Origin of the sequence: Paenibacillus hemerocallicola (assembly GCF_006265175.1) — a bacterium.
In the GTDB taxonomy this organism is placed as follows: Bacteria; Bacillota; Bacilli; order Paenibacillales; family NBRC-103111; genus Paenibacillus_AB; species Paenibacillus_AB hemerocallicola.
Genome location: NZ_VDCQ01000015.1, coordinates 22805 through 79050, shown reverse-complemented (window position 1 = coordinate 79050; position 56246 = coordinate 22805). Strand labels below are relative to the sequence as shown.

The following is a 56246-nucleotide window of genomic DNA, read 5'->3' as shown; positions in this document are numbered from 1 at the left end:
CAAGGAAATCGACCGACTCGGCCGGCATCCGGGTATCGTTCAAGTCGTCATGAGCAGCGCGACGCGAATGCCGCTGGGGCAGCGGTATTATCATCCGATCTACGAGGCTGCGGCGCGCAACGGCTTGCCCGTGGCGATCCATCCCGGCGCGGAGGGAGCGGGACAGTCGAATCCTCCGTCGGCGGCCGGATATCCGACCTGGTATTTGGAATGGCATACGAATTTATCGCAAAATTTTATGGCCCAGCTGACCAGTATCGTCTGCGAAGGGGTGTTCGAGAAGTTTCCCGGGCTGAAATTCGTGTTCATCGAAGGCGGCGTCGCCTGGCTGCCGCATTTGATGTGGCGGCTGGACAAAAATTATACGGCGCTGCGCGCTCAGGTTCCATGGCTGAAAAAATTGCCCAGCGCCTATATTCGCGAGCATTGCTACTTTACGACGCAGCCGATCGAAGAGCCGAAAAACATGAACCATCTGAAAGCCATATTCGAGATGATCGATGCCGAGCACATTTTGATGTATTCGAGCGATTACCCGCACTGGGATTTCGACGCTCCGGACCAAATCTTGAGATGGCTGACGCCGGAAGCGCGGGGACGCATTTTCCATTCCAACGCCAAGCAGTTATACAACCTGTAGAGAGAGGGTAACGGGAGATGACCGTACAATATGTAGCCGAAGCCGAACAAATTCCGGAAGGCCAGCATCGCGTATACGAAATAGCCGGCAAGTCGATCGGCGTCTATAACGTCAAGGGCGAATATTTCGCCGTTCTGAACTATTGCCCCCACCAGGGAGCGGAAATATGCAAGGGGCCGGTATGCGGAACGACCTTGCTGTCTCCCGTGTACGAATATGAATACGGAAGAAAGGGAGAGGTCGTTCGGTGCCCGTGGCACGGCTGGGAATTCGATATCCGGACCGGGAAGTCGCTCGTGGAGGGAAAGCCGAGATTGCGGCGATACGCCGTCGTCATTTCGGAAGGCATGCTCGGCATCGAGGTGTGAGCGGGAAGGGCAGGGCGCTCCGAATCATTATATGTTTATGGGAATGCCCTGCAGCCCCTTCTCTTGTACCAAATGCAGGTCTACGCTTGCGACGAGCGGCTCAGCTTAGGGAGCGGCACCAATGTGATCGGCTGTCCTTTCTGGACGGCCAGCGGCGCGAGTCCGGTCACTTTTTTGAATACGCGATGGAAGTGGGATTGCTCGCAGTATCCGAGATGGTCGGAAATTTCCGCGATCGTCATCCTGCTGTTTTTCAGCAGCTCGCAGGCGACGGATATTTTCACCTGATGGATGTAGTCGATCGGCGTTTGGCCCAGCGTCTCCTTGAACAGCTTCGTTACGTGATTGGGCGAGCGCTCGATATAATCGGCGAGATCGGACAGCCGGATCGCTTTGCAATGGTTGTGGACGATATAATTTTGCAGCCGGGCCATCAAATCATGCTTGATGGCGGAGCTGCGCTGTTTATGCGAATCCTGGATCATCCAGCCGAGCATTTCGGATAATACGCCCTCGCAGATCAACTCATTGCCGGGCGTCCGGTTGAACCATTGCAGCAGCAGCATGGAAAACCGTTGCTTGAAGTAATTTCCGTTATGGATTTTGCAGGTGAAGAAGCCATGCTCCCGGAACCCTTCCAGCAGCGTATCCGCATGTCCGGACGAGGTGAAATGGGCGGAATATTTTTGATGCGGCTCTTTGTCGTTATGGCAGGAGCGGCTCGTGCCGGACGGAATGAACAGGGCTTCCCCTTGGCGCAGCTCGATCACTTGATCCAGCAGCCGGTATATGACCGTGCCGCTCGTTACGTAGATGAGGATATGGTGGTGAACTTGCTTCGGCTCGATTTGCCATTTCTCGATTCGATCGTCGTAAAGGACGGATTTGATCGACAGCATCGGAAAGCCTCCATTCATATAAATGATTGATTCATCCATAAAGAAAAGCTATCGTTCATTGATCGTATAATCAGGTGTGTATTAAGATTATAACAAGAATTTGAAAATATTGAGAGATACAAAGGGAGTGAAATATTAATTGATTCGCGACTGGGAGCGGCAAAAAAGAGAAACATGAAGGCGGTTGTGAATGCGCTTTCAAAAATGGTGATCATCATCAAGAAGGAGTGATTTCCTATGGTAGCCAAAGAGGGGTATAGGAACGGTAAAAGGGCGCTCGTGCTTCTCGTCATGACCGCGCTGCTGCTGGCGGCTTGTACGGGCAAAGAAGATCAAGGCAAGCAGGAGCCGGAAGCGAACAAGCCGAAGGAGCCCGTAGAGCTTTCGATCTGGCAGACGGTGCTGAACGTAAACGAGGAGCAGTTCATGCAGGAGTACGGCAGCAAAATCAAAGAGAAATTCCCCGAAGTGACCTTGCGCTTCATTCCTTACAAAGGGAAAGGGTCGGCGATTCAAGATTTGATCGCGGCGGGTCAAATGCCGGACATCATTTACGCTTCGGTCGGGCACATATTTTTCGGCGTGCTCGATCCGCAGCTCCAGTTCGATATGACGGAACTGATCAAGAAAAACCAATTCGACCTGACCCGCTTCGATCCGGCCTTGATCGAGCGCCAGAAGCAGATGGCGAACGGCGGCGTATACGGCCTGCCGACTTCGATGGATACGCTGGTGCTGTATTACAACAAAGACATTTTCGATAAATTCGGATTGTCATATCCGAAAAACGGCATGACGTGGGACGAAACGTACGAGCTGGCGAAGAAGCTGAACCGTACCGAAGGGGGCGTTGCTTACCGGGGCTTCGGCATGGCGACCGGCGCGATGTTTACGGTGAATCCGCTATCGCTGCAGTCCGTCGATCCGTCGGGGGACAAAGCGCGGTTCACTGCCGATGAAGGATTCAAGAAGCTGTTCGAAAATTTCTCGAGGTTTTACAATATTCCCGGCAACGAAGTAACCCAGCAAAATATTACGCTGGCCAAGCAGCGGGAGCTGTTCGACAAAGACAAGGTGACGGCGATGTTCGTCAATACCGGCGCGTTCGCTTCCTCGACGTATAAAGACACGATGAATTGGGATGTCGTATCGTTGCCTTCCTTCGGCGAAACGCCGGGAGTCGGGTCGCAGCCGATCCCGACCTATTTCTACATTGCGAATCCGAGCAAGAAGAAGGACAAGGCGTTCGAGGTCATCTCCTACCTGACTTCCAATGAGTTTCAGCAATATGCCGCCAAGCAAGGCAGGTTTACGTCTCTGAACGACAGGAGCATCCGGAGCGTATATGGCGACGATATTCCGTATTTCAAAGGGAAGAACGTGAAATCGATGTTTCCGGTCAAGAACGCCTCTCCTACTCCATTGACGAAGTACGACAGCGTGGCTCTGGCTAGCCTCGGTACGCAGTTCGACCAAGTGCTCATCGGCCCGAAGGACATCAATACGGCTTTGCGGGACGCCGTCGAGGATGCGAACAAAAAGATCGAGACGGAGAAAGGGAAATGACAAGCTAAAGCCCCATAGTAGAAGGGGGCGGAGTCGATGCGTCGGAAATAGCGGCGAGTCATGCGGCTAATAGCTGAACGGAAGCGGGTTAACGGGAAAAACCGGTATTAGGGGAAATGGTTGTTCCGCTATTACCGGTTGTCTCGACTTTATGAGAGGGACCCCTTGCATCGGTTTCAGGTCGGCGACTCCGCCGCACTCTTCCCCGCCGTATATCCTGTCGAGAACGCGGCGGTGATATTATAACCCCCGGTATAACCATGAACGTCGAGTACTTCCCCGCAAAAGAACAGACCCGGCATCAGCTTCGATTCCATCGTCTTCGGGTCGATTTCCTTCAGATGGACGCCGCCGCCGGTTACGAACGCTTCCTCGATGGACAGCGTGCCATTGGCGCGAAGCGGGAACGCCTTGGCCAGTTTGGCCAGCTCCGTCCAAGGCTGCTTCGGAATGTTGTCGTACGTGAGGTCGTCCGGGATGCCGGACTTCTTCAGAAGGATAGGGATCAGCTTCTCGGGAAAAAAGCCCTTGAGTACATTTTTGACCGCTTTTTTCGATTCCTCCCGGGCAAGCCGCATCGTCTCGGCGTATATGTCGTCGGCCGTACGGGCAGGGAACAAATCGATCGTCATCGGGACGGTGCGCTCTCCGGTTTTTTTCATTTGTTTGACCACGAACTGGCTGCAGCGGAGCGCGGCGGGACCGGATATGCCGAAATGGGTGAATATCATGTCGCCCTCGTGCTCGATAATCAGCTTCCCTTTCTCGTTCCATACCGCCAAATGAATGCCGCGCAAGCTCAACCCCTGCAGCTCGCGGGTCTGGATAAAAGCGTCGGACGACGTAATCGGCACTTCGGTCGGATACAGCTCGGTAATCGTATGTCCGGCCTCTTGCGCCCAAGCGTAGCCGTCACCGGTCGATCCGGTATGCGGCACCGATTTCCCTCCGCTCGCTATGACGACGCAGCGGCTCTTTAACCGTTCTCCCGAGCGAAGCCAGACTCCTGTCGTTCGCCCGTCTTCATACTCGACCCGGTCTACCGGACTGTTGATGCGGATGGCGACGCCCTGCTCGCGAACCCGGCTCACCAAAGCGTCGACGACCGTCTTGGCCTTGTCGCTTACCGGAAACATCCGCCCCCGGTCTTCTTCCTTCAGCCTGATGCCCATCCCTTCGAAGAAGGCGATAATGTCCCGGTTCCCGAACGTATTCAAGGCGCTGTACAAGAACCGGCCATTGCCGGGAATATGCTTGATCAGCTCGTCCAGCTCCTTGGCGTTGGTTACATTGCACCTTCCCCCGCCGGAGATGCCCAGCTTTCGTCCGAGCTTGTCCCCTTTGTCCACGAGCATCACTTTCGCTCCCGCATCGGCAGCCGCTATGCACGCCATCAATCCGGAAGGTCCGCCGCCGATCACAATAACGTCATAAACCACAACGAATCTCCTTTTTCCGCTTGTTGCCGGAGTAGTTACAGAACATTGTATCGCGTTTTCGGACAAAAGAAAAACGCCGGAGACGGGATCGGCCGGCCGTAGAAAGTCTCCGCCTCCTCTGGTTGGGAGTCCATTCTCGACGGCCCGCCGTTATCGGCGCCTCCTATGGATTCCATTTTATGACAGTCTGGTCCCCGATCCAGCTGTCGTCTTCATGGTCGATCGCCCGAATTACGAGTCGCCCGGAATAGACCTCGACGAACAGGCTTTCGCTTTTGACCGGATCGACGGGCTTGTTGTCGGGCCCGTATACGCTTCGCACCGAGGCGCTGCCGATCGCGGTGAAAGGTCCGCTCCATACTTGGTCGGTCGTTTCCCAGTCCCAATGCGTATGTCCCGAGAACAGCACGGCGAACGGATACTTATCCAGAATGGAGCGGAGGCGCTCGTGCTGGACCACGCCGCGTTCGATGGAGCTCCCGTCCAGCGTATCCGGCAGAGGCTGATGGAGAAACACGAGCGCGGGCAAATCCGTCTCCTCGCTGCTGCCAGACTTGGCGCTTCGCCGGTCCCGATGCTCGACAAGCCTGGTTTCCAGCCAGTCCAGCTGTTCATCCGACAAGTAGGCGTCCTCCGCGATGGATGCATCCACGTCGCGATATGCTTCGCCGCTCATCAACAGGAATGGGATTCCGTGTACGGATACTTCCCGGTGCAGCTTGGAGTAGCCGAAGAAGTCGGCGAATTGGGCAACGGCCTTGGCCGAGCTCCACCCGCTGCCTAGCTTGGAGTAATCGTATATCCCGCCGTGACGCCACATGCCGTAAAACTCATGATTGCCCATAGTCGCGTAGACCGGGGCATGCGGATTGCTGTCCAACAGCTCCCGGAGCTTGTCGAAATCCTCTTTGCCGCCATTCGTCAAATCTCCGTTTAATAGGAGCATATCCGCGTCCGGCTTTATGCTATAATGATACTTAAGCGCTTTCACGAACAATTTTTGCGATAGTTTGTCGTCCTCCTGTACATGAATGTCGCTTAATAGCGAAAAGGCGGCCACAGGCTTGTCGGATTTACTCGGAGATGTCGACGCGGCAGGGCCGGCAAAAGAAGCGCCGCGGATCGTTGCGGAGCCGGCAAGCGTGACGACTAACCAAGAAACCGCTGCCGTTAAGACGGCTGTCAGCAACAAGGTTCGATAGGTTCTCAACAAGCATCCCCCCCGTCGTGCGGCTCGGCATAAAGGTCGATGCCGGCAGGCGTTAGCCTCAAGCATATTGTTAGGATTCTTCCTGCGTGTTTTCTTTTACCCAAAATGCGGGCTTCTGCTTAGGTTGTTAAGGAACAGTCCGACTTATTCATGTCGAAACGGAGTTGGTGTTGGTTGTCCGGGCTTATTTCTTGGGGGCCTTTCGCGATTCAGGTCGGCTTATTGGCGGTCATTGCCGCCGTATTGACCGCGATTATTGCCGTTCGCTGGCTATCCCGCACTCATGGGGCGTCCGCGAAGGAGGCGGCCGAATTGCTGCAAAACGCAGCATTTATCTCGTTTATCGTCTGGAAGTTCGGGCACGTTCTATTTGCTCCTTCCGTAGTATGGGACCGTCCGTTGGCCCTGCTAATGATGAATGGAGGCACTAGGGAGGCGGGGCTGGCCGTAACGGCGGCCATCGTGTATTTGGCTGTGAAGCTGAGGCGCAACAGCATACCGCCGCGGCTATTCCTCGATCTGATGGCGGTGGGTGCTGTGGCGGCCGTCATCGTGTATGCGGCTATCGACTGGAAGTATGGAAGAACGACCTCGCTTCCTTGGGGTCTGGTCTTGAACGATCCGGAATACCGGTATCATCCGGTTTCCGCGTATACCGTAATCGTCGCCTGCATTGTCGCTTTGTTGCTATGGGTTCGCCGCAAATCGTCGGGAACGGGGGAGTTGTTCCGTATTGCGGCCATGTATATGGGACTCGGCTTGTTGGCCGTTTCGTTCGGAGACGTGCCGCAGCCATCGGTTTTGTTATTATCGCCGTTTCAGTGGCAGGCGCTCGTCTTGGCCGGGGTTGGCATCATTTTCTCTTTTTCGATGCATAATAAAGGCGAAAGGAGATGAAGGATCATGTCAACGAAACAAACGAACGATCAGGATTCTTTGGCCCAGCGCCGGCAAGCCGGGGAGAACAAACAAAATCGTCGGGAAGAGGGCCTTCCTGCCGATAAAAAATTGGACGGGCCGAACCGTCCCTCGGTTTGAGCGCGGAACGGAGCAGCCCATGAACAATAAACGCGACGACCTGCATTCCGATTCCGGCAGCCGGAAAGCCGACGGCGAGGATGAATCGCTCGATCCGTTCGAAATCAACTTTTTGCCGCAATTTGTGGAAGGGAGAGGCCCTCGCGAGCCTTTCGTCAACGAATTCGGCGTCACTATCGGCGATCATATGTATGAATCGCCGGAATCTCCGCTCAGTCAATGGACGGAGCAAACCGATCCTTTCATCATGGCGGGAGACCAGTGGGTGCATCCGTTCAAGGATGTAGGCTTCCAGACGGCGGAAAACCGCGACTATTTCGAGAAAGGAATCGTTCCCTCGGCCGAAGGAGCGCGGTTCATGCATCCGGACAAAAACGCCGCATATGAAGTCGGTCTGGACAACGGAGATGAAGAAGGGCAATCGCCGGACCCTGAGTGATGAAGCGGAATCGGCGCATCGGTCCGGCGTCGGACGCAGCATTCTTTCGATCTGCGGGTCCTCCATGGATTCTTTCCAGCCCGTACAGGGGCTTTGCTTCCGCAAGTCGGAGATGTATAATAGGAGATAGTAAACATTTTCGAAATTCGATACTTGCGAATCATGGAGGAGTGAAGCGATAATGGCGATGTCATTCGAATCCTATATGCGGGATATGATTCAACCGATGCGTGACGACCTGACCCGGCTGGGCATCAAAGAGCTGCGTACGCCTGACGAAGTGGTAGAGCAGTTCGATTCGGCAAAAGGGACCTCTCTCGTAGTCGTCAACTCGGTGTGCGGTTGCGCCGCCGGCCAATGCCGTCCCGGCGTAGCCAAAGCGCTGCAGCACGATATTACGCCTGACCATCTGTTCACGGTATTCGCCGGACAGGACAAGGAAGCGACCGCAAAGGCGCGCGAATTTTTCGCGCCATATCCGCCGTCGTCGCCGTCCATCGCACTGATGAAGGACGGAGAGCTCGTGCATATGATCGAGCGCCATCAGATCGAGAACCGGTCGGCCGAGCAGATTGCCGCCGATTTGGCTCAAGCGTTCGAACGTTTTTGCCGATAATAGCATACGGCCGAAAGAACCGTCGGGATCGCTCCCGACGGTTTTTCAGTTCCCTGAGTAAATGGAAAAGCTACAGTTAAAAACAGCGCGAACGATAAAAAATAAACTTTAACTGGAAAAGGTACAGCTATTATGTAGTTAACATGGCTCTAGTCAGCAAATCGGATATTATAACTGTACTTTTTCCAGTTACCGTAGAGGGAAGTGGACTGCAATCCCGATTAACGGGATAATTTCCATTTGCAGGCCGGAACGGACGACTTGCAACCGTGTAATTCTGGTTCCGGGTACCGGAACTGCACTCCGCTCATTTATGGATAATGTCGATGAATGGAATCGAACGGACAAGTATATCCGGTGAACGAGTATAGTTTGCTGTAACGTAAAAAAGCCCCTCGGAAGAGGCGGCTCATGGTTATAGTATGGGACATGGTACAACCAACTTGTGGTGGTAGACAGGCCCTCCGGAAAGGAGGATGCCTAGGGAGATGCTTTCCAAGCGATTAAGGTTATGCTCGCGTTAGGAATGCTTCTCCTTGCGCTCTCCGCCTAGTTAGCGCCGGGTGACGGGGTATTGTTTCCGCAAGTATTCACATACTTAAGCAGGAGGAGCTCCGACCGAGTGTTTGTACAGGGACAGCCGCGGCTCGCTGTCCTGTTTCTATTGTAATCATAACTCGTTTAGTATAATGATGGTAAGTTACTTCAACAACTCCGGCAATACGCGCCTATCGTGATTTGGTAAACAATTCCGGCAAATATTGCCGCGCCGCGACAGTCAACTCCTCGTCGGACAAGCTCGTCGTCCGTCCGTCTTCGTACTGGCAAACTACCCAGCCGTACATCGCTTGGACGCCGGGGGACCGTTTGTCGACACGCTCTTCGCCGACCAGACCCAGCTGGCGATTGACCCAATGGGCGACACCCGCCGTCCCGGCTTTGTCGGTTACGAGGACGCCGAGCGGCCGGTTCAGCAGTTTGTCCGTATCGAATATGTTGTAAATTTCCTCGTTCTTGATAACACCGTCCGCATGGATGCCCGCCGCGGTTACGTTGAACGATTTGCCGACGAACGGCGTCATCGGCGGGACCGTATATCCGAGCTCGCGCTCGAAGTATTCGGCAATTTCGGTGACGATCCGGGTATCGACCGAAGTGTCGCCGGTCAGTCCCATATATTCGAACAGCAGCCCCTCGATAGGCGTATTGCCCGTCCTTTCCCCGAACCCGAGCAACGTTCCGTTAACCCCGGAGCAGCCGTACAGCCATGCGGTCGCCGCATTCGTGAGCACCTTGTAAAAGTCGTTATGTCCGTGCCATTCGAGCTGGGCGGAGGCGATACCCGTTTCCGTACGCAGTGCGTGCAGCAGCCGGGGGACGCTGCGGGGAAGAGCCGCTCCCGGATAACTGACCCCGTAGCCCATCGTATCGCAAAGCCTGACTTTGACCGGAAGGCCGCTTTCTTCGGACAGCCGGACAAGCTGCTGCACGAATGGGATTACGAAGCCGAATACGTCCGCGCGGGTTACGTCCTCCAGATGGCATCTCGGACGGATTCCTTCGGCGAGCGCCGATTTCACGACCGACAAATATTGGTCCATCGCTTGCTCGCGGTTCATCCCGAGCTTCAGATGAATATGGTAATCGGAGCACGAGGTCAGAATGCCCGTCTCGCGGATACCCATCTCCTTGACCAGTTGGAAATCCTTCGCGACCGCCCGGATCCAAGCCGTAATTTCCGGGAAGGTGTAGCCTTTCTCCTGACAAGCCCGTACCGCCTGACGGTCCTTCTCGCTATACAGGAAAAATTCGGTTTGGCGGATTACGCCTTTCGGTCCCGACAACCGGTGCAACAGATCGAACAGGGCAGTGATTTGTTCGACGGTATACGGAGTGCGGGCTTGCTGCCCGTCGCGAAACGTCGTGTCGGTAATGAAAATGTCCTCGGGTCTGTTCATCGGAACGTCTGCGCCGTCGAAAACGATTAGCGGAGGAGCGTCGTAAGGAAACTGCTCGCGCAATAAGTTCGGCTCTGCCCCGGCAAAGAAAGATGGACGATTGTTTGTCATGTTCGGTCACCCGCTCGTTATTGGAATTGGTTCTTTGCTTTTATTGTATGGGGGATTTTCGATAAAAGAAACTTTAAATATTTTATTGATTATATAAAAATAATTTATTGGTAAACTGTAAAAATACGGTTGCATGGCAGCAAGTGTTTCGATATGATCCTAAGAAGAACAAGAAGGAGGGACGCGAAATATGGCATCCATTTGTACCGGTCAACTCCAACCGCGGGATGGAGCGGAGGATAGACGTATCGGTTGCCTGTCGCGTTTCTTTTTCGTTCCGGTATCCGGTTATGTAAGGTTTCCTATTGCGGATTCAACTAGCGTCGAGCCTTCGGGCTTAGGCGCTATTTTTTTGCCCATTAACGGAGGTGCGGAAATGAGGTATAAGCGCGTGTTGGTTAAGCTAAGCGGAGGCGCGATGGCGGGCGGGGAGTCGGTAGGGTTCGATCCCGGAAGGCTCGAGCATATCGCGGACGAGGTGATCGCGGTTACGCGGCTCGGAATCGAGGTGTGCGTCGTAATCGGCGGAGGCAACATTTTTCGCGGCAATATGGCGGAAGCGTGGGGCATCGACCGGGCGGAAGCGGACAATATCGGGACGATGGCTACGGTCATTAACAGTCTGATGCTGCGGGGCGTGCTGAAGGCGAAGACGGACAAGGAAATCCGCGTCATGTCCGCGCTTACCGTCAACGCGGTCGCCGAGCCTTACATCCGGCTGCGGGCGATCCACCATCTGGAGAAAGGGTATATCGTCATATTTGCCGGAGGCAACGGGCAACCGTACGTGACTACCGATTATCCTTCCGTGCAGCGGGCGCTCGAGGTGGGCGCACAAGCGATTCTCGTCGCCAAGCAAGGGGTGGACGGCGTATACGACAGCGACCCGAAGCGCAATCCGGGCGCCAGGCTGTACGCGCGGCTTCCTTACGAGGAAGTGATCCGATCGGATCTGAAGGTGATGGATTCCTCCGCCTTCCTGTTGGCACGCGACTATGGCCTCCCGCTTCACGTGTTCAACTTCGACCGCGTCGGGGCGATGAGACGGATATGTGAAGGCGCCGACGAAGGGACGCTCGTCCAGGCGGGAGTCTCGGCACAATATGTGACTTGAACGTGGCAAATGTTAGGGATAAGCGGAAGGAAATGATGCATTTTTTGCCTATTCTCTTGAATTCTGACGGCAGTGAACTATACTGATGTTAGGAAGTCTAACGCAGCAATGCAAATCGCAGATGAATATAGAAAGGTGATGGAGACGAATGAGCTTGCAGCAGGACATTATCTCGCGACTCGGCGTCAAGCCGGAAATCGACGCGGACGCGGAAATTCGCAAACGGGTCGACTTTTTGAAGCAATACGTATTGGACAGCAAAGTGACGGGTCTCCTGATCGCCATCAGCGGCGGCGTGGACAGCGCCGTGGCGACCGGGCTGTGCAAAATGGCGACCGACGAGCTGACGAAGGAAACGGGACGGGACTACATTACGCTTGGCGTATTCCAGCCGTATGGCGAGCAGTCCGACATCTCGGACAGCTATTCGGTAGCCGAAGCGTTCAACTTGACTCATAAGGTAGAGACGAATATCGAGCAGGCCGTCGACGAGATCGCGCTGGAGGTCGAATACGGCTTCAAATCGCTGGGCACCCCCCGGCATATTAGCCGTGCCGGCAAAGGCAACGTGAAAGCGCGGACGCGGATGGTCGTGCAATATGCCCTCGCCTTCGACATGAATTTGCTCGTAGTCGGGACGGACCATGCCTCCGAGGCGATCACCGGATTTTTCACCAAATACGGCGACGGCGCGGTAGATATTACTCCGCTCAGCTCGCTGAACAAACGGCAGGTGCGCCAGCTGGCGGCAAAGCTCGGCGTCCCTCGGCCGATACTCGACAAGGCGCCGACGGCCGGCCTGTGGGAAGGCCAGACCGACGAGACGGAGCTCGGCATTACGTACGAGGACAACAGCAGCTATCTTGAAGGCAAGGAAATTGATCCTGCAGCCAAAGAAAAGCTGGAAAAGCAGTATTTGAAAACCGAACATAAACGATCGCCGATTCCCGGCATTTGATCTCGGGGAAAGCGGGAGGCGCGGAGGCCGTCGGAGGCTTCCGCGCTTTTTTTGACAGTATGGAATTTATTAGTTTCGGGGTCTCCGCAAAGTACCTGGAAAAGCATCGGAGCAAAAGCCCCGTTTGCGGGGATATTTTGACTGCCGATGTCGGATTTTATTCGACAAAATCCACTTCGGCTAGACGTTTTTTTCGGCTCATGCTATGATAATGGTAAAAAACTGCCAAAATATGGTGAATGCGGAGAAGGAGAAATAATGGCTGCAGGGCATAAGAAAAGTCAGTATCGGCTGGCTCGAGAGGGCTCGGGCTTGCAGGAGCATCATTCGATCGTTTATTGGTGTGTCGTCGCATTCATAGTATCGTTTCTGTTCATAGCCCCGTTTCAAACCGCGCTGTTCTATGGTTCCAAAGCGCAATACGAAAGTCCGATTTACTCGTCGATGATATGGACCTCGGTATTTTCTCTGCTTGCCGCAGCTTATTTGTTCAAGAGCTGGCGATTGCGCGAGATTCGCGACTTGTACGCGCTTGCGGTATGGGGCATCCCGCTCAGCTATTTCATCTCGTTAAGCTCGGCCGCGACCCGGCATCATGCGGAAAACTTGCTGCTGCTGCAGCTCATGTACGCGCTCTTTTTCGTGATCGGGCTTTATTTCTCGAGAAACCGCATAGGGAATTCGATCCTCCGCTACGGGATCGTAGGTTCCGCCTACGCCGTAGTCGTATATTGCCTGATGAACGTGTTCGGGAACGTCTATTTTTACGATGCCGTTATGAAGACCGGCGAAGGGCTGCGATTGACGTCGGTATTCCAGTACGCGAATGCTTACGCCGGTTTTTTGATCATCCCTTTGCTGTGCGGCTTGTATTTGATCGTCTTTTCGCGAAAATGGTACGCGACGGCTATTCACGCGCTGATGCTCGTTCCCGTGCTGCTGTCGTTTTTCCTGACATTGTCGCGCGGCGGGCTCGTCATGCTGCCTTTTATTCTGCTTGCTTTTTTGCCCTTCTTGTCCTTTGCCAGACAAATTTTGTTTTTCGTCTATTTGATCATAGGCAGCGCCGCTTCGTTTCTCATTACCGACAAAATCAAAAATATCGCTTCGGACGTCTTGGACGTCATGGTGGAACGACGCGGACCGGACTTCGAAGTGACGGACACGTTATCCTTCTTCGATCCGCTGTCGTTCGGCGGATGGAGCCTGCTTCTGTCGACGTCCGTCGTCGTTTGCGCGGTCGTGGTGCTCGTTCACAAGCTGCTGCCGCCTTTGCTGGACAGAGGATTAAGCCGCATTTCCGGGGCCAGGCTTGCCAATTTGTACGTCCCGGGGCTTATCGTGCTGGGGGTCCTATTAGGAGCCGGTCTTATCGCGGGAAATGCCGCCATAGTCCATATATTGCCGGAGGCGCTGGCGCAAAGGGTGCAGAGCATCAACCTCCAGCAGCACAGCGTGCTGGAACGGTTCACGATGTACAAGGATACGTTCAAGGCGCTGAAGGATTATCCGTTATTCGGCGCCGGAGGCAACGCCTGGAGCGTATTGTACCCGCAATATGCCAACAATCCGTACACGGTCAATCAGGTGCACAGCTTCGTCCTTCAATATATGGTGGAAACGGGAATCGTCGGCTTGCTCATTTTGTTGTCGTTCATCGGCTCGATCTTGTATAGGTTTGCCAAAACGTACTTCGTCTCGAAGCCGGCGGACCGGGAGCGCAATCTGGTGTTTTACGCCGCGGCGGTGGCGATCCTGTTTCACAGCTTGATGGATTTCGAGATGACCTATGCGTATATATCCGCTCTCGTATTTTTAAGTCTCGGCGGGATGGCATCCGGGTTCGCGAGTCCGATATCGGAACGTTGGCTGAGCGGCAAAGAGGAGAAGAGCAAGTATGGGCTGCCTGTCGTTCTCGGCCTGCTCTCGGCTGCGCTTCTGGTTGTGTCTGTCATCCATGGGCAAGCTTACAATCATTATTCCGCCGCGGTGCAGCTCGCCCAGCAAGGGAGGACGCTGGAGGAAGTGCTCGTTCCTCTGGACAAGGCGATCGGGCTTCAGCCGGACAACCCTTACTACGTTTTGACCAAAGTGGATTTCCTGGAGCAGGTGTACGAGAATACGCAAAACGAAGCACACTATGAAAAAGGCTCGGGACTGCTCGAATCGATCAAGAAGACCGAACCCTACGATCGCGTCGTCTTTGAAGCCCGGTATCGGCATTATATGGTGAAAGACCGCCTGGCGGACGCTCTGGCGCTTATGAAGGAAGGCTTGCAAACTTATCCGTGGGTTATCGGCATGTATGAACGGGCGGCGGCGCTGCATTTGCAGCTCGGGGAGCAGTACTGGCAAGCGGGCCAGAAGCAGACGATGGACGGACACTGGAATGCCGCGGTCGAGCTCCATCAGGAAGTGTTGGCTCGTATGAAGCAGCTGGAGTCGCTTCCGGAAGGGCAAATGGCGGGGAGTCCGTTTTATGTAACGCCCAATCTCGCGCTGACGCTCGGACAAGCTTACTATTTGAAAGGGGATGCCGCGAAATCGGCGGAGATCTTGTCTACGACGATCGGCGATCAGCTGGAAGAAGCCGTCCGGAAGCCCGGCACGAGATGGTATTTGGCGGCATTGCAGAAAGCGGGCAAACCCGACCGGGCGCTGTACGACCGGTTTACGGCGAATTACCCGGACGAGAAGCAGGAGATTGAAACGATCGTGTCGTTGTCCTTATCGTTATAGAACGATTGAGCCGGCTAGTCACTTTGGCGCTATAATCAATTTCTGAATGGGTCTTTGCCGATTGATGCCTCGATGTCTGTCCGGGTTGGCATCGCGATGGCATTGCTGAACCAAAGTTCACTATAGTGAACTTTAATGCTTATTGCGCTAATTGCTTGCCGGATGCGCGAATTCGGCGAACGGTGAACCTAATTTCATGTTAGAGAACTTGTATTCGGTAACCATTGGTCTGTCGCCCATGCGACGCCGCAACGCGCACGGGAGAGTGCGCGTTGCCAAAAAGCTTTAGGTTCACTGTTTCTGCGTTTGCGTGATCTTGGATCCGAACAGCTTCATGTAGTTCCCTTACGGGCCCCCCTTGATGAAGCGCCTGCAACGGTGTTGCCGTCAATAGAGGAACAATACTCCGTTATGATCCGGAATTCCGTTATACTCTTGAGAATAACGGAACAGGATTCCGCTATTTCGATCTTTCAAGGTGAAAATGATCATGAACAGCGGAATAGTGCAACGTTTTTCCGCTATTTTGTTTGCGGGCACCGGCATTCGGCTCAATAGCAAACTCCAGTTCCGCTACTTGGCGGATATGTTGTCTCGCGAGCGCCGGCAGAGGCGGCAAGCTGCATGTAGAGCATGCGGTACATGCGGTACATGCACTTCTATGCGCGAATGATGCAGTCGTAGAAAAAAAGGGGGGCATGCGCCCTCCTTCAGTTTTTCTTGCCCGCAACAGTCCGCGGCTCCATTAGCCTCACCGGTAGCCAAGCCGCTCCAGTACGGTGCAGGTTCGGTCCACGATGTCCTCCAACTGCGCAGTGGACGTGCAGTGAGGCAGCCAGTAGTAAAGGGTATCGCCGAGCGGGCGCAAGATCAGCCCTTCCTTTAATGCCTCCAAATATAAGCGGTACCCTCGCCGTTCGGCAAAAGGATAGCTCCGCCGGGAGCCGGCGTCCTCATATAGCTCGAAAGCGGCCACCATGCCGAGCTGGCGGATGCCCGCGATATGGCTGAAGGCTTCAAACCGGCGAATTTGCTCGCGCAGAGCCGAGGAAACGTTCCCGACATGCTCCAAGACGCTTTCCTCCTCGAAAATGCGCAGACTCTCCAAGGCGACGGCACAAGCGAGCGGATTGCCGGTGAAGCTGTGGCCGTGGAAAAACGTCTTCAGCGTCTCATAGTCGTCGTAAAACGCTTCATAGATCGTATCGGTACACAATGTAACGGCGAGCGGCATCATGCCGGCAGTCAGCCCTTTCGAGAGACAGAGCAGGTCGGGCGATATTCCCGCATGCTCGCAGGCGAACATCGTGCCGGTTCGCCCGAAGCCTACCGCAACTTCGTCCGCGATCAAGTGCACCTCGTATCGCGTGCACAATTCGCGCAGTCCCGTGACGTATGCGGCAGGGTGCATGAGCATGCCTCCGGCCGCCTGGATCATCGGCTCGACGATCAACCCGGCGATTTCTGCGGCGGACGACTCGAACAGCCGCCGGACGGCTTCGAGCGCTTCCGCCACGGAAGACTCTGCCGCTTCGGGCGTCGGCCGTCCATCGGACCATTCGCTCACGAGAGGCGATGGCAGCCGATATCCGTCAAACAGCAGAGGCTTGAATGTCGAATGAAACAGGTCGACTCCGCCTACGCTTACCGCTCCGAGCGTATCGCCGTGGTAGCTGTTCTCCAGATAGGCGAATTTCGATTTCGCCGGTTTGCCGACATGCCGCCAATATTGGAACGACATTTTCAGAGCGACCTCGACGGCCGTGGAGCCGTTGTCGGAATAAAATACTTTGCCGAGCCCGCAAGGTGCGATATCGATCAGCTTGTCCGCCAGCTCGATCGCCGGACGGTGCGTGAAGCCGCTGAACATAATATGGTCGGTTTCGTCAAGCTGACGGGCGATTGCCTGCTTGATCCGGGAATGCCCGTGTCCGTGCACGTTCACCCACCAGGAGGAGACGGTATCGTAATACCGGTTGCCGTCGGCGTCATACAAATAGATGCCCTCGGCCTTCTCGATAAGCAGATGGTCCTGAAGGGCGTAATCTTTCATTTGGGTAAACGGGTGCCATACCCGCTGGCGGTCTTTGTGCAGAAGCGCGCGTTTGGCCTCTTGATCCATGTCGATCCTCCTTCGCGAGCATAGGGAACGGAATTGGCGCATATCGCCGGATTGCCCTATAATAGAAACTATAGCGGATAGGAACGGAAAACGTAAAGGACCCGGGTGCGCGGGGGCGGAAGGAAAGGACAGGATAAAGCGGGATGATAGCAGGAGTAGGCATCGATTTGCTGGATATCGAACGGGTAAAAAAGCTGCTCGGACAGCCTCACGGAGAACGGTTCGTGGAGCGGGTGCTGACGCCGGAGGAGCGGGAATTGGCCGCCCGGCGCGGCGGGCGGCTCGCGGAGTTCGTCGCCGGCCGCTTCGCCGCCAAGGAGGCGGTCGTGAAGGCGCTCGGCTGCGGCATCGGCCGCGAGGTCGGCTTTCAGGACATCCGCGTCGTCCCGGACGAATGCGGCAAGCCGGAATGCCGTCTGTCAGACGCGGCATGGGCGCGCCTCGGGAAGCCGCAGCCGTTGAAAATTCACCTGAGCATCACCCACTCGGCCACGACGGCCGGAGCTTATGCGATTGTGGAAGCCGAGTGAGGCCGAGTATTACCGTGGCCGGATGTACCTATTCAAAATAACGCTCAAGGAACCACATCCGCAGCGAGGACCGACGAGGCGCGGAATAAGGTCCATATGAGCGTTATTTCTCGTTCAAGCCAGTCGCGAGGACGGCAAACGCTCTCCGATCGGCCGAATTTCTCAAACGCGGGCCGGCCATGGCGAACGGACCGATCACTTCTTGGCGGACAGCCAGTCGGCCAATGCCCCGATTTCCGTCTCGTCCAGCGAGTTATTGAAGCCGGGCATTCCATTGCCGCCCTTGGCGATTTGCGTTACGAGCTGCTCCCGGCTAAGCTTGCCGCCGACCTTGGTCAAGTTCGTGCCCGGCCCGACCCGGCCTTGCAATTGGTCGCCGTGGCAGGACAAGCAGTGCTTCTTGTACAGCGCCTCCGCATTGCCGCCTGCAGCTGCGGCGGTCTGGCCTGCACCCGCATCAGGACTGCTGCCAGAGCTTCCGTTCTTCGCTCCGCATCCTGTCAAAACTGCCGTTGCCAGCAGCATAACTGTCACCGTATACGTCATCATTTGGCTCTTCATCGACAGCCCTCCTTGTCCCCAAGCATCGCTAAGCCCATCTTACCATATGCGTGCCGCAGACGGCTTTTTCAGAGAAGGCGCCCCCGTGTACATTGTGCAAACAATGTGTGACAGTCCCTACGGCCGGGATCATAGGTTGAAATCGATGGTCGAGAAAGGGATCCACAAGCTTACGATGAGCAAAATCCAGCGGATCGCCGCTTCGATCGGCGATCCGGTATCGACGGCCATAAATTTCGGCAGCAGGCGTATTTTTCCTTTCAACGGCCAAAACAGCTGCACGCCGTTTTCGTTGAGCAGATCGATAAGCGGGTGCGAGGCATAGGAGGCAACGAATGCCCAGAAGTACAATGCCGGCATCGGAGAGGCGGCGAGCGCCAAAGCCGCGACGAACGCGATGGAGTGTGTCAGCGTCCGATGACGGACATGAATGAACCGGAGCAGCGCCGACAAAGGGAATAGCACCTTGGCCATCGTGGAGCCAGGCTTGTCCACATCGGCCAAAGTCCCGGCCAGACAGCCCAGCAGAATGGCTCCGGCGGCATCCCAGGACAGGAAGGGGACCTGTAGATTGACGATTACGAGTTCTGCGGCCACGAGGCCGGCCGCGCTGTGCGTTTTTTGCAGCATGTAAGTGTTCTCCCTGGCCCATAAAGTTCGAGTAGCGTGTTTTGCAACACTTATATACTATCACATTTTGGGAACATTTGTTCTTTTTTTGCCGACGATAGCATGCCTGAACGCAAAAAAAGAGACCCACAAAGCAACGGGCCGTGTGGGTCTTCCAAATATATATGAAAAAAGGGGGTCGAGGTTTATTATAGGCCCGTATCATTAAAGGAAGATGAAAGTCATATTTCAGTTGTATTACAATTTTCGGTAAGACGGTTCAAGCGCTATAATCGCAATCCGTTATTCCGGGTACGCGTCGGTAGCTTTGCGCAAAGCTCTCGCTTTTACGCTGCGGGCGTATTCGGTCGGTGTCATGCCCGTTTCTTTCTTGAACGATCTGGAGAAGTGATGCACGCTCGTGAAGCCCAGTCGTTCCGACAATTCCGTCATGTTATACGCATGCTGCCGGATCAGCGATTTCGAGCGTTCGATCTTCAGCTTATTGAAATAGGCGATCGTTCCGAGTCCGGTAGCGGTCTTGAAGAGAGTCATCAGCCGGGTTCTGCCCGTGCCGAATGCACTGCATATTTGCTCGATGGTCAAGCTTTCTCCGACACGGTTATTCATATAGGCAATCATTTGCTCGACGAGCGCATGATTGTAATTGGCCGCGACGATCGTCTCCGGTTTGGTCTGCACTTTCCGGATTTCACCTTTCCGGATCAATTGGACGAGCAAAATTTCCAAATGATTTTTGATCATTTGCTCGCTCCCGAATGCGGCGGCGGCCCTTTGCGAAGGTCTGTGCATGCGAGGGGAATCGACGGGAGGATCGAAAGCTTCCCGCCCTTCATCCACCAGCCGGGAAAGCAGCACCTTCTCGTCCTCATCCGGTCGAAACGTTTTCCCTTCGAAAAAACGCATGGCTGCCGAATCGCAAACGAAGGAAATGATAATAAGGGTAGGCGCCGTATCGTTCACGGCCCGTCCGGCATGAAATTCGTCAGGCGCGTAAAACAGCAAATCCCCCTGCTCCAGAACGATTCGTTCGGCGCCGCGAACGATTTCGTACTGCCCTTTGTCGACGTAGCACAATTCCCAGAAATCGTGACTTTCCCCGGGAGTCCAGAAGCGCTTGGGAAGCTCCATATAGAAGAACGTAATAATTTGAAGAATGGAAAGCTCGATGCGCAAATCATATTTCGGAAAATTCATCCCGATCGACCTCTTCCTGAACGATTTCGCAAAATAATCGTCTTCCTTGGTAAAGAAATTGGGTGCAGATAAGTTTATTATAAGGAAGAACCCGGGGGTTGAATATAAAAAGCGGAAGGAGGAAGCGTTTGCAAGAGGGTGAATCGAAGGCCCGGCGACGGCAATACAGGAATGTATGCATTTCGCTTGCTGTAGCGTTCCCCATTACAAGTGAATGTGAAAAAAATCACAAAACTAAAAGAGAGAAGGGGTTCCTTTGAAAGGAAGTATGATTGCGTCATATGCGGCGCTGCTTCTGCTAGGTATATCCGTAACCGGTTGCTCGGGGAATACCGGCGAACAATCCTTGATGGCGGATAAATCGGCCGACACCGCAAAGCCCGGGGGAGAGCGGAGCGGAAAACAACCGAGTACCGAGCCGGTCACGCTGAGAGTGAATAATTGGAACACCGCGTTTCAACAAGCGGAATTCGATCAATATTTCGCCGAACCGCTCCGCAAAAAGTATCCGTTTCTTACATTGGAATATTTGGATCAGCAGAAGGGAACAAGCAACACGCTCGATAACCTGATTACCGCCGGCAATACTCCCGATATCGTGTTTACGGATTACCCGAACCTGGCGGGGCTGCTGGATTACGATTACCCGGAAGATTTGAACCGTTATGTCCAAGATTTTTCCATAGATTTGAAAAAGGTAGACCCCCTCGTGATCGAAGGCGCCAAAACGATCGGCTCAAAGGGAGAATTGTTTGCCCTCCCCGTCTATTCGGACCGGATGATGTGGTTTTACAACAAAGACTTGTTCGATAAGTTCGGGGTTCCTTACCCGACGGACGATATGACCTGGGATGACGCGATCGCCGCCTTCAAGCGTTTGTCGCGGATGGAGGACGGGGTGCAGTACGCCTCTTTCCGTATGATCAATTTGCCGATGACAGGCAGCCAGTGGGGCGTTCCTCTGGTCGATCCGAAGACGGGCAAAGCTTCCTTCCAGACGGACGATTGGAAGAAGTCGCTTGCCCTGATGCAGCAAATTGCCGCGATACCGGGGAATACGAAGCTGACGAACGAAGATTTTTATCAGAAGGAGACATTGGCGTCTCTCATGCAAAGCTTCAACATTATGGTCAACCTGCTGGAAGGAGTAGAACGGAAAGGGCACAAAATCGATTGGGACGTCGCTTCCTTGCCCCAGTCCAAGGAGAAGCCGGGCATTGCCGGAGCGAATAAACCGCTTTACTTCATGGTTTCCAAATCAAGCAAGCATAAGGATCAGGCATTCGCGGCCGTCTCCTATTTAATGGCCTCGGAGGAAGTTCAAACGACTCTGTCCCGGAATGGCAAAATGTCCGTTCTGATCGACGACGGAATCGTCAAGCAATTCGGTACGAAGCTGGACATCTTGAAAGGAAGAAACGTCGCAGCGGTCTACAAGCATAAAATGAGCGCCTTGCCCTACTCGAACCGGTTCAACAGGCTGGCTCTCGTGGAAATGATTGCGGCCGGGAACGAAGTACTGAACGGCACGCAAGACATGAATACGGCGCTCCGCAACGCCGAAGAGAAGGCGAACAAAGCGATCGACGCCAAAATAAAGTGAAAGCTTATCTCCGAAGATCGGATGATGGATCGATATAGCAGGGACATGCGAGGAGGAATGAGGATGGCCGGCAGTCGAATGAGTCGCAGACAAATGCTCGCTTCACTTGGAGTTGCAGGCGTCGCTTCGGTCGGATTGGTATACGGGAGAGAACTGGAAACTCATGCTTCGGTTGTTGAAAGCGTTTACTTCAAACCCAAGAAGAGCTTGAGCTTGCCCGAGGCGGTTCTGCGCTTCGAGGACGTGATGAATTTGATCGGCTTCGAGGGGGAATATGCGGGGCAGCAAATAAGTTTGAACCAATACCGCCCGGGTACCGGTACGGGGGGAGGACTGCTGTATTGGGATCCGGCAATACCGAAAGCGGCCCATAATGGAGGAACCGTTATGAGTCCGACTGCCTCTTGGGACGGAACGGCTCCGGGCTTGCCTTCGTTTTTGAACGGGAGCGGAGAGACGAACCCGACCGGCAGCGGCTGCTGGGTCCGTTTGCAGGACCGCGAGAACGAGTTCCGCCCCGAGAGCTTCGGCGCAGTAGGAGCGGGCAACGAACAAACCGTCATTCAGTCCGTACTCGACGCAGCGAGAGCCTGGTCGGTCCAACATGCAGGGAGACGTCCGATTATCGGATTCGACAAAGTCTACACGGTAAACGGCGTTCAAGTATACGACGGGTTTGTGCTGCTCGGTCCGGGCGGATTGAAACGCGACGACGGAACCATTCCGAGCTCCTCGGTCGCCTCCAGCAGCGTCATACTCGGAAACGGCATTAAAGATATCGACATATTCGGTTTGATTGTCGACGGAAACGACCGATTGCAGGGCGTGATGAGCGATCCCGCCTATCGGCAGGGGAACAACGCCGGGGCATTGGGCTATCAAAATATATACATCATCGGCAAATTCGCAAATGCGGACCCAGACATGGGAACGATCCGCATTCATAATTGCCGAATCGTGAATTCGCCCGGCAACGGCATTGTCGTGAACAACCACAGTCAAGCCTCGTTAACCGGCAACCATATCGAGAGATGCGGTAAAAACGGGATTTATTTGGCGCAGACGCACGGCTTCAATACGAGCGTAACCGGCAACTACATTCGGGAATGCGGGTTCGTGTACGGCGGAGGCATCGGAATCGCGCATGCCCACGTGAACGCGTCCGGAAATATTATCGTCGGCTGCTACGAATACGGGATCCTGATCAGCTCCACGGGGGTCGGGGCGAGATGGAATACGGACATTGCTGTATCCTCCAACAATATTAGAGGGGTTAAAAGGCTGCTTCTGGATAACAGCGGGAATCCGGAAGCTTTCAAGACAAGCTCGCTTGGAGTCGGGATCGGATATACGCAGGTTTTTGTAACCCGAGCGAGCACCCGGCTTAACGTTGCTATTGTCGGAAACAGTATACAGGGTGCGGAAGGAAGCGGCATCGCCTGCTTGGGGGCGGCCTACAACGCGGCATTTCTGCCGTATGGCATCGCCGTTTCCGGGAATTCCGTCATGCTGTGCGGCGGGGCGGGATTGAATGTCCGCTATGTGCGGGGAATTGCTTGTACGGGCAATATGGTCACGGCGAATTTTTTTGCGGATATTTATATCGATGACGTGTCGGGATCGATCGCAAGCAATACGGTCGTCTGCAAATACCCCGTCGCCGATCGGGTCATCCATAACGGCATCAAGTATGAGGCGAAGAAGCGGCATCTATCCTCCGGCGGCACGCAGCCCGGTCTGAACGCGGATTGTTGGACGGCCGTTCAAACGAGCGAAACATTGCCCGAATGGCACATGGACGAAGTATACGCTCCGGCGATCCGTCCTTCCACGTACGGGATATACTCCGTGTATCGTCCGAACGGCTCTGCGGTGAGCGGTAAAAGGAACGACCTTCTGCTCGAAAGCAATCATTTGGAAGGAGCGGACCATTCGAATCGCATCTCGAACGTCAATTTGGTGCGGAAGCTCGTTGGTGGATCAACGCCGACGGAGCTGCCCTTCAGAGCCGGCGACAGAATGTATGACGACAATCCTGTATCCGGCGGAAGAGAGGGACGTATTTGCATTGCAAAGGGCGTAGATACGGCAGCGGCGGCGTGGGGCGGCGGCCAAGCCGTCACTGCCGGCGAACGCCGGATCAATGCCGGCAAATTGTACGAAGCGGCCCAAGCCGGTACGACCGGCAACGCCGCTCCGTCCCATACGGCCGGGAATGCATCCGACGGAGCAGTCGTCTGGAGCTTTATCGATACCGTCGCCGTGTTCGAGGAGTTCGGCCGTATCGGAGTGTAGAATAAATGTGGGAATAAGAATCCGGAGCAAGGATAAACACGATAGAGCGCGCGGAGGCTGCCTTGTAAAAGGGGGCCTTCCTGCATGCGTATGTCCCGGACGGTTTGCTATAATAAGTGATATAGCTTCAGAACGCAACGAGGAGGAATGGATAGTGAAGCTGTTTATCGTCACCGGAGCTTCGAAAGGCTTGGGGGAAGAGATGTTGCGGCAGCTCATGCGCCCCGGTCATCGCTTGATCGGCTTGGCACGGGGAGAAGGAACGGAGCTGCAAGCCGAGGCTCGGGCTAGAGGCGTTCGGCTGGAATGGATTTCGTGCGATCTCAGTGACGCCCGGCGTCTGGAGACGGTGATGGCCGAGGCTTTAACGGACGGAAGCGGAGGCGAAGGAAGTGACGTAGGGATCGGACCGGGCAACGGCTCTGCCTTTGCCGACGGAATAACGGGTGCGTATTTGATCAACAATGCGGGAACGATCGAGCCGATGGCCCCCGTGGACCGCTGCTCCGTTCCGGATATGGCGCGCAGTGTGGCGCTCAATCTGATTGCGCCGATGGCGCTGACCGCCGAATTTATACGGCATACGGCAGGCTGGGACGTCGATCGGCGAGTGCTGAACGTTTCGTCCGGGGCAGGCAAGAAGCCGTACTACGGCTGGAGCGCCTACTGCGCCTCGAAGGCGGCGCTCGACATGTTTACCCGCTGCGCGGGCGAAGAGCAGCAGGTGGAAGAAGGCGGGGTACGCGTGCTGTCGGTAGCCCCCGGCGTAGTGGATACCGGCATGCAGAGCCGGATTCGAGAGACAAGCGCCGATTTGTTCCGGCAGCGGGACCGATTCGTGCGGCTGAAGCAATCGGGAGCGCTGCTGAGCCCGGGCGAGGCGGCGGACAAGCTGCTGCGGGTGCTCTTCGACGATCGCCATCCGTCCGGCAGCGTGCTCGATATTCGCGACCTGTTTTGACCGGGACACCGCGGCTGCCCGACTGCTGATCGAAGATAGCCTCTATTGGGCAGAGCGGAGAAGCGTTGCAGCCGAACAAGTAAATCCTGCTAACTCTTTACAGCGACAAGTCTGTTGTGGTACGCTTGATGGCAAGAAGAACAAACGAATGGACGGCATCATCAATCGGGCGGAGACGAAGAGACCCCTTTTGCTGATGGGCGCCCTGTTACTTGACGTAACGGGACGCTTCATCACGCGGAAGGGTTTTTTGCGTTCGCAAATAATCCGGCCAAGCAGCCCGAAGCTGCCGTCATGGGAGGCGATATAACGATGGACGCGACTTTTTCCGCTAGAAGAAGGGAACGGATGCTGCAAAGCATGTCCGAACAACGGCTCGACATATTGATCATTGGGGGAGGCATCACCGGGGCGGGTATCGCTTGGGACGCCAGCTTGCGGGGATTGAAGACGGGCTTGGTGGAAATGCGGGATTTCTCCTGGGGTACGAGCAGCCGTTCGACGAAGCTCGTGCACGGCGGACTCCGCTATTTGAAGCAGGGCGAAGTGAAGCTCGTCATGGAGGTTGGCCGCGAGCGGGCGCTGCTGCACCGCAAAGCGCCGCACATCGTCATTCCGGCGCCGATGATGCTGCCGATCTACAAGGGCGGCACGTACGGCTACTGGATGTCCGCGATCGGCCTGTATGTGTACGACTTGCTGGCCGGCGTCAAGCGGGGAGAACGGAGGGTCATGTACAACCGCTCCAAGACGATCGAGCTGGAGCCGATGTTCAAGCGGGAAGGGCTGAAGGGGGCGGGCTATTACTACGAATACCGCACCGACGATTCGCGTTTGACGGTCGAAATCGCCAAGACGGCTTACGGTCACGGCGCCAAGCTGGTGAATTATGCGAAGGCGGTCGGCTTTTTGTATGAGCAAGGCCGAGTTGTCGGAGTGAACGTCGAGGATGGTTTGACAGGCCAAATTTATCCCGTATATGCCAAAAAAATCGTCAACGCAGCCGGCCCGTGGGTCGATCGCGTCCGCTCCCAAGACCATGAGGTCAAAGGCAAGCGGCTGCTGCTGACGAAAGGGGTTCATCTCGTAGTCGATCACGCCCGGCTGCCGATCCGGCAATCGGCTTACATCGACGTACCGGACGGGCGGATGATATTCGTCATTCCGCGCGAGGGCAAAACGTACATCGGTACGACCGATACGTTCTATGAGGGCAAAGTCGAAGAGCCGCGCACGACGAGCAAGGACCGCGACTATTTGATTCAGGCGGTCAACCATGCGTTCCCGGAGGCGCGCCTTGCGGCGGCCGACGTGGAATCGTCCTGGTCCGGGCTGCGGCCGCTTATCCGGGAGGAAGGCAAGGGCCCTTCGGAAATTTCCCGGAAGGACGAAATTTTCCGTTCCGAATCGGGACTCATTACGATCGCGGGCGGCAAACTGACCGGCTTCCGCAAAATGGCCGAGAAGGTCGTGGATTTGGTCGAGCAGGAGCTGGTCAAGGAGGAAGGAAGAGCCGCCGTAGGCTGTAAAACCGACCGGGACGACATCAGCGGAGGCGATCGCGGCGGAATGGCTTCCTATGCCGATTACCGTCGGCAATGGATCGCGCGCGGCGAGAAGATGAGGATCGGAGCCGGCGATACGGAATATTTGCTGGGCCGGTACGGATCGAACGTAAGCTCCATATTCGACCTGTATGCCGATCTGGCGCAGGAGGCGGCATCCACGGCAGTTCCGGGCAATGCCGAGGCCGACGGACTTGGTCGCAGAATCGACCTGCCTCTGCTGGAGGCTGAGCTTCGTTATTCGATCGACCATGAAATGACAGTAAGTGCGACCGACTTTCTCGTGCGCCGGACAGGGCTCGTCACGTTCGACCGCAAGCGCGCCCAAGCGCTGGTCAAGCCGGTCGTGCAGACGATGGCGAGGCTGCTCGGATGGAGCGGGGAAGAATCGGATCGTCAGCGGCAAGATGCCGTGGCTTATATCGAGCAAGTAACGAGCTTTCCCGAGGCTGACGCTTCCGCCGTTTGAGGCGGCGGCTACGTCCCTAGCCCGGACAGGAGCAGGAACAGTCCGATACCGACTGCCAGTATGCCGCCGATCCGGCCCATCAGGATGGCGGCCTCGCTCGGTTCGGCGTTTTTGAATTGCCAGCCGATATTCCAAAACCAGGCTGTTCTCGGGAACAGAACGTTCAGCAGCCCGATTCCGATGAAAACATACGGTATGACTTTGATCCAAGCCATGGGAGGCACCTCGCTTTAAGCTTTTGTGCTTGCATGCACATTGCACCTTGTACGCGCTTACTTCTTCATTACGTGAGTCGGGCTTGGAAAGTTTCGGAAGGGAAAGCGTTTTTCTTTCCCGGTATTTTCATCCGCCTCCGAGGGTGGTATGGTGGTAGCATAAACAACCGTTGGAGGGATTCGTCATGAAACGGTACGTATTGGCTCTGGATCAAGGCACGACCAGCTGCCGGGCGATCTTGTTCGACCGCGGCGGACAGATGAAGCGGGTGGCCCAGAAGGAATTCAAGCAATATTTCCCGCATGCCGGTTGGGTCGAGCACGACGCCGGAGAAATATGGAGCGTCCAACTGCAGGTAATGCGCGAGGTAGCGGAAGGGATAGACCCGGGCGAAATCGCCGCGATCGGCATTACGAACCAGCGGGAGACGACGGTCGTATGGGACCGGGCGACAGGACGGCCCCTCCACCGGGCCATCGTCTGGCAGTGCAGACGGACCAGCGACACCTGCGAGCAATTGAAGCGGGAAGGATGGGACCATGCGATCCGGATGAAGACGGGACTCGTCACCGATCCGTATTTTTCCGGAACGAAGCTGAAATGGATTCTCGACCATGTGCCTGGCGTGCGCGAGAAGGCGGAAGCCGGCGAAGCGCTGTTCGGGACGATCGATACGTGGCTCATCTGGAATTTGACCGAAGGACGCGTCCACGTGACGGACGTCTCCAACGCTTCCCGCACGATGCTGTACAATATTCACGATCTCGACTGGGACCGCGAAATTTTGACCAAGCTCGGCATTCCGGAGGCGATGCTGCCCGAGGTGAAGCCTTCGAGCCACGTATACGGAGAAACCGTCCTGCTCGGCAATGATTCGGGGATCCCGGTGGCCGGTGCGGCGGGCGATCAGCAGGCCGCTTTGTTCGGCCAAGGCTGCCACGAGGCCGGCATGGCCAAGAACACATATGGAACGGGCTGCTTTTTGCTGAAAAATACGGGAGAGAGGCCGATTCAATCGCAAAACGGGCTGCTGACGACGATCGCCTGGAGCGTGGGCGGCAAGACGAGCTACGCTTTGGAAGGCAGTGTATTCACGGCTGGAGCGGTCGTCCAATGGCTGCGAGACGGGCTGCAGCTCATCTCGGATGCGGGCGAGACGGAAGAGCTGGCCGCGTCGGTAAGCGATACGGAGGGCGTCTACATCGTGCCGGCGTTCACCGGTCTCGGCACGCCTTACTGGACGGCCGATGCGCGAGGCATGATTACCGGATTGACGCGGGGAAGCGGCAAGGCGCATATCGTGAGGGCGGCGCTGGAATCGATCGCTTACCAGACGATGGACGTGCTGCGGATCATGGAGAAGGAATCCGGCATCCGTCTGAACGAGCTGCGGGTGGACGGCGGCGCGACACGGAACGGATTTCTCATGCAGTTCCAAGCGGACATGCTGGGCGTACGCGTCACCCGCTCGAAGGTGCAGGAGACGACGGCGCAGGGCGCAGCCTATTTGGCCGGGTTGGCCGTCGGCTTCTGGAACGGAACCGGCGAGCTGAAGGCGCTGTGGGAGAAGGACCGGCAATTCGAGCCGGCCATGGCCGAGGAAGACCGGAACCGCAAGTATGCGGGCTGGCTGCGTGCGGTCGGATATCAGTTGTAGGAAACGGAAAAGGCTGTTCCCTTCGTCGTTTGACGGGGGAGCAGCCTTGTTTTCGTAGCGGCGAGGCATGGTTGGATAAATCCACAATCCTCGAGCCTTCAGCGTTTCGCGGGAAATGTGAAAAACCTCAACCCGTGCTCCGAACTGGACTTTAGCGCCTCGCAACCGTTATTTTAGCGAATTTGAAGTACTCTTTATCGACACGAAGCTGCTGCTTCAAATCCGGCTAAACAAGCCTTTGCCGATCGCACCTGTCCCCTTCGATACTGCCGTCTTTAGAACCGCCCCATCGGGTAGGGAGTCCCGTCATCTCGGCGGTCTCTATTTCATGAAAGAACGGTATTTCCACGCAGCTCCATTAAATGCGCAGGCCGGCTCTTCTCCAAATCCGCAAAATTACCGCACAAGCAAGCAAGCTGGCGCCTGCGGAAAATCCGAGGATGATCGGAGCGTAGCCTAAATACCATACCGTTATAATGATGGAGAGAGACAAGAGCCACAGGCCCAAATAGACGATCTCACGGCCTAGTTTCATGCCGACGTACAAATAAAAGCAGGCAAGCGCAAACGACCGGGACAGCTCGGCCGTAAATAGCGGAACGACCCCCAGACGAGAGAGCAGCACGACGATAACGAGCAGCGCCGCCGCGGCGAGAACGGGAATAGCCCAACCCGGGGCGGAGGCGGAATGTGAGCCTTCCGAGTCAGCTTCGACTTTGCAGGAAGCGGTCCCGATGGTGGCGGAATCCGAGCCCGAACCGGGGGTGCCGTCGATCGAACCGGAACGCGGATGCGCCTTTTTCCCGCGGCTCCCAAGTCCTCGAACCGCGTAGAAGATGCTCAGCACGGCCGCTGCCCATAGCAGCACCATGCCAATCGTCCCGTTCGGGTCCAAGACCCGGAAGTATTGCAGCAACGAGTTGGCCATCCATTGCAGGCCCCATATGTACAAGTATGGAATAATCGAATAAGCTTCGGCCGCGAGCCGCTTCACGTACAGTCACCTCAAATCAACGTTAGCTTACTATTCCATAGAACGGAAGTCAACTTGGGGAACGTCCGGTCGAGGAGGGGGTGGCCCCGCGCAAAAGGGACTTGCACTGGGGCGGCTGCAGGAGGCTATGGCACCGGATCGATCCGGTAACGCTTGGCGTATTCGCGAGGCGACAGGCCGACGACCTTCTTGAACATGCGGCTGAAGTAAAACTCGTCTCCGTATCCGACGCTGTGGGCGATCGACTTCAGCCGGTAATCGGATAGGACGAGCAGTTCTTTGGCGCGGTCCATGCGCAGATGGGTCAAATAATCGATCGGGCTGTAGCCGATCACTTTTTTGAACAAACGCGAATAATGGCTGACGCTAAGGCCCGCCAATTGCGCCAGCGATTCCAGCGTCAGCGGCTCCTGGTAGTGCTGGACCATGTAGTCCTGCGTCAGCTCGATCGCCGCCGTCGTATCTCCGGCAATTTTTTGCGCGCGGAAATCCTGCAGCAGAGCCAGCCAGAACTCCTGCAGCAATATTTTGCGCCTCATGGCGGTCATATGTCCCCGCCGCTGCCACAGGACGAACAGCTGCTCCATCCAATAAATGAACTGCGGGGTGTTCTGCAACGTATACATGCCCTGAAGCGGAAACGGGCTTTCCGCCGAGCTCCGGCAAATCCACTGTTCCTTCTCCTCGTACGTTTCCGTATAATGAAAACGTAAAAAGTAATATTCGATCGGCTGTTCCTCATCGGTCCGGCGCTCCACGAGCATTCCCGGCTCGAAGAAGAACAGCTTGCCCGGCTCGGCCGGGTAGTGGGTACCGTTGATCGTGAACGTCCCTTTTCCTTTTACGATTAGCCAGAAGGAATGGTGCCGGATCGTCCGCATCGGCTGGACCCACGTCGGCTCGCATTTGCGGTGGCCGGTCAGCACGATCGAGAAGACGAGCCTGTTCAATCGGGCGGCTATTTCCCCCGGAGTCAGCATGTTGAAGAGACGCTCCTTTCGCCCGCTCGTCGAGGCGGGATTCAAACAAATTCATCATACCAGAAACGGAAATCGACAGCACGAAAGAGGAGATACACAAGTGGACACGAACGACGCAAAATCGTATTTTTCCGTACGTCTGTTGGAATGGTACGACGTGCACAAGCGGGACTTGCCTTGGCGACGGAGCCGCAATCCTTATTATATTTGGATTTCCGAAGTTATGCTGCAGCAAACCCGGGTGGAGACGGTAATCCCGTATTACCACCGGTTCTTGGAGCGTTTTCCGACGGTCGAAGCGCTTGCGGACGCACCGGAAGAACAGGTGCTGAAGGCGTGGGAAGGACTCGGTTATTATTCGCGTGCGCGCAATCTGCAGGCGGCGGTGCGGGAAGTGAAGGAAAGCTATGGCGGAAGGGTGCCGGATTCGAAGGAGGAAATTTCCTCGCTCAAGGGCGTCGGCCCCTATACGGCCGGAGCCGTCCTGAGCATCGCCTACAATAAGCCGGAGCCGGCGGTGGACGGCAACGTCATGCGCGTACTGTCCCGCTATTTCCTGCTTCGGGACGACATCGCCAAGCCTTCGACCCGCATCGGCATCGAGAAGCTCGCCCGGGAGCTTATCCCGGAAGGAAAGGCGGGAGACTTCAATCAGGCGCTGATGGAGCTTGGAGCGACGGTCTGTACGCCGAAATCGCCGCACTGTCTGACCTGCCCCGTCATGGAGCTGTGCGCGGGGAGGTTGGAAGGGATTGCGGACGAGCTGCCGGTCAAGACGAAGGCGAAGCCGCCAAGGCCGGAAAGGCGGGCTGTAGCCTTCATCGAAGGCGCCGGAGAGGAAGCGGGCCGCATCTTGGCCCGCCAGCGGCCCAAGGAGGGGCTGCTCGCGAGCATGTGGGAGCTGCCTCACGTGCTGCTGCCTGAGACGATGCCGGAGCCGGAGGCTGCCGGAGCGGACGCGGCGGCCATGCGCTTTCTGCGCGAGAAGCTCGCTGCCGAATACGGGTTGAACGTCGAGCCGACAGAGCCGATGATGGACGCCGAGCATACGTTCAGCCACATCCATTGGCGGCTGCGCGTATACCGGTGCCGATTCCTCGGTTTGGCGGAAGGGCCGGCTGTACATGATGGAGGAGTCGCAAACAACACGGCCGACGACGACGGATTGCGTGATGGAGACGTCTTTTTGTGGTTCGGCGAGAAAGAGCTCGGTCAATATGCGCTCCCGAACGTTTTTTTGAAAATATTGAAGCAAGCCGGAGTTCGCTAGACAGGGCATTGCCCGCAAAAGAAGCTTCCGATCCCCTATATCATGAGGGGCGGAAGCTTCTCTTCGTTTTCAGGCGTTTGCCTCCGGCAGGGCTTGCCTTACGCGCTTGGGCGGCATCGCTTGCATACCTTCGACTTGGCGCCGTCTTCCAGCGTGCGGGTATACAGCAGCTTGATGCGCGTCGCCCGGCATACGGGGCACGTCCCTCTTCCTCGGGAGGGCAGCTTCCATAACGCTTTTCCGCGGTTCGATTTCGACATATGGGGGATCGTCCTTTCGGGGTTGATCGTTTTTCGCTACATTGTATTCGCGAAGCCGACGAACAAGAACCGGTGCCGAAAGGAACAAAAGCAACGCAAGAACCCCCGCCCGTCACCTTTGTGACGGGCGGGGGTTCCCATTCGTTTCAAACCGAATTATTTCGCGGCGTCGTACAGCTTGCCGACTTCGTTCCAGTTGACTACGTTCCAGAAAGCGCCAATGTAGTCCGGACGTTTGTTTTGGTATTTCAAGTAATAAGCATGCTCCCATACGTCCAGTCCGAGGAGCGGCGTGTCGCCTTCCATGATCGGGCTGTCTTGGTTAGGCAGGCTGTATACTTTCAGCTTGCCGTCTTTCGTAGCGGCGAGCCATGCCCAGCCGCTGCCGAATCGGGTCGTAGCAGCCGTTGCGAAAGCTTGCTTGAACGCTTCGAATCCGCCAAGCTCGCTGTCGATTGCCGCAGCAAGAGCGCCGGTCGGTTGTCCGCCCGCGTTCGGGCCGATCGTCGTCCAGAACAGGGAGTGGTTCGCATGGCCGCCACCGTTGTTGCGAACGGCGGTACGGATATCTTCAGGAACCGCGTTCAAGTCGGAGATGAGTGCTTCAAGCGATTTGTCGTGCAGCTCCGGATGTTTGTCGAGCGCTGCGTTCAAGTTCGTTACGTATGTGTTGTGATGACGGTCGTGATGGATTTCCATCGTTTGTGCGTCGATGTGAGGTTCGAGGGCATTGTTTGCGTAAGGCAGAGCCGGCAGTTGATGTGCCATGAGAAATACCTCCCTAAATTATGGATTTGTACATGCCTATTATCCCTTATTTCCGGATATAAAGTCAACATGCGCAATACTTATGTTTGAAAAGTTCGTCGTCACCCATGCCGGATTTCGAACTTGTCAATAAACCTTTGAAATCCAACCCTAAACAGTATGCTTGATTTTTATCATCTTATACTTCAACGTCTCATAGAGTATAGGAGAGTATCGTCTTGCCCGGTTTCGGACATGGCAGAGGAGCAGTATTCTTGAACGGTAACGAGGGGAGTTCAATCGAATTTTGTCGAAAATTTGGGAAAAGGAAAAAAATGTACAAACGTAAATATATGTTAAAAAGCCTATAGGATCCTAAAATGGGACTGAAAACGGTTTCTAATAAGCGTTTTCATGCGAATTTTCGAAAAAAACTAAAGTTTTTAAGGATTTATTAAGACTTTGGCAGGATTTCCTCGATTTTTGTCGTATTTGTAACTTCATATCATTTTCGTCGATAAAAAAACAAACGGGGAGAGACCAGGATGTTCGTTCGGCCCTTTTATTTGTCCGATTATGCGTCGATTACGAGTCTTTTCAGCGAAGTATTGTCCGAAGCCTGTTACGAGGAGACGATGGAAGCTTTCGCCAAGCAGCTTTCCTTGGATCCGGACCTGGTACTTGTCTCCATCGTGGGCGATGAGATCGCCGGCATCATCATCGGTACGATCGACCAACGCAACCAGGGGTATTATTACCGTATCGCCGTAGCGACAGCGTATCAGCGGCGTGGCATCGGCAAAGCGCTTATCAACGGTCTGAAGCAGAAGTTCATCCAGCGCAAGGTCAGCAAAATTCTCGTAACCGTGGATGTGCACAACGAACCGATTCTTCCCGTTTACGAAGCGGTAGGCTATACCGACAACAATTTTTCCCGTTCGTTCCGTCACTTGAGAATCGTGAGCGGCCGCTGACGGGAGACGAATCGCATCGCTCCTTCGAAGGGCATATCTTGAAGCCGTTGCAATTGGCGTAGAGATATGCTTTTGTATTCGTATGGGTGCTAATTCGCGGTCTTACATCCATGTGCTTACTTCGATAATGGTTTTTGATAACGTTACGGAAAGTGGATTTGGCCAAGGGAAATGGCGAAGGAGAGCTTTTCGTACCATCAAAAACAACCGCTATTTCGCGGTCGTACATCCATGTGCTTACTTCGATAATGGTTTTTGATATAATAGGAGTAGTTGTTCAGAAAGGGCTTACTATGAATCCATTTTCCCCATATCGAATCAAAAGCTTCAAACACGACGGGCATCTTCATCGGATGTGGATGAAAAACTGGCGTATTCCCGACCCGCTGCTCATTCCGGAGCACCGGGACGAGTCGATGATCGTGCTGATCAACAGCCAGACGCCGATTCGCGAACGCGACGGGAAGGAATGGACGAGCAAAATTCCGTCGGTCACGTTTTTCATTCCCGGTCAATGGTTCAATGTCGTTTCGCTTCTGGAGGATCAGGGAGTCCGTTATTATTGCAATATCGCCTCTCCTCCGTACGTGAACGGCGGAGTCATTACTTACATCGATTACGATCTGGACGTGATTCGCACGCCGGACGGCTATACCCAAGTCGTGGACCAGGAAGAATACGAGCTGCATAAACAAAATTACCATTACTCGGACGTAGTGGAGCGCAAAGTGAAGCGGGGACTGGAAGCGGTGTTGGGCCGATTGAAGCGGGGAGATACGCCGTTCCGCAACGAGCAGGTACTTGCCTACTACGAGATGTGGAAAAACGATGGGCCGGAGGGTTGACATGGGCACTTACGAAAGCCAAGACGGCCGCGAGGCGGTTTCGGCCCCCGCAGCGGAGCAGGCGCAGGCTCCGACGCGCAGCGTGGCCTCAGAACTATGGGATTGGACCAAATCGATAGCCGTTGCTCTTGTCATCGTGATTTTGCTGAACATGTATGTCTTTAATTTATCTACGGTCAAAGGACATTCCATGGAACCGACCCTTCGGGAGAAGGAGTGGCTGTTCGTCAACAAATTCTCCTTCCTGATCGGACATCCGGATCGGGGGGACGTCGTCATTTTGAAGGATCCCGACATGCAGTCGGTGGACCGGCAATATTTGGTCAAACGCGTCGTGGCCACTCCGGGAGACAACGTGGAAATTCGGGGAGGCAAGCTGTACGTGAACGGGGAGGCCGTCTCCGAGCCTTATACGGATATCAAGATCGAGGACGGGGACCGCGGGCCGATCATTGTCGAAGAAGGACGCTACTTCGTGATGGGAGACAACCGGCATCAGCTGGCCAGCAAGGATAGCCGGACATTCGGTACCGTGTCGGAGAAGGCGATACAAGGCAAGGCCGAGTTCATCCTTTGGCCTCCTCGCCAAATGGGAGGACTGTAGCGTTGAAGGACGTCATGATCTACACGGATGGAGCGTGCTCCGGCAATCCGGGCCCCGGCGGATGGGGGGCCATCCTGTTTTACGGCGCCAATCGCAAAGAAATGTCCGGCGGCGAGAAGCATACGACGAATAACCGGATGGAGCTGCTTGCCGCGATCGAATCGCTTGGCGTGCTGAAGGAGCCTTGCAAGGTGAGGCTGTACAGCGATTCCGCTTATTTGGTCAATTGCTTCCAGCAAAGCTGGATACGGGGATGGCAGCGGAACGGGTGGAAAACCAGCAAGGGACAGCCCGTCGAAAATCAGGACTTGTGGAAGCAGCTGTTGAAATTAATGGAAACGCACAACGTGGAGTATATTAAAGTCAAAGGACATAGCGACAACGAGTTCAACAACCATTGCGACTTTTTGGCTCGGGAAGCGATCAAGCGCCTAATTTGAGGTGAGCACGGCATGAGCGTCACGACGGCGTCGGGAACCCGGGAACACTGGGCCGGATTGAAAGAGGAAATCCAAGAGGCTCTGCCTGCGCTCGGCATCGACAAGATCGGCTTCGCGTCGGCCGAGCCGTTCGCGGAGCTCAAGCAAATATTGCTGCGACACCGGGAACGGGGACACGAGTCGGGCTTCGAGGAGCCGGATCTGGACAAGCGGACGGACCCGGCGCTCAGTCTGGATCGCCCGCAATCGCTAATTTCCATTGCAATCGCGTACCCCTCCAAATTGTCCGATCCTCCGAAGTCCGAGCCGGGCGCATACCGAGGGATTATTTCCCGCTCCTCCTGGGGGGAGGATTACCATCGGGTGCTGCGGCGAAGAATGGCTTCTCTCGAAGCGTTCATCACGGAGCGCGTCCCGGACGCCCGGATGGAAAGCATGGTCGATACGGGCGCTTTGGTCGACAGAGCGGTAGCCGAACGCGCGGGTATCGGATGGAGCGGCAAAAACTGCGCGATCATAACGCCGGAATGGGGCTCTTGGGTATACCTCGGCGAGCTTGTCACGAATATCCCCTTCCCGCCTGATCGGCCGATAACCGACCAGTGCGGTGAATGTACGATATGCATCGATGCCTGCCCGACCGGCGCTCTGGTCGGTCCGGGACAGTTGAATTCGAGCCTCTGCATATCGTTCGCGACGCAAACGAAAGGTTTCGTCGGAGACGATATGATGCGCAAAATCGGCAACCGGCTATACGGGTGCGATACGTGCCAAGTCGTCTGCCCGGTGAACAAAGGGAAAAACTGGACGCATCAGCCCGATCTGCAGCCGGACCCGGAGAAGGTAAAGCCATTGCTGAAGCCGCTGCTGTCGATGTCGAACAAGCAGTTTCGCGAACAATACGGCGATATGGCGGCTTCCTGGCGCGGTAAGAAACCGATTCAGCGCAATGCGATCATTGCCCTCGGCAATTTCCGGGACAAGTCGGCCGTACCCTTATTGGCAGAGATGCTGAACGATGACGACAGGCCGGAAATTCGCGGGACGGCCGCATGGGCGCTTGGGCGGATCGGCGGATCGGAAGCGCTGGCCGCGCTGGAAGAAGCGGAGCGGAAGGAAGCTAACCCCGATGTGGCGGAGCGCATAAGGAGCGCCGCGAAGGAGATTTCGGCGAGCGGGACCTGACGAGCGTGAACGGTCTCGGTCAGGCGAGACAACGGGGAGTTATTAGGCTGGAGGGAAAGTTTGCATGAAATACGTCAGCATCGAGCAGGTGGAATCGGGACAATATTTGGGCAGAACGATTTTTGCCAGCAACGGGACCGTTCTGCTGTCCGAAGGCGTGCAATTGACCGTCTACATGATCAACACGCTGAACCGGATCGGCGCGACGATGTTATATATTAAAGACCCCCAATTCGAGGACGTGGAAATTCCCGAGGTGCTGTCCGACGAAACGAAGCGGAGCGTCATGAAGAAGATGACGGAAACGTTCGACACGATCAAGTCCGGCAAGCAGTTCGACACCCGTTCGGTTAGCGTGAGCATCGACCAGCTGCTGGACGACGTGACGCGCAACAAGGAAGTGCTGATCCAGCTCTCGGATATCCGGACGAAGGATAACGAAGCGTATGTGCATGCTTTGAACGTGTGCATGATGTCCACGATGATCGGCATCAATATGAATTTGAATCAGACGCAGTTGAAGGAATTGGCCATAGGAGCGCTGCTTCACGATGTCGGCAAGGTGGAGAGGCTCGCGGACGACGAATCGCCGGACCCGAAACGGCACCATACGTGGAGAGGCTTCGAGCTGCTGAAGCAGAAGCAGGAGCTGAATCTGCTGATCGCCCATGTGGCGCTGCAGCACCATGAAGCGCCGAACGGCGAAGGTTTCCCGAGGAAGCTGGTGGGGGACCAAATTCATATATACGCCAAAATCGTGACCGTCGCCAACATGTTCGACAATTTGCAGTACAATTTATCCGCGGGGGGCAAACGGATGCTTCCCCACGAGGCATGCGAGCATATGATGGCATTGGCGGGAACAAAGCTGGATCGGGACGTGCTAATCCATTTTCTGCGAACCGTCTCCGTCTACCCGACCGGCTCGTCCGTCCGCCTATCCACGAAAGAGTCGGGCGTCGTCGTAGGGCAGCATCGCGGCTTGCCGGGGCGTCCGATCGTTCGCGTCGTGCGCCAGGTCGAGGATCAGATTCAGGTCAAGGAAGTCGACCTTGCGAGGCACACGACCGTGTTCGTCGAGAGCGTACTGGCTTAGCATAGCGCAAAGCGATCCTTCTTTTATTGATAGGCTCGGAAATATCCCCATATAGGAGTTCATTCGGCGATGGCGAGGCGCAACGGAGGCTTCTCCGTAGTAAAAGCCCGGCGGATCGGGCCCATTTTTCCCATTTGAAGTAAACTTCCCAAAATGCTATGATGAAATGTATTCGACAGCATAAGAAATCGATGTTGGGGTGAAATTGAATGTGGAGTTGGATTATACCTATTGTGACTTTGATCGTCGGTCTCGTCGGAGGATTTTTCATCGGCGTATTCTACTTGCGCAAGCAAATGGAAGCGATGCAGGCAAATCCCGAGATGCTGCAGCAGATGGCGAAGAAGATGGGGTATAACTTGAACAAGAAACAGATGCAGCAAGTTCAGGGCATGATGAAAAACCAGAAATGGAAATAAAGGCTGCATCTCCCGCGTAAGCGAGGAGGAGGGATTCGGATGGCTGGGGTGAAAGATTACCGTAACGACAACGTGGATCGCAACCGAGAACGGATCGAGGAACATGTACGAGAAATTTTGCGGCTCATGGGCGAGAACGTGGAGCGCGAAGGACTGCTGGAGACGCCGGCCCGGGTAACCCGGATGTATGAGGAGATTTTCGCGGGCTATTCGGTCGACCCCCGTGACGTAATGGGAGTTACGTTCGACGAAAACCACCAAGAGCTGGTCATTATCAAGGATATCGTCTATTACAGTCAGTGCGAGCACCATATGGCGCCCTTTTTCGGCAAAATCCACATCGGGTATTTGCCGAGCGGCAAAATTGCCGGACTAAGCAAATTCGCCCGGTTGGTTGAAGCGGTTACCCGTCGACTGCAAGTCCAGGAACGCATAACGTCGGAAATCGCCGACATTCTCGTCGAGGTGTTGGACCCTCAAGGGGTTATGGTCGTCGTGGACGGAGAGCATATGTGCATGTGCTCGCGCGGGGTAAAGAAGCCGGGCAGCAAGACGGTGACGTCGGCCGTAAGAGGACGGTTCACCTCGGATTCCGCGCTGCGGGCGGAATTTTTGTCTCTCGTCAAGGATTAAAAGAAGGAAAGTCGGTCTCCCAGGGAGGCCGGCTTTTTTGAACGAAGCCTAATTCGCATACTGAAGTGCTTACATCGCATGATCGGCGAAGGCCAGCCGCCTTTGCCGGTGCCGGCGTGACCGCGATTCCATACAATAGCGGAACTGGCGTATGTTATTAACCTCAATAGCAGTGTTGACAGCATAATAAAGGAAAATATTTCCCCTATTATGCTGTTCTTTACCCAATTTCACCTATAGAAATCAAGATAACGGAATCTTGTGCCGTTATATTCAGAAGTGTAGCGAAATTCGAGATAATAACGGAATCCAGTGCCGCTAATTACAGGCAACTTGTTGGCGGTTTAAACGAAAGGCAGCTCCGTATATTGCGCTATTTTGCTCCTTGCAGGCGGAATTGCGGTTTAAATGAACCCCATTTTACTATTGTTGAACCTAAGTTCGCCAATAGCAAAATGAGGTTCATTGTTTTTTGCAATGTCGATATAGAGCCCGAATGTATTTTCAAGAAACTACGATTAATAATTGACACTGATAATCATTATCAATATAATGATAATTGTTATCACCATTGTGGAAGGAGCGCTGTCCGATGCCGCGCAACGCTGTGCCCCGTACTTGGAACCGCATGTTTCCGCACGTTTCCTCTGTCGCGGCCGGGCCCGACTCGACCGTGTATGCCTCTTCGCTCGGTCAAGGCGTATATCGCATTGACGATACGGGAAACTGGAGCCCGCTGGACGATAATTGGCCCGAGGATGCCATGGTCAACCGGCTGCTTGTCAGTCGGAACGTCTTGACGGCGTGCACGAGCAAAGGGCTGTACATATATGTCGGCGAACGCTGGGAGCCGACGGACGTAGCGATCCCCGTATACCGGTTCCGCGAGAGCGAGAGCGGAAGGATGCTCGCCGCTACCCAATACGGCATCTGGTGCAGGACGGAGGATGGCTGGCTGAGCTGGGCTTTTCCCGATTCCATCGTGTATGACCTGCTCTATTTGCCCCAATTTATTATTGCGGGCTGCGAGAGCGGAATTGCGGTATACGACCGGCTGACCGGCGATTGGAGCGAATTTCCGTTGCGGACTGCGGTGACGGGCGTTGCGGTTTTCCGGGGGCGTCTGATCGGGGTAAGCGATCGCGGGCAATTGATCGTCGGCAACAAGCGCGGAGGCTTCGACATTTACCGGCTGGACGGTTTATTTATGATGGGTTTGATTCCGAAAGGACGCGAAGTGTACGTGTGTACCGACAGAGGGCTGTTCCGGCTCGGGCTGATCCGCGACAGCGTGACGCTGCTTCCGGTCCGACTCGGCTTCCCCGTGGCCGATGCCGACTGGATCGGCGACACGATCGTAGTGGCCACGTTATTCCGCGGTATTCAATCGATATGACGGAAGAGGGGATGAGTGTGGTAGTCGTCGTACAGCGGCTGTGTCTGGAGCACGGCTGCGGCAAAAGCATGCTGAGCGGCATCGAACAATTCAAGCCTCGTGCCGGGACCGGCAAATGGACCTCCATCGAGGTATTGTCGGCCCGCAGTCCGGAGCAATACGAGGAATACATCGTTACGACAAGATGGGAGCTGACAGGGGAGCAGTTCGAACGGGTACATATCGATTGGTACGGGGCGATAATTGCGGAGCTGCCGGCCTCCGGCATCGTTCGCTACGAATGCTCCTGCTACGACACCGTCCTGATGCGTGAAAATGGGGTGTCGCTGCTTGATCTGTGCGCGGACAATAGGAGAAGGAGGATTTGACGTGCGCTTTTTGCTTATAACGGCACTTATTTTATTGCTGGTCAATATCGCCTTGGTCGTGTTGTACATTCGCGGAGCGAGAAAAGAAAAGGGATAGTCCGATAAATTCGAATATGCGGGAGGACGGGAGAAGATGAAGGTTATCGTCGTATTTGCAAGCATGACGGGGAATACGGAGGACATGGCGGATGCGGTGGCGGAAGGAATCCGTGCGGAAGGCGCGGAGGCCGTTTTGAAAAACGTGCTCGATGCAAACGCATCCGAGCTGGCGGACTATGACGCATTCGTGCTCGGAGCCTATACTTGGGGGGACGGGGAGCTTCCGGATGAATTTCTGGACTTCTACGAGGAGCTGGACGATCTCGACTTGTCCGGCAAGCAAGCGGCCGTATTCGGCTCCGCGGATTCCTCGTATCCGGAATTCGGCAAAGCGGTGGACGTATTGGAGGAGAAGCTGGAGGAGCTGGGAACGGTGCTCGTATCCAAAGGACTTAAGGTAGAGCTGGGTCCGTCCGAGCAGGAGAAGGCGGTTTGTCGCGAATTGGGCAAACAGGTCGTGTTGGCCGCGGCAGGCGTGAAATGATCCCGCGATTCGTGGAAGACAAAGGCGTGTCGGCGGCGGTCAAGGAAGCGCAAGCAACGGTCGGCGTTATCGAGGATTACAGGCTGGAGGAGCTGCTGCGCTGCCCTTTCCGCGTGACTAGGCCGAGAAAGGAATATCCGGGACAGCCTCGCAAGGATGTGAGCTGGCGACAACTCGTCCAGTATTCGGCGAGCTATATCGTTAACGATTATTTCAGTCTTCCTCCTGAGCAGCGGTCGGCAGGCGCGATCGAAAGATCGGCGTACCACCGCTGGAGCAACAGAGCTTATAAATTCGAGTCTGCCGATCATTACAAGCATATGCGGGCGCAAACGGTCTCCAACTTGACCCGGTTTTTGCAGGAAGGGCGGGACCTTGTGCCGATGGTGCTGTTCGAATCGTTCCGTCGTTACATCCCGTCGGTGGAATCCGACGTTTCCTTCATCGTGCAGATGCTGCACCGGACGGGGAGCGGCTCGCAGTCTCCCTATGTTATCCATAAATATTTGGTCGATGACGATCCAGGGGTTATTATAGGCTTCCGGCATTTGGCGGTACTGTTTTGCAGCGAAGCGTTCGGAGCGCTTCCGGGAAGAATCGAGGTGTTTGGGGTACTGAGCGGCAACCGTTACGTATTCCGGCCCGGTCCGGAAGAAGTCGCCAAGGCGGCCGATTATATCAGGCTGCTCCGCGACTATATGCCCGAAGCGGGGGCGGGGCCGCGATATGATCCGAATCGTCCGTCGGTATGCGGCAAGTGCGCATTGCGGACCGAATGCGACCGTTCCGCCCGGCACGACATCGCGCCTTCCGAGCGCCGTATCCTGCACTAGCCGCTCCACCGGTCAATAAGGCGCCCACTTCACCTGCTGCGCCACGACAAACCGTTCGTTCACATGCGGCCAATTGACGACGTTCCACCAGGCGGCCGTATATTTCGGACGTTCATTCTGGTATTTCAAATAATACGCATGCTCCCATACGTCGAGCGCGAGAAGCGGAATGACGTCCCACTGCGACAAATTCTGATGCTTCTCGGCCTGCAAAATCTCCAGCCGATGGCTGCGCGGGCTCCATACGAGCAGCGCCCAGCCGCCGCCCTCGACCTTGTCGGCCGCCGACGTAAAATGCTTCTTGAACGCCTCGAAGCTGCCAAAGTCGCGATCGATTTGTGCGGCGATCGGTCCGGACGGCTTGCCTCCGGCCTTTGGCGCCATCACATTCCAAAATAAGGTGTGGAGATAGTGGCCGGCCCCGTTGAACGCGGCTTCACGCTCCCAATGCTTGATCAGGTCGAAGTCGCCGGATTTGCGCGCGTGCGCCATCATCGTCTCGGCTTTGTTCAAGCCGTCCACGTAGCTTTTGTGATGCTTGTCGTGATGGAGACGCATGGTCGTCTCGTCGATATACGGCTCCAGGGCATTGTAGGCGTAGGGCAACTGGGGAAGCGTATGACCGCCGATCGGTACGGCCTTTTCGCGCAGGGGAGGATCGTTCCATACGCCATCGGGCGATATGGACTCGGCGCGGTCTGCCGCTTGTTCTTCATTGCGGTATGTATGCTCGGTAGGGGATGTCAATACCGCCTGCAGCACTCCAAGGAAATATTCGGATTCGCGGATGATATGCTGCACGACCGTCGGTGCGGTCGGTACGGAGCGTACGGCCGCGCTTTGCTCCAGCAAGGCGAACAGCTGCTTGACGAATTCTTTGGACTGGGCGGCGGAGCGTTGCAGCAAGGCGTCTACTTGCCGCCATAGCTCGGGACCGACAGCTCCGTTCGATCGGATGACCGCTTCGATCCATTGGCCTGCGGTCGCTTCCGTTTGCGCGAACACGGATTCCCACTGCTGCAGCAGCTTCACATATTGCGGTTCAAGATTGGGAACGAGCTCGCGGATCACCACGGTATGCTCCTTCTCCTGCGTTTTCCAGAACCTTATTTCTTCCAGCAGTCTGAGCGGCATGAGCGAGCCGTATACGTATAGCATCGCGTCCACCATCCTCCCTTGTAAAATCTTCTCCATTATATTCGGAAGGAGGATTGACTCAGAACGAAGGGAAGGGACGCGTATCAAAACTTGCCGGCCGAAGCTTGATTCAAGAAGGCCATCGTGCGTTTTACATATTCTTTTTTGTTCGCCTTATACAGAAGCTCGTGCCGGCCTTCAGGCAGCAGCCACAGGCTGGATTTCCGCGCGGATTGGTTCTCGTAGATCAATTCGGCCACATCGTGCGGCGCCTTGGCGTCCTTCATGCCGTGGATGAAGAAGATCGGTATCGGATAAGTCGTTTCTTTAACCGTCTGATAAGGAATTTGATCCATGCTCGTGCCGTTCAAAATGGGGAAGAAAAAGCGGATGAGCGCAAGCGACGGGTACCGGGGCAAATCGACCTGCTGCTTGATGTTGTGGAACATCGTGTCAGGCTCGAGCAGGAAGGTGCTGTCCAGTATCATCGCCTCGATGTCCTTGCTGTGAAGCGCCGTCTGCAGGGCGGTCCCGGCTCCCATCGAGAAGCCCCACACATACGTGTGCTTCATCCCTTGCCGTTTGACGAAATCGATCGCTCCCTGAAGCTCGAGCGATTCCCTGACGCCTCCGGTAACGGATAAGTCGGGTTGAACGTATCCGTAGTCGAACAGAAGTACGTTGTAATGCTGCTTATTCAATTCTTTGGCCAAACTGTAAAAAGGAACCCACAGTTCCTCGCGGTTGCCTCCATAGCCATGGGAGAACACGACGACTTTATCGGAGCCTTCCGCCGGTATGAACCAGCCGTCCAGCGTGCTGCCGCCGTCGCTGCTCGTAAAGTTGACGTCCGCGTAAGGAAGTCCGGCAGCCAGAAGCGGATTGGAGCTGAGCGGAGCGATGGACGGGCGCGCCAGCATCCAGGCGACATAACCATGGAATGCTACGACGGCGCTGCTGGACAGGACGAGAAGGATGGCAAGCGGAATCAAAATCCACAGCTTTTTCCGGGAAGCCCGGATGGGAGCGTTTTCAAATACGGGTGGGTTGTACGCAACGGATGGAACGGGCGTAGATTCCATGGGGATCCCTCCTTAAGCAAGCTGTAAGTAAACGTTTTGTTGAAGGGGAGGCTCGAGTGCAACAAGTGGTGCGGATTAGGGTTGCCGTCCATGGGAGCGGCATGGATTCTGTACCCGGAGGGCGAACAGTTAAGCGGACGATAGGACGTAAGCCGCCGAAATTTCTCAACGATTCGAAAACAAAGAAAAACTTCCTCTATAGTAATAATATTATTTGCGGCAGTCCCAGGTCAATAGAAACGCGGAAGGAAAAGTGTAGAAAAAGGCAGCGCCAATTCTCTTTACGATTCGGAGAAGGATAAGGTATACTAATGTAAAACCCGGTTTCATATAATGAAACGCATGGAGCGGATCGAAGATGGACGATACAAAGCTGACTGTACGCGCCGTCGAGAGGGCGCTTGATATATTATCCGCATTTACCGATGAGACGGAGCTGAGCCTTACGGAGATCGCGGCCAGAACGCAGCTGCACAAAAGCACCGTACACCGGCTGCTGGCTTCGCTGGAAGGGAAGGACTTCGTTACCCGCAATGCGGAGACGGAGAAATACCGGCTCGGATTCCGTATTTGGGAGCTTGCGGCCAATTTGTCGCAAAGCGACGATCCGGCGATTATGCTGCAGCCCGAGATGGAACGGCTGCGCGATTCGCTGGGGGAGACGGTCAGCCTCTACGTGCGGGACGGTGGAGAGCGGATCCGGATCCAGGCGGTGCAGAGCAATCAGGCGATCCGCCGCGTCGCGCCGATCGGCGCAAGGCTGCCGCTGAACGTGGGCGCATCCAGCAAGGTGCTCATCGCCTTCGCCGAAAGCGAAGTGCAAAAGCAGGTGCTGGAAGCGCTGGAATGGTCGGGTGCGGCGGAGAAGCAATCGTTCGTGCGGCAAATGACCGAGATTAGCCGGTTCGGCTATGCGACAAGCGTAGAGGAGCGGGAGCCGGGGGCTGCCGCCGTCGCGGCCCCGATATTCAACCGGGGGCATAAGCTGGTGGCGGCATTGGCCGTCTCGGGGCCGTCCAACCGGTTCACGGTGGAGAAAATGAAGGAGCATGCCTCGCAAATTATCGAAGCCGCGAACCGGATGGGGAAGATGCTGAAATAGCGTCACAGCCGGATCGCGAACGGCCAAACGGGCCGTCCCCAAGGAGCTGGGACGGTTTTTTGCCGTTCGCAGCAATCCGGTGCGAAATATTGGTTGTTTCGCGAAGCGGGTGCCGGGGTAATAGTCCATAGGGCGGCCGTCATTACCTAGAAGGAGGGTGATCGCATGTGGGGACTCTTGATCAGCATCCTTATGGCTGTATTGATCGGAACCATCGGAGACGCCCTTGTGAAGAGCAGCATGCCTGGCGGGTTGCTCGGCTCCATGATCGCCGGTTTCGCCGGCGGTTGGCTCGGATCGATCCTATTCGGAAGTTGGGGACCGGTCATCGGCGGATTTGCCGTTATTCCCGCCATCGTTGGCGCCGCGCTTTTCGTTTTTTTACTCGGTTTGCTTTCACAGGCGCTGCGCAAGTCGGTTTAGCGGAGTAGCGCTTTAGTCCGGCGGCGGCATCACGGTCATATATTTTCATTTTCAAAAGGAGGAATCGGCATGAAAATGGCAGGAACTTGGAAAGGCGTATTCGTTGGAGGAGTAGTCGGTGCGGCAGCCGCGCTGCTGCTCGCTCCCCAGTCGGGCCGCAAGCTGCGCGACAGCATGAAGCGCAGCGCTCACGGCATGTACGACAAAACGGCGGAAGTGACTCAAAGCGTTCGCGACAAAACGGCGGAGCTGGCGAAGGACATTCGCGACAAGACGGTCGAGCTTAAGAACAACGTGCAGGAGAAGACGGTCGAGCTGGCCCACGACACGGCGGACAAAACGAGCGAGGCCGTAAAGGCGGTAGGCGACAAAGTCGGGTCGATCTCGGACAAAACGAAGGATATGGCCGCCTCGGCAATGAACAGCAAGTCCAAGGACGGCGATGAAGACGCGTCGGATAAAGCCAAGACGACGGCACATTGATCGCAAGCTTCATCGACCGCCGGCGGGCCATAATACGGAGGTGACGAAGATGACGAACCCGAACCTTAATGTAACCAAGCTCTACGAGGAGTTTAACCAGGCCGTTCTGCGGCTGGGCTTCATGCCCTCCGAGTCGGAAGGGTACAAGGTCGTGCAGCTGACGTTTTCTTCTCCGGAGAGGGACGATAAAATCGTGTACCGGATTCCTTTCATTTCCGACGATTCGGAGCGCATAACGCTGCTCGTCCACCAGTCGGGCTTTACTGGCGAATGGACCGGCTGCGAAGGCATTCCGGAGCAGATCCGGGAGGAAGCGCACCGCAAGCTGTGCGAGCTGGTCGGCGTTCCATACGAGCCGCGGACGGCGGACGGGTGGCGGACCGACGGGCACAAGGACACGGAGGACCAGGATGACCGTTCGCAGCAGGACATAGTGAACGGCACCATGGTGCAGGACGAACAGGATATGGTCCGTCTCGGCAAAGAGATGAAAGCGATGAAGACGAATACGGAGCTGGAGCAGGAAGGGATGATTCCCGATCCGATCCAAAACTGACGCCGTGCGGACGGCGTCTTTTTTTGCGGCTGACAATATTCATAACGCAGAAAAACAGGCCTCTCGGCCTGTTCTCGCTCGCTTTGCATGGCAGATAGGGGAATGGCTGCCGACGCAAGGTCAGCTTGCATCGGCGCTACGGGCCAGCAGATCGCACCATTCCTGCTCGGTCAAGCACCGGTCAAGCACCCACCGTACGGCAATCGGCTCTCTTTCGTGTCTTACCAGCTCGTCTTCCTTCAAATAATACCCGTGCTCCCGCGCGATCCGGTAAGCGAGGCAGAAATGCTCCGCCGCCTCGACCGCTTGCTCCAACGCCGCGAAAGCGCCCAGGGTGCGACCGAACCCTAGCGGGTTGGTCCTGGCCTGAATATTGAGATTGAATGCTTGTCCATCCTCGCAAACCAATACGTCACTCTCGAAACAACGAATCCGATGTTTTACTTTCATGACGTTCACCGCCTGTTCTAATTTGGTTGCAGAATAGTTGATTAAGTACTTATCATTACACGTATTAGGCGGTTTTGAAACCGTTTTCGTAAAGTTTGCGCATCATTACAAATGGGAGTCCGGGTTGCGTCCGCGGAGCAAATCTCCCGTCCAGCCTTTGCGCCATAGCCAGATGTATATAAGTCCGGTGAACAGCAGTACGACGGAACAGCATAGGACAAAGCCAACCGGCCAGTCGTCGATCGGCAGCTTTTTGAAGTTCATGCCCCACAACGCTCCGGCGACGGTGGCCGGCGTGAATAGCGCCGTGAAAATCGTCAGTGTCTTCATAATCTCGTTGCCGCGGAACGAAGAGACGGCGTCGTCCATCGACAGAAGCGTGTCGATGCCGGCCTCGTAAGCGCCCAGCAGCTTTTCGATCCGTTCCAGCTGGAGAATGAGTCTGCGGTATTCCCGGCAGTCCGCGATATCGTCCATAAACGCCTCGTTTAAAGCGTCCCCGAGCTCGCGGAAGGGGGCCAGCCGCAAGCTCCATTCGATCAGCTCGTGCCGCCGCTCGAGAGTCCGGTCCATGAGCACCTTGCGGTTGCGGCTCCGCATCGCCGATTCCAGGGAGCCGAGACGGGCTTCGTAGCCGTCCAAGCCCTTGTGGAAGCATTGCGCGAGGAGGCCGAGCAGCACGGCGAACGCTTCATGTCCTCCGGAGCAGCGGGCGAGCCGTTCCCGCCAGGGCGACTCGTCCAAACGCTCATAAGGGAACGACGCCGGCAGAAGCGTTACGAGTCGTGCCGCCGTTACGTGAAAATGGATCGCGGTGCCGACCTCGGGCTCGTCCTCGTCGCTCCCGACCAGCGTGCCGTATATCAGCGCAGCGCCGTCCGCCTTCTCGGAGACGACGACCAGATTGGCGGTACGCTCCGAAGCGGTCCTTGTCCATTCGGCCACATCGGGGTCATGCTCTTCCATTTCCGCTGCTTGCTGGCCGGCGGGAATCCGGATCCACTTCCATGCGGGGGCGGTATTCGCGGCTTCGGTGCGTTGGTCCATATTACGGCTCCTTTCGGCTTCTTCATTGGAAAAGGCGCGTTCCCGCCGGAATGTCCGAATGCGGCACGCGCCTTTCGTATGTCCGCTTAAGGGTCGTCGCCCTCCAGCAGCGCTTTCAATTTATCGGTCGCCCGCTTCAATATGCGGGAAACGCTCATTTGCGAGACGTGCAGCTCTTCGGCGATCGCCCGCTGGGATAAGCCGGCTTCGAAGACGAGAGCGAGCACCTTTCGTTCCTCGGGCTTCAATCGTACGAGCGCGGCTTCCAAATCCATCCGGTGCTCGACCGAGTCGTAGTCGTCGGCAGGCGCGCCGATCAAATCGCCGAGCGTGGAAGTGGAATCATCCTCCGATACCGGGGTGTCGAGCGAAACGTAATGGTACAGCTCGCGTCCCGCGAACACCTCCATCGTTTCCTCGTACGACAATCCGAGATGGGCGGCGATTTCGTCGATTTTTGGGGAACGCTCCATCTGCACGGTCAGCTCGTCCACCGCCTGCTGCAGGAGCGCGCCCTTTTCTTTGATCCGACGGGGGACCTGAATGTACCAGGACTTGTCCCGCAAAAAATTTTTCATGTGCCCGATGATGCTCTTCATGGCGTAAGGTTCGAACGGGCTGCCTTTTCCGGCGTCGAACTGGCCGAATAAACGGAGAAGCGCCATTTGGCCGACCTGCATCAAGTCCTCATACAGGTCGGGACGGTTGCGGGACATTTTGCCCGCAGCCATCTTGACCATAGGTTCGTACTGCCGGATAAGCGCTGTCGCCAAGTCGTCCGTCGGGTTGCGCTGATATTCGAGAATGATCGCAACGGACTCGTTCGGGGAAGGCCACGCCGGATTTACACTCATGCCATCTCCTCACTCCTAGCCAGACGCTTGGTCAAGACGACTTCGGTGCCCACGCCGCTCAGCACCTCGACCTCGTCCATTAACGCCTGCATCAAGTATAAGCCGAGTCCGCCGGCTTCGATCTCATCGAGCGTCTTGCCGTGCAGCGAAGGCGACGTTTGGGTTTCCGGCGCGGGATCGAAGCTTCTTCCTTCGTCCTTGACAGAAATGGACAGAGCCCCGTCCATAATCAGAAAACGGATCTCCATCATGCCTGCATGCTCGTAAGCGTGCAGTACCGCGTTATTGCATGCCTCGGATACGGCTACCTTCATATCCTCGATTTCCTCGTATAAAAACCCGAGCTTCGAGGCGATGCCGTATAGGGTCAATCGGACCAAGTCCACATACTCGGCCAAGGCCGGAACGCGAAGAGTTACAGTCGGTTCAACGGGTTTCATTGTTATGCTCTCGATCCTTTCTCAGTAAGCTTGGGCTGCTGACGGGCCGGCTTGGTTCAGAAAAGGAGTAATTCCCGTCATGTCGAACAACTTCTTGATATGGGTAGGTATCGCTTCAACCGTGAAGGCACCGTTCCGTGCGTGCCGCGCTTTCAGTACCGAAATCAAGATGCCGATTCCCGTACTGTCGATATATCGCAATTCGTGCAAATTCAACGTTAACGTCCGATCGCACAGCTCCACGAGCGGTTCCATCACGGCGCGCATCTGCGAGGCGGCTTCCAGATCCAGCTCGCCGCTAACGTAGACGGTGCAGCGGCCTTCCTGCGTCTCGGTGCGCAACCGAAATTTATCGATGGGATTCATGGGAAACGCTTCAACTCCTTTTGCAAATGTCTAATACCATTTAACCACAATCGGATCGGTTGAAACAGATCGGCGTTAGACTGCGGTCATTTTGTTTGATCCGGCGGCGGGGCGGGTAACGAGAAAGTAAGAAAAGCTTCTTCCGGCCAAGATTTTCGGTGGAGCGCATTCGTCCGATAGGAGCTGCTTTTCTTATAAAGGGGAAGCCGCGCTTCGCTATTGTGCCGGCGGGGCTTGCCAATTCGCAACGATATGAAAGTCCGCGGCAACGCGGACCGGGAGGGAGCGATTCGAATGGACATCCAACAAAATCGCAACGTCGAAATCGAGAAAACGAACGTCGAGAAAAAAGTGGATACGAGTATGGTGGCGTCTACCTTCATCAAATATGCGGCATATATCGTCATCTTTTTCGGAGCGATCTGGTTCCTCGTAAAATATGTGCTGCCGATGTTCGGCTGACGCCGGCGAGAACCGATGCACGAAGGGCGAAAGGGCCGTTCCGGATGGAACGGTCCTTTCGTATGCGTTAAATACATAAGAAAAAGAAACGGCCTCTTAGTCCGAAGACCAAGGGCCATTTCGGACGCTTCCGCCGGATCGGGGCCGGTTACAAGATCGTCGAGGCTCCGCCTTCCCTGAGCGCCGACTCGACGTAAGGCTGTCCGGTCCGGTCGGAGTCGACTACGAGCAGAAGGTCGCCGTGCTCGATCCTCTCCAGACAAGCATCCGAATCCCGGTCGTCGAGGCCCAGCGCGTTCAGCTGCCTTTTCGCCTCGCCGTTTTCGTCGTAAATCGCGGCTCCCAGGGCGGGGCCGGCGTAACCGTCTGCGCTTCCGGGCGCGGCATAACCGGGCGGGTTGACGAGATAGGCGGCGCCCACCATGCCGAACGGAATGAGCGGGATGCCGTCTGCCGATCCGACTTGCTCCCCGACCCAACCGCCCGAACCATTCTCGCGAATACGGTCGACCGGCATGGCGGTCTCGGTATCCACTCTGCGAGCCTGGTCGCTGGTGCCGGCGATTACCCGGACCGCTTCCGGGCCGAAGCCCTGCGCTTCCAGAGCCTCCACCGCACGAACGACCTGCGCGTCGCTTTCGAAAAAGCCGATTGTTCTCACCATCGCAATCATCCTCCCGTCTCGTGATCGTGTGGTACCTTTACGCTATCTATTACCCGTTGTCGCCGGGTTGAAACGGGAGGCTGGCCAACGCCCTTCTCCATAAGGCTAAAGAGAGAGGGGCGTTCAGTCGGACGATACGGTCGGATTCCGCGACGGCGCGGTCGATATCTTCTCTGACGTTCGAGACGATCGCCACGCGGTTGCCGCGGGCGGCGGCCTCCCGCGCGATATCGGGGGCCCCGGCAATCCCTCCGCCGAGGACAATCAGTACGGAAGGACCGCAGGCCGCCACCGACTGCCGCACCGCGTCCGGTTCGTCCGAATCCGCTACCGTGGGGGTAAACCCGAGAAGGCGAAGCTGTGCCGAGGCGATCCACGACCCGTAAGGCCGATTGTCGGCTATCAGAGCCGCTCCCGCCGAATCCGGAGCGCTGCGCCGTTCCGTTTCCAGCGAGACGGCGGCTTCCAAGGCGGTAAGGTCCGAGTCGAAGCTTTCCGGATTGACTTTCCCCGCCACGATAGTAAATACGAACAGGGCCCCGTTGCGTTCGCCCGGCACATATCGGATGGAGCCGCCCATCAATTGCACGATCGACTTGCAGATGGCCAAGCCAAGCCCTGTTCCCCCGTACCGGCGCGACATGGTCGCATCCACCTGGGAGAACGGTTGGAACAGCTTGTTTTCTTTCCCTTCGGGTATACCGCTGCCGGTATCCTTTACGGCGAACTCGAGAACAAACGAATCCGCGGAAATATCGTATGGAGGAGCGGCGGCCGGCCGGACCAATAAATAAATGCCGCCGGTTTCGGTGAATTTGACCGCATTGCCGATCATGTTTGCCAATATTTGCCGCAGCCGCGACGGATCTCCGGATATCCACGGAGGAACGGCCGGATCAATGTCGATCATGAGCTCCAAGCCGCGCTTAGCCGCTTCACCCCGGAATAGATCGACGGCATCGGATATGCACGCCTCCAGCAGGAACGGATGCTCCTCCAGCTCCATCCGTCCCGACTCCATCTTCGTGAAATCGAGGATGTCGTTCATGACGGTCAAGAGGGCGTCCATACTTTTCCGGATAATGTGGGCATATTCTTTTTGCTCCGGCGTCAAGTCGGATTCCAGAAGCAAATCGGTCATGCCGGTGACGCCGTTCATCGGCGTGCGGATTTCGTGGCTCATGATGGCGAGAAATTCGCTTTTCGCCCGCGAAGCGAGCTCGGCCGCTTCTTTGGCCTCGAGCAGCTGCAGGCTCTGATTCTGGAGCAACTCCTCCGAGCGCTTCAGTTGCCGCGTATGCTCTTCGAGAAGCTCGTTCGCGCGAAGCCGCTTGCGCGACTGCTCCTGCATCTCTACCGCAAGAGCCTGGGATTCGCGGAGCAATTCCTCCACGCGAAGACGGTCGTAGATCGTATTCAATATCGTGCCGAGCTTCTCGGCCAAATGCTTGAGCAGCTCGCGCTGGATAAACGTAAACGGCTTGATCGCCGCCAGCTCGATAACCCCGATTACTTCGTCGCGGAATGGAACGGGATAGACGACAAGCTGGGACGGGGAAGTGTCCCCGATGCCGGAGCGGATCCGAACGTAGCTTTCCGGTACGTTGTCGACCGTAATCATGTTGCCGTCCTTCGCGCATTGTCCGACGAGGCCTTGTCCCATCTCGAACGACCGGGTCGCCTCGATCTCCTTGGTATCTGCCGCATATACGCCATGCAGTCGGACCGTATCGGAGCGTCTCAGTTCATCGTGCAAATAAATCGCTCCGTATTGGGCGCCGAGCACGGGGGCAAACTCGCTTATAAACGTTTGGGCCACCTGCTTCACGGCCGTTACGTCCTCCAGCAGCTCGGTAATGCGGGCCATATGGGTATTGACCCAGGCCTGCTCTTCCTTGGCCATATTGTACTTGGCTTCAAGCTCGTTCTTGGCGTGGAGATCCTTGGCGATTCGCTGGAAGACGCGGGCAAGCTGCCCCAGCTCGTCTTTGGAATGAACCTCGATCCGCATGAGCGAGCGCAGCCGGTTTTGTCCGAACTTTTTGGCCATGCCGGTCAGCAGATTGAGTCCCTTCGTGATGGTGGGGATCGCCCACAGCATAATGCACAGGCCGAGGACGACGCCTGCTACCGACAAGGCGGCCGTAGCGCTTACGGATTGCCGGTACATCGACTGGGAATCGGCGATTTCGGCGTCCAGAGCGCGTTGATGATAATGGGACAAGCTCTCCAGGCTGCCGAGAAATTGCTTCTGCGTGTCATTGCCGACCGTCCTGCGGTATTCCAGCGCTTCGGTCGTTTTCCCCGCCTGCAGCATGGAAAGCACATTATCCTTGAAAATCCGGAAACGTTCGGCTTCCCGGACGGCGTCGTCGATGATTTGCTGCTCGGCCGGCTCCTGAACGCGATTCTGTAGCTCCGCGAGCTGAACGATGACTTTATCGACCGAGTCATCGATCGCCTTGATCCGGTTCGCGGGATAGTCGCTGTCGAGCAACACGTTGTTGATTTCCCGCGCCGCCGTATTGACGTCTCCGTGTATCGTGGAAGTGATTTTCACCTTGGCATAGCGAACCTGATAAAATTTCTCCAAAGCATCGTTCATATTGGCCATCCGCTCGTAGCCGATGGTCGTTATGACGATCAACAAGGCTACGAGCAGTCCGTAGCCCATGACGAGCTTCGTTTTGATTTTCACTCGGGCCCCGCTCCTTTTTTTACCTCGACAATCACAAGACACCGGTCATCCTGGCGCATGTCCGGACGGTTGTCCCTGATCAGCCGCTCCTCCAATTCGAAGGGGCATGCCTTTACTTGCAGGAAAAGATCGAGCAGTCGGTCGACCCGCTGTTCGTCCGCCGACTCGAGCGACTCGAGCACGCCGTCCGTATACAGGAACAGCCTGTCGCCGGCGCGGATGCTCAGCACCCGTTTCTCCACCGCGATCGTTTCGAATAATCCGAGCGCCACGCAGCTTCGTTCCAGCCGTTCCGCGGCGGTCCCGTCTCCGCGGGTCAGCAATCCGGGGGGATGCCCGGCATTGACATATTCGACCGTTCCCAGCTCCGTGTCGACGACAGCGTATAGGCAGGTGAAATAATATTGGATCAACGGATTGGAAAATTGCAGCTGCATCATTCTGCGGTTCAGCTCGCGCACGACGTATTCCGGGTCCACCCTCGTCAAAATGGCGTCCCGGAGCGTCGAGGCGACGAACATGCATACGAGGGAGGAGGAGATGCCGTGTCCCATCGCATCGATGATGGCGATGCCATAGCGGTGCCGGTCGATTTTGTACCAAGCGTACAAATCGCCCGCCAAGTCGTCCGCCGGCCGGTACAGGCCCTGAATCGACAAACGAGCCTCGTCCACGGGGGCGGGGAGAGCGGCCGCCTGCACCTGCTGCGCCAGCTCCAGCTCTTCGCGCAGTCTGCGGTCGCGCTCCTTGTGCCAGTCCTTCTCCGCTTTCAGCCGCAGGGCGGCGCGAATTCGCGCCAGCAGCTCGACCCGGTTGATCGGTTTTGTGACGAAATCCGACGCGCCCGCATCGAGCGCCTCCGCCAGCTTGAGCGAATCGCCTACGGCGGTTACCATAATAACCGGAATGTCGCGCAGCTGCTCCGATTGCTGGACTCTCCGGCACGCTTCGATGCCGTCGATGCCGGGCATCATCATATCGAGCAGGATCAGGTCGAACTCCTCGGAGGCGGGCGCCGGTTCGTGCATGCCGAGCAGGCCGAACATTTCGTCCGCCGAATTGGCGGTTACGATTTGCGCATACCCGGCCTTTTTCAACATTTCCCTGACGACCATCACGTTCATCGGATTGTCGTCCACTATCAAAATCCGCATTGGTTTTTCTCCTAACTTGGCTTAAATGCCGTTGCTACCATACTAGACTATGCGAGCGAAAGCTGTCCACTCCGGTCAAACGACAATAAGGAATGGGAGCGGGAAGCTCTCATTCCTTACCGGTTGCCGGCGCGCGCTATTCGGTTCGTTTTTCGGTTTCTAGACAACCCGGTTGGATGCGCGCACTCTCGCCATGACGATGACTTTGCCGCGATCCATCTCGGCCTCGTACACTTCCGCCTCGCGAGGCGTACAGCCCATCGACTCGAGCTTGGCGCGAAGCTCGTCTCCCCGGGAACGGAACCAGTTCGCGATGCTTTGAATGAAGCCTTCCTCTTCCACGGTAACGGTGTTGACGTCCGCGGCGCCGGCCAAATATTGGGTATGGTCTTTATCGTGCGCCAGCACGAAAATATCTTCGGGTAAATAGCCTTGTCGGTGCAGCGCATGAATTTCCTCCATCGCTCTTGCTCCGCTATCGACCACTCTTACGAAAACTTTCTCGTTCATATCGAACGCCTCCTTTTTTCGTTGCCCCGCCCGGGGCGAATGCCGATCTATTCGTTACTTAACCAAGCGGGAGAGGGGTGAAACAAGAATGAACGGATCGTGTTGAAAGTTCCCGCCGCTCTTGTGCCGGACGGAGTGATGCTGTGCGAGGCATATTATAGGTACTTTCGTTGGTACTGCACAGATAGATAGATAGATAGATAGATAGATAGAGATAGATAGATAGATAGAGATAGATAGATAGATAGATAGAGATAGAGAGATAGATAGAGATAGATAGAGATAGATAG

58 protein-coding genes (1 of these 58 cut by a window edge) are annotated in these 56246 nt (G+C 55.8%); 34 read left to right on the top strand and 24 right to left on the bottom strand.

The window, feature by feature from the left end; translation table 11 throughout:
• On the top strand, positions 1–640 hold the 3' portion of the coding sequence (locus FE784_RS13100) for an amidohydrolase family protein (protein ID WP_176706180.1). 419 nt of this gene lie to the left of the window's left edge; only the last 640 of its 1059 coding nucleotides appear in the window; its start codon lies off the left edge, out of view; it ends in the stop codon at positions 638–640.
• Positions 641–657: 17 nt separating this feature from the next.
• Positions 658–1008, top strand: coding sequence for a Rieske (2Fe-2S) protein (locus tag FE784_RS13095; protein WP_139602651.1), 351 nt, complete (start codon positions 658–660; stop codon positions 1006–1008).
• An 80-nt stretch (positions 1009–1088) separates the two neighbouring features.
• Here the strand turns inward: FE784_RS13095 and FE784_RS13090 are convergent, their stop codons facing one another.
• Positions 1089–1907 (bottom strand): helix-turn-helix domain-containing protein, encoded by an 819-nt coding sequence (locus FE784_RS13090; protein ID WP_176706179.1) that lies wholly within the window; start codon positions 1905–1907, stop codon positions 1089–1091.
• A 237-nt stretch (positions 1908–2144) separates the two neighbouring features.
• Here FE784_RS13090 and FE784_RS13085 point away from each other — a divergent pair, with 237 nt between their 5' ends.
• Positions 2145–3473 (top strand): ABC transporter substrate-binding protein, encoded by a 1329-nt coding sequence (locus FE784_RS13085; RefSeq protein ID WP_139602649.1) that lies wholly within the window; start codon positions 2145–2147, stop codon positions 3471–3473.
• A 176-nt stretch (positions 3474–3649) separates the two neighbouring features.
• Here the strand turns inward: FE784_RS13085 and FE784_RS13080 are convergent, their stop codons facing one another.
• Both FE784_RS13080 and FE784_RS13075 read right to left on the bottom strand, forming a co-directional pair.
• Entirely contained in the window at positions 3650–4912 is a 1263-nt protein-coding gene (locus tag FE784_RS13080) for a BaiN/RdsA family NAD(P)/FAD-dependent oxidoreductase (protein ID WP_139602648.1), read from the bottom strand.
• Between the two features lie 163 nt (positions 4913–5075).
• Positions 5076–6122 carry a metallophosphoesterase family protein gene (locus FE784_RS13075; protein ID WP_176706178.1) on the bottom strand — a complete coding sequence of 349 codons (1047 nt, stop codon included), beginning with the start codon at positions 6120–6122 and terminating at the stop codon, positions 5076–5078.
• A 174-nt stretch (positions 6123–6296) separates the two neighbouring features.
• On the opposite strand from FE784_RS13075, the gene FE784_RS13070 reads away from it, so the two are divergent.
• The 4 genes from FE784_RS13070 (at position 6297) to FE784_RS13060 (ending at position 8215) form a co-directional block, all read left to right on the top strand.
• Positions 6297–7019: a prolipoprotein diacylglyceryl transferase family protein gene (locus FE784_RS13070; RefSeq protein ID WP_139602646.1), complete on the top strand. Its 723-nt coding sequence runs from the start codon at positions 6297–6299 to the stop codon at positions 7017–7019.
• 6 nt (positions 7020–7025) lie between these two features.
• Positions 7026–7160 carry a hypothetical protein gene (locus FE784_RS42380; RefSeq protein WP_281287092.1) on the top strand — a complete coding sequence of 45 codons (135 nt, stop codon included), beginning with the start codon at positions 7026–7028 and terminating at the stop codon, positions 7158–7160.
• A gap of 19 nt (positions 7161–7179) precedes the next feature.
• Entirely contained in the window at positions 7180–7599 is a 420-nt protein-coding gene (locus FE784_RS13065) for a DUF3905 domain-containing protein (protein WP_139602645.1), read from the top strand.
• A gap of 181 nt (positions 7600–7780) precedes the next feature.
• Positions 7781–8215: a BrxA/BrxB family bacilliredoxin gene (locus FE784_RS13060; protein WP_139602644.1), complete on the top strand. Its 435-nt coding sequence runs from the start codon at positions 7781–7783 to the stop codon at positions 8213–8215.
• A gap of 728 nt (positions 8216–8943) precedes the next feature.
• Here FE784_RS13060 and FE784_RS13055 read toward each other — a convergent pair.
• On the bottom strand, positions 8944–10284 hold the full coding sequence (locus tag FE784_RS13055; protein WP_139602643.1) for a beta/alpha barrel domain-containing protein: 1341 nt from the start codon (positions 10282–10284) through the stop codon (positions 8944–8946).
• 376 nt (positions 10285–10660) lie between these two features.
• Here FE784_RS13055 and pyrH point away from each other — a divergent pair, with 376 nt between their 5' ends.
• The 3 genes from pyrH (at position 10661) to FE784_RS13040 (ending at position 15095) form a co-directional block, all read left to right on the top strand.
• Positions 10661–11398 carry a UMP kinase gene (gene pyrH, locus FE784_RS13050; protein WP_139602642.1) on the top strand — a complete coding sequence of 246 codons (738 nt, stop codon included), beginning with the start codon at positions 10661–10663 and terminating at the stop codon, positions 11396–11398.
• A gap of 148 nt (positions 11399–11546) precedes the next feature.
• On the top strand, positions 11547–12356 hold the full coding sequence (gene nadE / locus FE784_RS13045) for an ammonia-dependent NAD(+) synthetase (protein ID WP_139602641.1): 810 nt from the start codon (positions 11547–11549) through the stop codon (positions 12354–12356).
• A gap of 258 nt (positions 12357–12614) precedes the next feature.
• Positions 12615–15095, top strand: a complete 2481-nt coding sequence (locus FE784_RS13040) for an O-antigen ligase family protein (protein WP_176706177.1) — start codon at positions 12615–12617, stop codon at positions 15093–15095.
• A 751-nt stretch (positions 15096–15846) separates the two neighbouring features.
• Here the strand turns inward: FE784_RS13040 and bioA are convergent.
• Complete coding sequence (gene bioA / locus FE784_RS13035; RefSeq protein WP_139602639.1) at positions 15847–17217, bottom strand: adenosylmethionine--8-amino-7-oxononanoate transaminase; 1371 nt, start codon at positions 17215–17217, stop codon at positions 15847–15849.
• A gap of 143 nt (positions 17218–17360) precedes the next feature.
• Here bioA and acpS point away from each other — a divergent pair, with 143 nt between their 5' ends.
• Complete coding sequence (gene acpS, locus FE784_RS13030) at positions 17361–17747, top strand: holo-ACP synthase (RefSeq protein WP_139602638.1); 387 nt, start codon at positions 17361–17363, stop codon at positions 17745–17747.
• Between the two features lie 195 nt (positions 17748–17942).
• Here acpS and FE784_RS13025 read toward each other — a convergent pair whose 3' ends face one another.
• The 3 genes from FE784_RS13025 to FE784_RS13015 all read right to left on the bottom strand — a co-directional run bounded on the left by FE784_RS13025 (position 17943) and on the right by FE784_RS13015 (position 20135).
• Positions 17943–18308 (bottom strand): c-type cytochrome, encoded by a 366-nt coding sequence (locus FE784_RS13025; protein ID WP_139602637.1) that lies wholly within the window; start codon positions 18306–18308, stop codon positions 17943–17945.
• Between the two features lie 129 nt (positions 18309–18437).
• Positions 18438–18938 carry a metal-dependent hydrolase gene (locus tag FE784_RS13020; protein WP_139602636.1) on the bottom strand — a complete coding sequence of 167 codons (501 nt, stop codon included), beginning with the start codon at positions 18936–18938 and terminating at the stop codon, positions 18438–18440.
• 282 nt (positions 18939–19220) lie between these two features.
• A complete protein-coding gene (locus FE784_RS13015) occupies positions 19221–20135 on the bottom strand; it encodes an AraC family transcriptional regulator (RefSeq protein ID WP_139602635.1) in 915 nt (304 codons plus the stop codon).
• 256 nt (positions 20136–20391) lie between these two features.
• Between FE784_RS13015 and FE784_RS13010 the strand changes: the two genes are divergently transcribed.
• From FE784_RS13010 to FE784_RS12995, 4 genes are all read left to right on the top strand, one after another.
• Complete coding sequence (locus FE784_RS13010; protein ID WP_139602634.1) at positions 20392–21738, top strand: ABC transporter substrate-binding protein; 1347 nt, start codon at positions 20392–20394, stop codon at positions 21736–21738.
• A 63-nt stretch (positions 21739–21801) separates the two neighbouring features.
• Positions 21802–24033: a right-handed parallel beta-helix repeat-containing protein gene (locus FE784_RS13005; RefSeq protein ID WP_176706176.1), complete on the top strand. Its 2232-nt coding sequence runs from the start codon at positions 21802–21804 to the stop codon at positions 24031–24033.
• 154 nt (positions 24034–24187) lie between these two features.
• Positions 24188–24994, top strand: coding sequence for an SDR family NAD(P)-dependent oxidoreductase (locus FE784_RS13000; protein WP_176706175.1), 807 nt, complete (start codon positions 24188–24190; stop codon positions 24992–24994).
• 312 nt (positions 24995–25306) lie between these two features.
• Positions 25307–27028, top strand: coding sequence for a glycerol-3-phosphate dehydrogenase/oxidase (locus FE784_RS12995; RefSeq protein WP_139602631.1), 1722 nt, complete (start codon positions 25307–25309; stop codon positions 27026–27028).
• Between the two features lie 8 nt (positions 27029–27036).
• On the opposite strand, the gene FE784_RS12990 is transcribed toward FE784_RS12995, so the two are convergent.
• Positions 27037–27243, bottom strand: a complete 207-nt coding sequence (locus FE784_RS12990) for a DUF6199 family natural product biosynthesis protein (protein ID WP_139602630.1) — start codon at positions 27241–27243, stop codon at positions 27037–27039.
• Positions 27244–27428: 185 nt separating this feature from the next.
• Between FE784_RS12990 and glpK the strand changes: the two genes are divergently transcribed.
• The gene (gene glpK, locus FE784_RS12985; RefSeq protein WP_139602629.1) at positions 27429–28901 is read left to right on the top strand and encodes a glycerol kinase GlpK; all 1473 of its coding nucleotides are present in this window, start codon (positions 27429–27431) and stop codon (positions 28899–28901) included.
• Between the two features lie 358 nt (positions 28902–29259).
• On the opposite strand, the gene FE784_RS12980 is transcribed toward glpK, so the two are convergent.
• Both FE784_RS12980 and FE784_RS12975 read right to left on the bottom strand, forming a co-directional pair.
• Complete coding sequence (locus FE784_RS12980) at positions 29260–29895, bottom strand: hypothetical protein (protein ID WP_139602628.1); 636 nt, start codon at positions 29893–29895, stop codon at positions 29260–29262.
• Between the two features lie 125 nt (positions 29896–30020).
• A complete protein-coding gene (locus FE784_RS12975) occupies positions 30021–30875 on the bottom strand; it encodes an AraC family transcriptional regulator (RefSeq protein WP_139602627.1) in 855 nt (284 codons plus the stop codon).
• Between the two features lie 100 nt (positions 30876–30975).
• Between FE784_RS12975 and mutY the strand changes: the two genes are divergently transcribed.
• Positions 30976–32145: an A/G-specific adenine glycosylase gene (gene mutY, locus FE784_RS12970; protein ID WP_139602626.1), complete on the top strand. Its 1170-nt coding sequence runs from the start codon at positions 30976–30978 to the stop codon at positions 32143–32145.
• Between the two features lie 98 nt (positions 32146–32243).
• On the opposite strand, the gene FE784_RS40840 is transcribed toward mutY, so the two are convergent.
• Positions 32244–32405 carry a hypothetical protein gene (locus FE784_RS40840; RefSeq protein ID WP_176706173.1) on the bottom strand — a complete coding sequence of 54 codons (162 nt, stop codon included), beginning with the start codon at positions 32403–32405 and terminating at the stop codon, positions 32244–32246.
• 156 nt (positions 32406–32561) lie between these two features.
• Complete coding sequence (locus tag FE784_RS12965; RefSeq protein WP_139602625.1) at positions 32562–33173, bottom strand: superoxide dismutase; 612 nt, start codon at positions 33171–33173, stop codon at positions 32562–32564.
• A gap of 524 nt (positions 33174–33697) precedes the next feature.
• Between FE784_RS12965 and FE784_RS12960 the strand changes: the two genes are divergently transcribed.
• The 12 genes from FE784_RS12960 to FE784_RS12905 all read left to right on the top strand — a co-directional run bounded on the left by FE784_RS12960 (position 33698) and on the right by FE784_RS12905 (position 42528).
• Positions 33698–34126, top strand: coding sequence for a GNAT family N-acetyltransferase (locus FE784_RS12960; RefSeq protein ID WP_139602624.1), 429 nt, complete (start codon positions 33698–33700; stop codon positions 34124–34126).
• A 293-nt stretch (positions 34127–34419) separates the two neighbouring features.
• Positions 34420–34971: a DUF402 domain-containing protein gene (locus FE784_RS12955; protein WP_139602623.1), complete on the top strand. Its 552-nt coding sequence runs from the start codon at positions 34420–34422 to the stop codon at positions 34969–34971.
• Between the two features lies 1 nt (position 34972).
• Positions 34973–35575, top strand: a complete 603-nt coding sequence (gene lepB / locus FE784_RS12950; protein WP_139602622.1) for a signal peptidase I — start codon at positions 34973–34975, stop codon at positions 35573–35575.
• A 2-nt stretch (positions 35576–35577) separates the two neighbouring features.
• On the top strand, positions 35578–36015 hold the full coding sequence (gene rnhA / locus FE784_RS12945; RefSeq protein WP_176706172.1) for a ribonuclease HI: 438 nt from the start codon (positions 35578–35580) through the stop codon (positions 36013–36015).
• Positions 36016–36027: 12 nt separating this feature from the next.
• A complete protein-coding gene (gene queG, locus FE784_RS12940; RefSeq protein WP_139602621.1) occupies positions 36028–37200 on the top strand; it encodes a tRNA epoxyqueuosine(34) reductase QueG in 1173 nt (390 codons plus the stop codon).
• Positions 37201–37264: 64 nt separating this feature from the next.
• Positions 37265–38296, top strand: a complete 1032-nt coding sequence (locus tag FE784_RS12935) for an HD-GYP domain-containing protein (protein WP_139602620.1) — start codon at positions 37265–37267, stop codon at positions 38294–38296.
• 209 nt (positions 38297–38505) lie between these two features.
• Positions 38506–38715 (top strand): YneF family protein, encoded by a 210-nt coding sequence (locus FE784_RS12930; RefSeq protein WP_139602619.1) that lies wholly within the window; start codon positions 38506–38508, stop codon positions 38713–38715.
• Positions 38716–38754: 39 nt separating this feature from the next.
• A complete protein-coding gene (gene folE, locus FE784_RS12925; RefSeq protein WP_139602618.1) occupies positions 38755–39348 on the top strand; it encodes a GTP cyclohydrolase I FolE in 594 nt (197 codons plus the stop codon).
• 592 nt (positions 39349–39940) lie between these two features.
• Positions 39941–40744: a beta propeller repeat protein gene (locus tag FE784_RS12920; RefSeq protein ID WP_139602617.1), complete on the top strand. Its 804-nt coding sequence runs from the start codon at positions 39941–39943 to the stop codon at positions 40742–40744.
• Between the two features lie 17 nt (positions 40745–40761).
• Positions 40762–41112: a hypothetical protein gene (locus tag FE784_RS12915; RefSeq protein WP_139602616.1), complete on the top strand. Its 351-nt coding sequence runs from the start codon at positions 40762–40764 to the stop codon at positions 41110–41112.
• Between the two features lie 133 nt (positions 41113–41245).
• Positions 41246–41695 carry a flavodoxin gene (locus FE784_RS12910; RefSeq protein WP_139602615.1) on the top strand — a complete coding sequence of 150 codons (450 nt, stop codon included), beginning with the start codon at positions 41246–41248 and terminating at the stop codon, positions 41693–41695.
• Positions 41692–42528 carry a hypothetical protein gene (locus tag FE784_RS12905; RefSeq protein WP_139602614.1) on the top strand — a complete coding sequence of 279 codons (837 nt, stop codon included), beginning with the start codon at positions 41692–41694 and terminating at the stop codon, positions 42526–42528. Before FE784_RS12910 ends, FE784_RS12905 begins: the two co-directional genes overlap by 4 nt.
• A gap of 12 nt (positions 42529–42540) precedes the next feature.
• Here the strand turns inward: FE784_RS12905 and FE784_RS12900 are convergent, their stop codons facing one another.
• Together FE784_RS12900 and FE784_RS12895 are read right to left on the bottom strand one after the other, a co-directional pair.
• Positions 42541–43686 carry a Fe-Mn family superoxide dismutase gene (locus tag FE784_RS12900; RefSeq protein WP_139602714.1) on the bottom strand — a complete coding sequence of 382 codons (1146 nt, stop codon included), beginning with the start codon at positions 43684–43686 and terminating at the stop codon, positions 42541–42543.
• An 83-nt stretch (positions 43687–43769) separates the two neighbouring features.
• Positions 43770–44747 carry an alpha/beta hydrolase gene (locus tag FE784_RS12895; RefSeq protein WP_139602613.1) on the bottom strand — a complete coding sequence of 326 codons (978 nt, stop codon included), beginning with the start codon at positions 44745–44747 and terminating at the stop codon, positions 43770–43772.
• Positions 44748–45105: 358 nt separating this feature from the next.
• On the opposite strand from FE784_RS12895, the gene FE784_RS12890 reads away from it, so the two are divergent.
• The 4 genes from FE784_RS12890 (at position 45106) to FE784_RS12875 (ending at position 47311) form a co-directional block, all read left to right on the top strand.
• Positions 45106–45849: an IclR family transcriptional regulator gene (locus FE784_RS12890; protein WP_139602612.1), complete on the top strand. Its 744-nt coding sequence runs from the start codon at positions 45106–45108 to the stop codon at positions 45847–45849.
• Between the two features lie 165 nt (positions 45850–46014).
• Positions 46015–46272 carry a GlsB/YeaQ/YmgE family stress response membrane protein gene (locus FE784_RS12885; protein ID WP_139602611.1) on the top strand — a complete coding sequence of 86 codons (258 nt, stop codon included), beginning with the start codon at positions 46015–46017 and terminating at the stop codon, positions 46270–46272.
• 69 nt (positions 46273–46341) lie between these two features.
• Positions 46342–46755, top strand: coding sequence for a YtxH domain-containing protein (locus FE784_RS12880; protein WP_139602610.1), 414 nt, complete (start codon positions 46342–46344; stop codon positions 46753–46755).
• A gap of 49 nt (positions 46756–46804) precedes the next feature.
• Entirely contained in the window at positions 46805–47311 is a 507-nt protein-coding gene (locus FE784_RS12875; protein ID WP_139602609.1) for a hypothetical protein, read from the top strand.
• Between the two features lie 120 nt (positions 47312–47431).
• Here the strand turns inward: FE784_RS12875 and FE784_RS12870 are convergent, their stop codons facing one another.
• The 5 genes from FE784_RS12870 to FE784_RS12850 form a co-directional block, all read right to left on the bottom strand.
• Complete coding sequence (locus FE784_RS12870; RefSeq protein ID WP_139602608.1) at positions 47432–47761, bottom strand: hypothetical protein; 330 nt, start codon at positions 47759–47761, stop codon at positions 47432–47434.
• A 105-nt stretch (positions 47762–47866) separates the two neighbouring features.
• Positions 47867–48808: a magnesium transporter CorA family protein gene (locus FE784_RS12865; protein WP_139602607.1), complete on the bottom strand. Its 942-nt coding sequence runs from the start codon at positions 48806–48808 to the stop codon at positions 47867–47869.
• A gap of 86 nt (positions 48809–48894) precedes the next feature.
• Positions 48895–49662: a sigma-70 family RNA polymerase sigma factor gene (locus FE784_RS12860; RefSeq protein WP_139602606.1), complete on the bottom strand. Its 768-nt coding sequence runs from the start codon at positions 49660–49662 to the stop codon at positions 48895–48897.
• Positions 49659–50102 (bottom strand): anti-sigma B factor RsbW, encoded by a 444-nt coding sequence (rsbW, locus tag FE784_RS12855; protein WP_139602605.1) that lies wholly within the window; start codon positions 50100–50102, stop codon positions 49659–49661. Before rsbW ends, FE784_RS12860 begins: the two co-directional genes overlap by 4 nt.
• 21 nt (positions 50103–50123) lie before the next feature.
• Positions 50124–50468, bottom strand: a complete 345-nt coding sequence (locus FE784_RS12850; protein ID WP_139602604.1) for an STAS domain-containing protein — start codon at positions 50466–50468, stop codon at positions 50124–50126.
• 294 nt (positions 50469–50762) lie between these two features.
• On the opposite strand from FE784_RS12850, the gene FE784_RS40835 reads away from it, so the two are divergent.
• Positions 50763–50930 (top strand): hypothetical protein, encoded by a 168-nt coding sequence (locus FE784_RS40835; protein ID WP_176706171.1) that lies wholly within the window; start codon positions 50763–50765, stop codon positions 50928–50930.
• A gap of 148 nt (positions 50931–51078) precedes the next feature.
• Here FE784_RS40835 and FE784_RS12845 read toward each other — a convergent pair whose 3' ends face one another.
• The 4 genes from FE784_RS12845 to FE784_RS12830 all read right to left on the bottom strand — a co-directional run bounded on the left by FE784_RS12845 (position 51079) and on the right by FE784_RS12830 (position 55956).
• Positions 51079–51594, bottom strand: a complete 516-nt coding sequence (locus tag FE784_RS12845) for a hypothetical protein (protein ID WP_139602603.1) — start codon at positions 51592–51594, stop codon at positions 51079–51081.
• 49 nt (positions 51595–51643) lie between these two features.
• Positions 51644–54292, bottom strand: coding sequence for an ATP-binding protein (locus tag FE784_RS12840; protein ID WP_139602602.1), 2649 nt, complete (start codon positions 54290–54292; stop codon positions 51644–51646).
• Positions 54289–55446: a PP2C family protein-serine/threonine phosphatase gene (locus FE784_RS12835; RefSeq protein WP_139602601.1), complete on the bottom strand. Its 1158-nt coding sequence runs from the start codon at positions 55444–55446 to the stop codon at positions 54289–54291. Before FE784_RS12835 ends, FE784_RS12840 begins: the two co-directional genes overlap by 4 nt.
• A gap of 159 nt (positions 55447–55605) precedes the next feature.
• Complete coding sequence (locus FE784_RS12830; protein WP_139602600.1) at positions 55606–55956, bottom strand: YflT domain-containing protein; 351 nt, start codon at positions 55954–55956, stop codon at positions 55606–55608.
• Between the last annotated feature and the right edge of the window lie 290 nt (positions 55957–56246).

Excerpts from the sequence above, each read along its gene's own strand:
- FE784_RS12870 (WP_139602608.1), bottom strand. The coding sequence starts at position 47,761 with ATGAAAGTAAAACATCGGATTCGTTGTTTCGAGAGTGACGTATTGGTT.
- FE784_RS12900 (WP_139602714.1), bottom strand. The coding sequence starts at position 43,686 with ATGCTATACGTATACGGCTCGCTCATGCCGCTCAGACTGCTGGAAGAA.
- FE784_RS12890 (WP_139602612.1), top strand. The coding sequence starts at position 45,106 with ATGGACGATACAAAGCTGACTGTACGCGCCGTCGAGAGGGCGCTTGAT.
- pyrH (WP_139602642.1), top strand. The coding sequence starts at position 10,661 with ATGAGGTATAAGCGCGTGTTGGTTAAGCTAAGCGGAGGCGCGATGGCG.
- FE784_RS12905 (WP_139602614.1), top strand. The coding sequence starts at position 41,692 with ATGATCCCGCGATTCGTGGAAGACAAAGGCGTGTCGGCGGCGGTCAAG.
- FE784_RS12960 (WP_139602624.1), top strand. The coding sequence starts at position 33,698 with ATGTTCGTTCGGCCCTTTTATTTGTCCGATTATGCGTCGATTACGAGT.
- FE784_RS12920 (WP_139602617.1), top strand. The coding sequence starts at position 39,941 with ATGCCGCGCAACGCTGTGCCCCGTACTTGGAACCGCATGTTTCCGCAC.
- FE784_RS13025 (WP_139602637.1), bottom strand. The coding sequence starts at position 18,308 with ATGAAGAGCCAAATGATGACGTATACGGTGACAGTTATGCTGCTGGCA.
- FE784_RS12865 (WP_139602607.1), bottom strand. The coding sequence starts at position 48,808 with ATGGACCAACGCACCGAAGCCGCGAATACCGCCCCCGCATGGAAGTGG.
- FE784_RS13040 (WP_176706177.1), top strand. The coding sequence starts at position 12,615 with ATGGCTGCAGGGCATAAGAAAAGTCAGTATCGGCTGGCTCGAGAGGGC.
- FE784_RS13085 (WP_139602649.1), top strand. The coding sequence starts at position 2,145 with ATGGTAGCCAAAGAGGGGTATAGGAACGGTAAAAGGGCGCTCGTGCTT.
- bioA (WP_139602639.1), bottom strand. The coding sequence starts at position 17,217 with ATGGATCAAGAGGCCAAACGCGCGCTTCTGCACAAAGACCGCCAGCGG.
- FE784_RS12910 (WP_139602615.1), top strand. The coding sequence starts at position 41,246 with ATGAAGGTTATCGTCGTATTTGCAAGCATGACGGGGAATACGGAGGAC.
- acpS (WP_139602638.1), top strand. The coding sequence starts at position 17,361 with ATGATAGCAGGAGTAGGCATCGATTTGCTGGATATCGAACGGGTAAAA.
- FE784_RS12835 (WP_139602601.1), bottom strand. The coding sequence starts at position 55,446 with ATGCGGATTTTGATAGTGGACGACAATCCGATGAACGTGATGGTCGTC.
- FE784_RS13055 (WP_139602643.1), bottom strand. The coding sequence starts at position 10,284 with ATGACAAACAATCGTCCATCTTTCTTTGCCGGGGCAGAGCCGAACTTA.
- FE784_RS40840 (WP_176706173.1), bottom strand. The coding sequence starts at position 32,405 with ATGTCGAAATCGAACCGCGGAAAAGCGTTATGGAAGCTGCCCTCCCGA.
- FE784_RS12995 (WP_139602631.1), top strand. The coding sequence starts at position 25,307 with ATGGACGCGACTTTTTCCGCTAGAAGAAGGGAACGGATGCTGCAAAGC.
- FE784_RS12885 (WP_139602611.1), top strand. The coding sequence starts at position 46,015 with ATGTGGGGACTCTTGATCAGCATCCTTATGGCTGTATTGATCGGAACC.
- rsbW (WP_139602605.1), bottom strand. The coding sequence starts at position 50,102 with ATGAAACCCGTTGAACCGACTGTAACTCTTCGCGTTCCGGCCTTGGCC.
- FE784_RS13065 (WP_139602645.1), top strand. The coding sequence starts at position 7,180 with ATGAACAATAAACGCGACGACCTGCATTCCGATTCCGGCAGCCGGAAA.
- FE784_RS12895 (WP_139602613.1), bottom strand. The coding sequence starts at position 44,747 with ATGGAATCTACGCCCGTTCCATCCGTTGCGTACAACCCACCCGTATTT.
- nadE (WP_139602641.1), top strand. The coding sequence starts at position 11,547 with ATGAGCTTGCAGCAGGACATTATCTCGCGACTCGGCGTCAAGCCGGAA.
- lepB (WP_139602622.1), top strand. The coding sequence starts at position 34,973 with ATGGGCACTTACGAAAGCCAAGACGGCCGCGAGGCGGTTTCGGCCCCC.
- FE784_RS12935 (WP_139602620.1), top strand. The coding sequence starts at position 37,265 with ATGAAATACGTCAGCATCGAGCAGGTGGAATCGGGACAATATTTGGGC.
- FE784_RS13015 (WP_139602635.1), bottom strand. The coding sequence starts at position 20,135 with ATGAATTTTCCGAAATATGATTTGCGCATCGAGCTTTCCATTCTTCAA.
- FE784_RS13060 (WP_139602644.1), top strand. The coding sequence starts at position 7,781 with ATGGCGATGTCATTCGAATCCTATATGCGGGATATGATTCAACCGATG.
- FE784_RS13095 (WP_139602651.1), top strand. The coding sequence starts at position 658 with ATGACCGTACAATATGTAGCCGAAGCCGAACAAATTCCGGAAGGCCAG.
- FE784_RS12965 (WP_139602625.1), bottom strand. The coding sequence starts at position 33,173 with ATGGCACATCAACTGCCGGCTCTGCCTTACGCAAACAATGCCCTCGAA.
- FE784_RS40835 (WP_176706171.1), top strand. The coding sequence starts at position 50,763 with ATGGACATCCAACAAAATCGCAACGTCGAAATCGAGAAAACGAACGTC.
- FE784_RS12975 (WP_139602627.1), bottom strand. The coding sequence starts at position 30,875 with ATGCTGACTCCGGGGGAAATAGCCGCCCGATTGAACAGGCTCGTCTTC.
- FE784_RS42380 (WP_281287092.1), top strand. The coding sequence starts at position 7,026 with ATGTCAACGAAACAAACGAACGATCAGGATTCTTTGGCCCAGCGCCGG.
- FE784_RS12990 (WP_139602630.1), bottom strand. The coding sequence starts at position 27,243 with ATGGCTTGGATCAAAGTCATACCGTATGTTTTCATCGGAATCGGGCTG.
- FE784_RS13005 (WP_176706176.1), top strand. The coding sequence starts at position 21,802 with ATGGCCGGCAGTCGAATGAGTCGCAGACAAATGCTCGCTTCACTTGGA.
- FE784_RS12930 (WP_139602619.1), top strand. The coding sequence starts at position 38,506 with ATGTGGAGTTGGATTATACCTATTGTGACTTTGATCGTCGGTCTCGTC.
- FE784_RS12845 (WP_139602603.1), bottom strand. The coding sequence starts at position 51,594 with ATGGTGAGAACAATCGGCTTTTTCGAAAGCGACGCGCAGGTCGTTCGT.
- FE784_RS13020 (WP_139602636.1), bottom strand. The coding sequence starts at position 18,938 with ATGCTGCAAAAAACGCACAGCGCGGCCGGCCTCGTGGCCGCAGAACTC.
- FE784_RS12880 (WP_139602610.1), top strand. The coding sequence starts at position 46,342 with ATGAAAATGGCAGGAACTTGGAAAGGCGTATTCGTTGGAGGAGTAGTC.
- folE (WP_139602618.1), top strand. The coding sequence starts at position 38,755 with ATGGCTGGGGTGAAAGATTACCGTAACGACAACGTGGATCGCAACCGA.
- glpK (WP_139602629.1), top strand. The coding sequence starts at position 27,429 with ATGAAACGGTACGTATTGGCTCTGGATCAAGGCACGACCAGCTGCCGG.
- FE784_RS12955 (WP_139602623.1), top strand. The coding sequence starts at position 34,420 with ATGAATCCATTTTCCCCATATCGAATCAAAAGCTTCAAACACGACGGG.
- FE784_RS12860 (WP_139602606.1), bottom strand. The coding sequence starts at position 49,662 with ATGAGTGTAAATCCGGCGTGGCCTTCCCCGAACGAGTCCGTTGCGATC.
- queG (WP_139602621.1), top strand. The coding sequence starts at position 36,028 with ATGAGCGTCACGACGGCGTCGGGAACCCGGGAACACTGGGCCGGATTG.
- FE784_RS13090 (WP_176706179.1), bottom strand. The coding sequence starts at position 1,907 with ATGCTGTCGATCAAATCCGTCCTTTACGACGATCGAATCGAGAAATGG.
- FE784_RS12875 (WP_139602609.1), top strand. The coding sequence starts at position 46,805 with ATGACGAACCCGAACCTTAATGTAACCAAGCTCTACGAGGAGTTTAAC.
- FE784_RS12850 (WP_139602604.1), bottom strand. The coding sequence starts at position 50,468 with ATGAATCCCATCGATAAATTTCGGTTGCGCACCGAGACGCAGGAAGGC.
- FE784_RS12830 (WP_139602600.1), bottom strand. The coding sequence starts at position 55,956 with ATGAACGAGAAAGTTTTCGTAAGAGTGGTCGATAGCGGAGCAAGAGCG.